A 55,888-nucleotide genomic window follows, 5' to 3' on the forward strand; every position below is an offset into this window, starting at 1 on the left:
TGTCTTTGGAGATCATTTGGAAGAGCAGGATAAGGAAAAATATATGCAGCCGGAGGATATCGCCGAGTATATGACGGCTCAATTGAAGCTTCATCCAAGAATCTTCATTAAACAGTCCCTTCAATGGGCTACCAATCCATTCTAATTTTCAATGGTGTAAAACCCGTCCTGTATTGGAGACACTTCCACGCGGGACGGGATTTATTATGTCATTTCGCTGCGAATAATCCTCAGCTGAGACAGCTCTTTCAACCACTATGCAGATGGAAGATATCAGTGCCTGTTTAAGTCATTGGTAACCTGCCTCTTCCTTATTTATCACTCCAACGGAAAAACCTCGCGGCTAATACTGTAGAAACGACGGAAATGCCGATCAATACAAACACTTCAAATCCATATTCAAAAATGGGTGCTTCGTTCCACGTCCCCCTCAAAAGTTCAATGACGTAATAAAGCGGAAGTATTTTCGCCGTGTATTGAAGAACTTCCGGCATCATTTCCAGTGGAAAGGTCGCTCCTGACAAGAAGATCATCAAATTCAAAAATAAAGAACTGATCGCCGCCGCAGACTGTGTATTTTTAGCCAATGATGTAATAAAAAGAGCAAAAGGGAAAAAGGCAGCGATACTTAGAAAAAGAGCAGCTAGTGTGCTTCCCATATAAAGTGGAAGTTCCAGGTCATACATCAACATTCCAAATACAAGAAGGAGCAGAGCAGAACAAAGAAAAATCACCGTCCCTTGAACTGTGTGAGCAGCCAGGATCTTCCACGTCTGTAAAGGGGTGGATTGATATCTGCGCAGGACTCCGGTTTCCCTGTAGCCGGCCAAAACGGTTCCCAAGGTGAAAAAGGAAGTGGTCACGATATTTACTCCGATCCAGGAGGGTACAAATAACGCAGCAAATGAAAAGTTTCCTTCAGCATTGTCTCCAAACATGGATCCAAACAGCCAGATCATGACGACTGGAAATAAAAAGGTCCAGAATACGCTCAGACGGTCGCGGAAAAACATTTTCGTTTCCAGCTGTGCAAGCTTCCATACGACATTCATCTGGCTTCCTCCTTCTCCAAATACTGGACAAAAAGATCCTCCAACGTCCCTTTAGCAAATTGGAAATGATTTAAGGATAGATTCTCTTGATGACCATAGGCGAAGAGATGATAACTGGTGAGCTGCAGATCGTCACTGTACACTTTAAACGTATCTTCTTCTTTTTCAACTTTGACCACCCCCGGCATAGATGGAAGCTTTACATAAGGAAAATCATCGCTTTGGAATGTGATCAGCATGGCACCACTCTGCTCAAGCAGAGCGGAGGGCCGGTCCATTGCTTTCAGTTCACCACTGTAAATCATTGCCACCCGGTCACAGAGCTGTTCAGCCTCTTCCATATAATGGGTTGTCAACACGATAGTGCTTCCCTTCTCTCTCAACCGGCGGATCAACGTCCACATTTCCCTTCTGGCGTGGGGGTCCAGTCCCATACTCGGTTCATCAAGAAAGATGATTTCCGGCTGATGCAGAGTCGCCAGTGCCAAGGTCACCCGCTGCTTCCATCCTCCTGACAAATCTTCGAAACGGACATTCATTTTCTCCTCCAGCCCCAGCATTTCCACAAGCTGTTGTTTCATTACTTTTCCTGGGTAAAAAGCAGCAAATAAATCCAGGGCTTCTTTCACTTTCATTTTCTTTTGAATGGATGTCGCCTGAAACTGAACACCAATCCGCTGATTCAATTGTTGAAGTTCCCGATTCGGCGTAAGTCCCAGCACATCAATGGTTCCACTGTCAGGCTTCAAAATTCCTTCAATCATTTCCAGCGTCGTTGTCTTGCCCGCTCCATTGGGTCCAATGATCCCAAAAATTTCTCCCTTTTTGACGGAAAATGAGACGCCTTTGACAGCCTGCACTTTTCCGAAGCTTTTGGTCAATCGGTCCACTTTGATTACAACCTCCATTTGCTCTCCGCCCCTTCTTCGTCCTTTCTGATCTTTCTTACGTATCATACACAGATAAGTTTCAGAAAAGCAGGAAAATTTGAACGCCTGCTATAGTTCCATCATAAGACCGATGGTTGAAAAATTCCTCCAGTTCTGTCCGACACGTCAGATCATCCCGGTCAAATACCTTCGTTCCTTCTTCACCTGCATAAACCTCCATTCAAAAAAGCCGCCTTCCAAGGGAAGACGGCTCACATGTTATTCTTCTTTCATCCATTGTGGCTTACCAAAGCCTTCAAACTTTTCATCCATGATTTCCTCAAACTCTTCCGATTCCACAACTTCCTTAATATCCTTCGTAAACTGGGCATCCAGATCTTCGGTCTTCACAGCTACCCGGTTTCTATAATCATCCGGCATATCTTCGAGGGCGAGAGCACTCAGCAGATCCATCTCGGCAGCAAGCGCATAGTTACCAGGAACCATGGATAGATCCTCGCTGTCCACCAGTCGTGGCAGCTGGCCGGCTTCTACTTCAACGAATTCGATTTCTTTTGGATTTTCTACGATATCGTTCAAAGAGGCACGAAGAGGGTCTACATCTTCCTTCAAAGTGACCAGACCTTCATCTTCAAGAATGATCAGCGCTCGGGCCAGGTTCGTCGGGTCATTGGGAATACCCATCGTACTGCCTGTTTCAACACCATCGATATTCTGATACTCACTGGAATAAATACCCATAGGTGCTGTTGGAACAACAATGACCTCGGACAGATCCAGGTTGTGTTCTTCGGCAAAGGACTCTAAATAGATTTTGTGCTGGAACAGGTTGGCATCCAGATCACCATTGGCTAACGCTTTGTTAGGCTGCACATAATCTGTAAACTCTTTATTGGTTACTTCATAGCCTTTCTCCTCCAGCAGCGGAGCAATCGCTTCGGTGACCATATCACTGTAAGGACCGGATGTTGCACCGAATCGGATGGTTTTCTTCTCTTCTGCATCTGCATTTTCTTCTCCGCCACCACAGGCAGACAAAAAAGTAATGATTGTTAAGGCTGCAAACAAGGTTACGATTTTTTTCATTTTATCTTCCTCCTGAACTTCGTTTCGTCTTGGATTAACTCTTTTTCACTGTTTTTGCCAGGAAATCCCCAGCGTACTGGACTACCTGAACAAGGACGATCAACACAATAACCGTTGTAAACATGACGAAATTATCATAACGGTAATACCCGTACCGGATGGCGAGGTCGCCGATCCCTCCACCGCCAATTGCGCCGGCCATTGCGGAATACCCGATCAAGCTGATGGCTGTTATCGTTAAACCACTGATCAAGCCCGGCTTGATTTCAGGAAAAATGATATCTTTAATAATCAGCCATGGGGAAGCCCCACATGCGATAGCCGCTTCTATGACGCCTTTATCAATATCCCTGGCGGATGATTCTACAATTCTTGCATAAAAAGGAATCGCTGCGGCCGATAAAGCAACGGAGGCGGCAATCGGTCCTGTTGTCGTACCTAAAAGAAAATTAGTAAATGGGAATAAAAACACAAGCAGGATGATAAATGGAATGGAACGGACAAGGTTTACAAAAATGCCCACAGCTCCTTTGATCCATTTGTTTTCCAAAAACAAGTCACGGTCGGTAACAAATAGCAGCAACCCCAGAGGCAGACCGGCGATAACGGCTACGCCAAGTCCGATCCCTACCATGATCAATGTTTCCATAAATGATTTATTCAGCTCGGGCCACAGGTTGATCAGCTGATCGATCATGATTCAGCACCTCCACTTCATCCAGTATCGTTTTCAGATTTTCCACAGCTCTCCCTACTTCCTGCGGGTCACCGGTTAATTCCATAACAAATGTACCGAGGGCTTTTTCCTGTATATAATCCACATTTCCATGCAGGATGTTTCCCTTGATTTTATAGTTCTGAAGCAGATCCGACACAACCGTATCCCCGGCCTGTCCGCCGGTAAACTTCATCTGGACAATGGTGCCGCGGCTGTTTTTCAGCAGTTCTTCCGGAACATGGAAATCGATCACTGTTCGAATAAACCGCTTTGTCAAAGCATTTTGAGGAGAGGCGAAAATTTCGTAGGCCGCCCCCTGTTCTACCACTTTTCCTTCTTCCATGACCGCACAACGGTCGCAGATTTCTTTCACCACTTCCATTTCGTGTGTAATCAATACAATGGTCAGTCCGAGCTCCCGGTTGATTTTCTTTAATAGTTTCAGGATCGACTGTGTCGTGTTCGGATCGAGTGCGGAAGTTGCTTCATCGCACAGCAGCACTTTAGGATCGTTGGCCAGTGCCCGGGCAATACTGACCCGCTGCTTCTGCCCTCCACTCAATTGAGCGGGGTACTGATCGGCTTTATCGCTAAGACCTACAAGTTCCAGCAGACGCCTGGCACGATCATTGCGCTCCTGTTTTGGTTTACCGGCCGCTTTCAAAGCAAAGGCCACGTTCTCCAAAACCGTTTTCCCCATAGCAAGGTGGAACCCCTGGAAAATCATGCCGATGGACTGTCGTGCTTTTCTAAGGTCCTTTTTGGAGAGAGAAAGCAGATCGATCCCATCGATATAAACCTTTCCTGATGTCGGGCGTTCCAATATGTTCATGCATCGGAGGAGTGTACTCTTACCAGCTCCACTGTATCCGACGATTCCATAGATTTCCCCCTCCTGAATATCGAGAGAAACCTTGTCCACCCCGATCACCTGTTTTTTCTTGGATGTGTAAATTTTACTGAGCTCCTGGATGGAAATCATAACCGTCCTCCTTTACCTAATAAAAAAACTCTCTTCCTTATCAAGAAGAGAGTTTCGCATAACTATCAGCCAAACTCTTATCTCCCGGAATATCATTCCGGCGGATTTAGCACCACTCCACATGGAAGGTTGCTGTGACGTCTACGGGCCTTTCCCTCAGTCACTCTTGATAAGAATTAGTTGTTGCTATTCGTTTATGATTTACAACTTTAACGCATCATTCTGCATTTGTAAACAATTTTCCCAACATTTCATCAATGGACAGGGATGTGCCGGGAAGCCTATTACGTTGTTTAAGTGACTGGAAGAGGAAGGAATAAAAGGAATAACAAAGAAAAGGGAGAGTGAAAGAATGAACAAACAAGGAGAAGACCTGCTTAAAGAATATAGAAATGGCATTGAAACCCTGACCGAACACCTGCCGGAGGCCACAAAAGAATACAATCACTTTACCGGCTCGTTCTTTGAAGACGGAGAACTCAGCAAAGGTACCAAGCACTTAATGGCTCTTGCCATCAGTGTGAAAGATGGAGATGAAGCCAGTATGGCCTATCACATGGATCAGTGCGTCGAAGCAGATTGTTCGGACAAGGAAATTTATGAAACGATGGGTGTATCAGCTGCTTACGGCGGGGGCTCTGCCATGAGTCAGGCCGTCACCACAGGTCTGAACATTCTTCAGGAATTCCGAAACCGTTAAGCTGCAAAACCGGGGGGCCTGCTCCCTGTTTTGTTATTGACATATTATTCTGTCATCTGGATAATGATGGCTATATCATTACCAGAGGTGATCAACCATGAAAAACGTAACTGTACAAGGAGCACCTGCGATTTATAAAGCTGAGCCTGGAATTTTAAGGAACATCCCTGAATTGTTGGAAAACCAGGCCTTTGCAAAAGCAGGAATCATTCACGGTGAGCAGTCGTGGAAGGCTGCTCAGCCCTATTTTCCAAAGCTGACGATGCCGGTCCAATCGGAAGCCTATAACGGGGAGTGCTCCCATAAAGAGGTCATGCGTCTCAGTGAAGCCCTGCGGGACTGTGACGTCTTGATCAGCATCGGAGGCGGAAAGGTCCTTGATCTCGGAAAAGCCTGTGCCGATCAATTGAATATTCCAGTCGTGCTCATTCCTACACTAGCCTCAAACTGCGCACCTTGGACGCCGCTCAGTGTGTTTTACGATGATGAAGGGAATTTTGAGGAATACATTATTTATCCACGTAGTACATGGATGCTGCTTGTAGAGCCTGATCTGCTCGTTCGTGCCCCGGAACCTTATCTCAGGGCCGGCATCGGCGATACGCTCGCCAAATGGTATGAAGCGGATGTTCTCACAAGGTCTCTCGCCTCCAAACCGATTTCCGTAGACATTGCGCTGCACGCGGCCGGATTATGCAGGGATGTTCTCATACAAGATGGCAGAGAAGCTGTGGAAGCCGTTCGTCAGCAAGCCGTCATACCTGCCTTCATGAGAGTCGTGGAAACCATTATTATGGCTGGCGGTATGGTCGGTGGATACGGGGATAGTTATGGAAGAATCGCCGGAGCCCATTCAATCCATAACGGCTTAACCAAAGTACCGGAAACCCACGCTTTCCTTCACGGAGAAAAAGTGGCTTATGGTATTCTCGTCCAGCTTGCTCTGGAAGGCCGCTTTGATGAAATTGAAACACTCACCCCTTATTACCAGGAGATGAACCTGCCGGTAACCCTCGATGACTTTAACTTGACCAACAAGGCAGAAGCCATCTCCATAACAGCGGAACATGCTGTAAAACCGGGGGAATCCATCCGATTAATGAGCGTCATGGATGCCGCCCAAGTGGAGGAAGCGATGACTCAGATTGAAAATGGTTAACCGCTGATACGGTTAACCATTTTCAATTTTCTTGTTGCCTGGTATGGAAGAGCATACCCAAGTGAAGCTACTCCATACAACGATTTGTATTTCCTGCCCAAGTCAGCCCAGGCCGGGACCGCGGCAGGCATCCACCGGTCAGCCGGACGCGAACATCCAGATGAGAAGGCATGATCCAGGACAAGATATGTTTTTTCTAAAGGCTGAGGAAACGATCGTTTCCTTTACCCTCCTATTACCTCTCCGACATAAATCCCACTAGCCGCTGCCTGGGACAAGGAATGAGTGACGGACGAGCAGTCTCCGACCAGAAACAGTCCCGGGACGTCCGTTTCAAAATTCCTGTTGGTTGGAATAACTGGTTCGTAGAATTTAGCATCAAGCCCATAAAGCAGCGTGTCAGGATCCACCGGTTCACCTATCGCTGCTTCGAGAGAGGTCAGGAACTCGATGAGAGCCTCTATATAAATATGTGGCACTTCTTCTATCAGCGATCCTTCGTCAGCGGAAAGAGAAGGAATCACGGAGTTTGCATGAAGTGAAGTCGTCCCCTTTCCCTTTTTCAAATCTTCAAGACGCTGGACCACGATTCTTCCCCTCGAACGATTGATTCCTTTAATGACGCGTGATGCTTCTTCCACCGCCTGCTTTAGACTCGGAAAGTAACGGGGGACAAACAAAGTGAAATTCAAATTTTCTCCCGGTACCCCTTGTTCTCGTGAATTCTGACCATCAGGCATGACAAGTTCATGCTGATGTTTTCGAATAATCCTGCCTTTGGGATTCATACAGTATGTGTAGGCCGTAAAACGTGACGTTTTTTTCAAAAGTTTCGTTTCAAATGATTCTTTTAGGAGAGCATCCAGCTGGCCGCCCCGCATTTCCACCCGTACACCCAGGTCCAGCCGCGTCTCCCGCGGTTCGATGCCAAGCGGTTCCGTTATCCGTGCGAACCACTCCCGGCCGCTGTTTCCTGTCGCAAGCATAACTTTTCGACTTAGAAACTCCTCACAATCTGTAACGAGACGGAAACTTTCATCCACCCGTGTAATGGAATTGACATGGGTGTTAAAAGAAAAGGAAAGTTTATTGACTATGTGTTCATATAGGTTTTGAAATACCTCCTTCGACAGGGAAGTACCAAGATGGCGTACCTCCGTCGTTAAAACGGTCAAGTCACCACAAGCAGCCCTTCTTTTCACATGCTCGTTATCCGTTGAATACATGTCCACACGGTCTCCTCCAAAACCGGTTAGAATGCGGTCCACTTCTTTCATAAGGCGGGCGGTTTCCTTTCCGCCGATTTTTCGTGGAAGCTCTCCACCAAAAGCGTTGGTAAAATTGAATTTTCCCTCTGACTTCCCAAGACCGCCAAAGCCTATGTACTGATCGCAGGCTCCAGAGCACGTGCAAGGTTGTCCATGCTCATGTGCGCAGGATCTCTCTTTCAACGGTTTTCCTACGTCTACGACTTTCACTTGAAGTCCGGGGTGTTTCTGGACAAGGGTGTAGGCCATAAATGTTCCCGCTACACCAGCACCGACAATGGTCACATCATACATATTCCTGCCTCCGCTCTTTAATTTTTGCGTAGACACACGTGTCTGTCAGCTGTTTCCCATCCACGGATCGATCATCATTACGCAACATTCCTTCAAGATGGTAGCCAAGTTTTTCGGGAACCTGCCTGCTTTTTTCATTTTCCCTTTCACATCGGATTTCTACACGCGCTCCACCGAGATCATAAAGAGCCAGCCGCGTTATTTCACGCACGGCTTCCTGCATATACCCATGTCCACTCCATTTGGTGTCGATCCAGTACCCGATTTCAAACTTCGGAATATCCCAGTCAATAGTATGAAGTCCAGTCGTCCCAACAAACGCTCCATTCTCCTTGTGAAAAACAAGATACCGGAGTTTTTTTCTTTCCATAAAATCTACATGGGCCTGCCTGATATTGCTTTCTGTATCTTCAATCGAAGGCATCTCCTGCACAAAAGGAAGCCACGGCTTCAATTCCTGTTCCGACCGATGAACAGCTTCATTAACCGCCGGGCCGTCTCCAGCCTCCGGCCTCCGTAGACGAAGGCGTTTCGTATGCAGCACATAGGGAACGTCGATATGTATAGGATCCATGGTTTCCTCTCCCCTTTCTCACTAATAGAATACCAGACTGTTAACCTCTTTGAAAAAGGATTTACATTCATCTTATATAGAATAAAAAGAGGAAGAAGGGCCTTCCCCTTCTTCCTCTTTTTATTCATTTATGAAACCGCCACCTTACCCTTCCCTGCAGCGATACGGTAATAATGGTTTTTGGCTTTCCACCTTTGATACCCGGAATAAAAACCGACCCCCAGACTAAACACGGAGAGAACAGCTGCCATAACCCAGGAAAAATCCGTTGTCATAATAGCCGGAAGCCAAACTTGAGCCGATTGGGAAAATGACGAGCGCAGACTATAGAAAAACGGCCGTTCCAGCCAACGCTCTTCCCAAATCTGCCATAATTGTTCATTCGTCTTACGTGCCATTGTTGTTTCATATAAAAACAGCCCGAAAAAGAGCATGGCAGCTAGATAAATGATTCCAGTCACCGATTCAAAGAAAAGCTGAGAAACCCCCACCAGAGAGGCCATAATCAGAAAGTTGTACCACATGGATTTCCGGCTTTTCATCCGAATGGAAATTTGATCCACGCTTTCTTCATCCAACGCTTTTTCCATAACATGCTCCCTTCCTGCCTTTTTTGTTAGGTTACCAAAAAAATACAGAAAAGGAAAACACCCCTTACATCAAAGGTTCCCTTGTTTTGAATCTGCTGGATACGTACCATCTGCATCGTGTTTTTCCCGCCCCTGTAAAGGTGGATTAAACACACAGATCATCCGCATATCCGTGAAGGCACGGAGCACGTGTTCATCATGCTGATCCAAGGCGTATAAAGTGTTTTTGCGAATGGGCCAGGTCCTTTGATCAGAAACAGTCACGACCTCGCCTTCCCCTTCTATACAGTAGACCGACTCGAGATGATGCTTATACCACATTTTCGTTTCCGTTCCCGCCCTGATTACAGTATCGTGGACAGAATAACCCATATGATCTTCAGCAACAAGTAAACGCCGGCTGATCCAGTTCCCTCCATCCACTTCCCTGTTGGATCCAACAACATCTTCCAGTGCTCTCACTTTCATCTGCCATCCCTCCTTGCCTTACTTTATTCCATAGACACCAACGTAGACCCTTTCATCACATTCTCTTTCTGTAAACAAAACAAGCCTGAGGGACCATGTTTTCGATGGTTCCTCAGGCCTTCCTGCGAGAAGTGGAATGTGCCGCTGTTCAGGCAAGCAGACATGCGTGATCATACAGATAGGCGTATCTCAAATCAATGAAAAGAAAATGCTGATCGGTTAATGGAAAACTGAATGTACGGACCATTTCTTTCGTTTCAATATCCGAGTAAAGGTCCGAAAGAAGACCGGCGTGCGTTTCCCTCATTTTCATCACATTTTCCAGAAAATACGGGCGGAAAGCCCAGTTGGATCCTCTTTTATCCGTTTCCATAAACCAGTCGTCTTCTTTTTTACGGAAGTTGGAGGATACTTGTTGACCGTCCATGTGGCAAATGAACATTCGGAAGCTTTCATTGTGAAACTTCTCCGTCACCCCATCAATAAACGCATCGGATTTCTTTGGTCCTTCCCACCTGGCCAGGAGCTGTCTCACCTTGGCTTCCCAATGTTTCACATACTGCTGACGATCTTCCAACAGGCGTTTTTCCCGCTGTACAAAGCCGCTCATCCGTTCTTTGATATCCACCGACAGCGCCCCTTTACCTATGGGGTCGAAGGATGGGTGGGCAAGGTAATATCCCTGATAGAATCTGCTGCCGTGCTTCCAGGCAAAATACAATTGAAAATCATCCTCGATATTCTCAAATAATAGTGCCGCCCCGATCCGATGGGCGAGCATAGATAACGAGTACATGATATCCTGAAAAGCATCTCCATCCTGTCTGCGGATGATCCCTGTATCAATTTTTAAAATATGGGGTTCCAAAAGTCTGATCCGGTCGATATTCGAGCTCTTTGCTCCAACATGATCCACGGCAATCTGGATACCGTACGTTTTAAAATACAGCAGAAGGTGGTTCAAGGTTTCAAAGTCTTCATCAAAATCATGTTCAGTCACTTCAATGACAATACGACTCAGGTCAAATCCCTGGTCCTTGAATTGAAGGAGCGACTGCAGGAGATCATCCCCATTGTTCACCATCAGCTGCTTAGCATTGCGGTTGATAAACAGCAGACCTTCTGTTCTGTTATCCATCATCATGTGGACCGCTTGAGTGAGGACGACTTGATCGACCTCCACTTTGAATTCCTCCGGCACGTCCGTATCATGGAAAAAGGGACCAAGACTCTCCCACGTCTGATTTTCTTTATAACGGGCCAGCACCTCATATCCGATCACATCGTGATTAATTGCACTGACAATCGGTTGAAAGACAGGCTTTATTCTATGTAAGTTCCCTACAATATCCAGTGGATCCATGAGTCTCCTCCTTTTCACGTCATTCTATTATTATACAATACAAGCCGTAGTCAGCTAAAGCATGTGTTTGACAAGGTGATTTTGCCGCTTCATCCATACAAGCATCTAAGAAAACTCATATACTAAAAGAGATTCTTGAAAGGAGAAAGATTGATATGAAAACCATTGTCATTGACCCGGGGCACGGAGGTACAGATCCAGGTGCCGTTTACCAAGGGTATCAGGAAAAGACCTTTAACCTATCCATCGCCCTCAACGTCCAGCGTTATCTTACGGAGCATTATGAGGTTGAAATTGTCATGACGAGAACGTCGGATGTAACGGTTTCCTTGAGCAGGCGGACGGCGGCTGCTAATTCCGTCAACGCTGATTTCTTCCTATCGATCCACAATAATGCCGCCGGTGGAAGCGGATTTGAAAGTTATATCTATAACGGAACTCTTGCTCCGAATACTCAAGCTTACCAGTCCATCATCCATAACACGATTTATCAAACAGCTTCAAAATACAGCGTGAACAACCGGGGCATGAAGCAAGCCAACTTATTCGTCACCCGCGAAACACAAATGAGTTCCCTTTTACTCGAACTCTTATTTGTCGATCATCCCGACGATCTGTCCCTGCTGAGAAACTCCGCGTTCATCAACGACATATCCAGAGCTATCGCGGAAGGAACAGCCAAAGCTCTACAGCTGCCGAAGCTTTCCAGCACCGCAGCGACTGAGAGCTCCACGTTATACAAAGTGATGGCTGGAGCTTTCCAAAGCAGAGAAAACGCAGAACAACGAACCGAATTTTTATTTCAAAACGGTTTCGCTGCTTTTATCGTGCCTGCCTCCATCTCAGGCGGGGTCTATTACCGGGTTCAAACAGGAGCTTTCTCTAAGGAAATAAATGCCAAATCACAGATAGACCAATTAAAGCGGATAGGGATCGCAGACGCGTATATCCTCGCCGGAACAGACAAATCCGAATCCCCTGTGCCGGAAGATGATCTGTACCGGGTCATTGCCGGATCGTTCCGAGAAAGGAAAAATGCCGAGGAACGGATGAACCGGCTTACCGCTGCCGGATTATCCTCGTTTATCACCACTTTAGATATCGGCGGCCTCACCTATTACCGGGTTCAAGCCGGCGCTTTTCAAGAAATGGATCATGCCAAAGCTCTTGTGCATCAATTGAAGTCGTTCGGTATCATCGACGCCTTCATCTGGTCGGGTTCTGATTTCCCAGCCGCACCAGATTCACCTGCCCCCGAAACACAGGAAGACAAGTGGACCATTCTTGGGCAGAGTGTGATTGACGGTTGTCAGCTTGACCAATTTGTCCGTTCGGTCTATCCCGGTGCTCCAGAGCTTGGTCAGTACTATATGGTATACGGAAACCTTTACGGCATACGAGGGGATATTGCGTTTGCCCAGGCCGTGCATGAAACGAACTATTTCCGTTTCACCGGCGATGTACAGAGAGATCAGAATAATTTTGCAGGTATTGGTGCTGTAGGTGGTGGAGTGGCCGGGGCATCCTTTCCGACACCCGAAGAAGGTGTCCACGCTCAGATTCAACACTTATATGCCTATGCTTCCAGCGATTATATTCCTGAGGGGGTGAAGATTGTAGATCCACGATTCGAACTTGTTGCACGGGGAAGCGCCCGCACATGGACCGCGTTGAATGGAAAATGGGCTGTACCTGGTGATCAGTATGGCCAGCTTATTTTATCAATCTATAAACGAATGGCCGAATACACACGGAAGTCTATAGAAACCCAGCAGCAGACCCTGCAAACACTCATTCAAGATTTAAACCAATAAATAGAACCGGCTGCCTTACAGGAACCGGTTTTTCGATTGAATACAGAAACATTACTTCTCTTTAGGTTCTTTTGGCTTCATCATTGTAAAGGATATGAGTTCCCCCCAGCTCCGTCCTTTTTTATCCAATACGGATGTTGCAGCAGAGACAAACAGCCACCATCCATTGGTCAACAGAACCGGGCCGAATCCAAGAACAGCTCTTATCATGGATTGAAACACATGGGGGCTTCCTCCATGCGTCGAAACGACAGACATATTTGTCAGCAGCATGCCTAACGTTCTCCCCTGTAAGAATAATGGCAGAACTATCAACATGGTCAGATGGATCGTGATAAAGGCCTGCCAGAATACAGGGTTGGGATCAAATCCCCTCCCGGTGTCCTCTAGATACGTGTATAGAGCAGCCCCTGTTCCGGATAGGAGCAGCTCCCCACCAAATCCCAGAAATTTCAAAAACAAGTACTTCGGGCGCATAATCTTCCCTCCTTGTACGTATCCTATGGATTCTTTCCGGAAAAGGTCAGCCCATTATTCCGTCTTTTGTCACGCTTGTAAGCCATCATGAAGTGACAGTTTCGTTAACGTTCGACATCATGAGATGATTTTCAAGCGGATTTTTTATATACTATTCCTGCAGTCTATTATGAGATGGGGTTTTACTTTGGAAATAAAAAAAGATTTTAATTATGTACCATGGGTGGTTGGATTGTCCATTGCTATCAATCTAATTGTCGTGGCCTTGTTGTTCCTCCCGGAGATTGGAAGCGAGACCAGCTTTGACATTACACTGCTCCCATTACTTAATGCCGTATTCAATTCCTTCACATTCGTGTTTCTGCTGGCGGCTTTATTCATGATTATCCGAAAGAATATTACGTGGCATAAACGATTCATTTTTGCTGCCTTTACAACAACAGCCTTGTTTTTAGTTTCATATCTCACGTACCATTCCATGTCTGAATCAACGTCCTTCGGCGGCGAGGGTCTGGTGGCAGGTATTTATTACTTTATTCTGATCACCCACATTGTGCTGGCCGCACTTATTGTACCCCTTGCCCTGTTAACACTGTTCAGAGGTCTGGCAATGAAAGTGGATAAACATAGGAAAATCGCCCGCTGGACGATGCCGATCTGGCTTTATGTCAGTTTGACAGGCGTCGTTGTCTATTTAATGATTTCTCCTTATTACTAAAACGAGTCACGTGTCTTTGGATACGTGGCTTTTTTCTTTTTTATATTACAAAAACAATAAGTAAACGGGAAAAGTTGGCTATTTCCCGAGATATTTGTTATTGTAGAATAACAGCCGGTAGGGATTGAATCCGGTTAAGTCTATGAAAATATAATGAGCACATGTCCAACCAGCTTACGGCCATAAGGAGACTAACTAATGGACATTCTTAACTTTATCAAGGAAGAAGGATTTACGTCTGCAAGATTCCAATCGTTCGCAGGGAAAGATACGCTCATTCAATTGAACCGGATTACGGATATGAAGGAACTATTCGGCCTGCTTGATATGAACCCGACAACTGTGCGGTACTATCCTTATGAAAAACTTCCTTATCTGGACTGCTCTCAGAATGAAGACAACTTAAAACTAAGATTATTTAAGCCATAAAAATAACCGGGATACATAACACATGTATCCCGGTTTTCTTTATTCCTGTATATTCAGGGAAAAAGATAATTCACGAAAAGTGGTCAGGTTTAAACGAGGGGTGTCTCCTTCAGGTCATCCACTGAGCAGACGCTTGTAAAACACTGTTTGATTCAGCCATCAATAACATCGACACCAATACTCCCGATCACATGGACGTTCCCCTCATGGACAAGGATGACCACAAAACCAGCACTTGCTGCTCAGTAAAGCAAACAGGATTCCAATAACCTCTCTTTTTCCAACATCTACGTCCGACAGAGGCGCTACAGCCTCTCTTCCGCTTTACCATTGCCCTTGAAAAGCATGGATAATTTTCCAACGCTGAACCGCCGTAATTCCTTTCCACTGTTGTTCAGCTGCAGCAAAAGCTTTTGTTCCGTCTCCCCAGTCCCAGCTGATATCCCAGATGCCTTCTTCCTTCAGCGTTTTCAAATAATAACGGATGTTTTCCAAAACTAAAGGTTTGTATTTAGCATACAACGGATGCTGTGGGGACGATATTATGTCAGTCGGAAGCGCACCGTACCCACTTCCCCATTCCGAAGGATCCTGACTGAAACAGTTCTCGCCTAACGTAAGAAGGTGGGACTGCACCTGATCAAGCCCGTAAGGCATTTGATTATGGACGAGTCCTTTATGCTTGTCCAGGGAGATTAGTAGATTTTGAAAACACTGCCATTCGTGGAAATCCATCTCACTGACACTCATCAAATGTTCAACAGCTTTAACAGCACCAGCCACACCCGTTTCCCAGGCTTCCGTATCCCGTTGGGAGCAGTCGATGAGAAAACCGGCCAATTCCGCCGCCGGGTTAAACATCCAGTTGGACTGCACCCCTTCCCTCCACGACCACCAGGGCGCATGAGGAAAATGGTTGACTTCAGGAATAACCGAAGGCCACATCCCTGATTGACGATCGTATGAGCGAAGGAGGTAGGAAACCATCTGTTGAAGCAGCGGCTCTTTGGAAGATACATTCAATTCAGCAAGCACTTGGGAAGCTGCCCATGTGGCCATTGGAGACGAAGCTGGAAGTTGAAAATCCGGCTCAATTCCGTGACCAAAACCTCCATCTTCATTTTGGAACGCACTCAAGTATACGAGGACTTTTTCTTTAGGACCTCTTTCAAAAAGTGCTTCCCATCTGGCTGCTTCCAATGGACGTGCATACCGCTTCATCCACTTGCTTGTGCGATTCATGTGAGTGTTCATATCTGTCTTCCCCTTCCCATTGATGGTATCCCTTGTCTTCTGATTGTCCGACTCTTTTATTCCACTCAAGATATGACAGATTCTATTATCTTCAGCGTATCATGATTGGAAGATTTTGAAAATGAACTCTATCATTCGTATTCATAAAAAGGAGAATAAACATTTACAAATATTCCAACATCCGCTACGATAGAGGCAATACAAAAAACTGTATACATATGAGGCACTAGGGGAGCTGCTGCGAGCGGCTGAGAGGATGATCCGACCCTTGGCACCCGAACTAGATAATACTAGCGTGGGGAAGTGCAGCCGTTCTATCAATCAGGCCTTTACAGGTTTTATTCATCGATCAACGGACTGCATTCCCATGGGATGCAGTTTTTTTGTGTTTGGCTCTGTTATTGCTTGGTGTTGTTATTTAACATGTGAGCTCCTATCACCCCTTTCTGTCATGGGATTTGTAGGAGGCGGCCTTGGGAATGACTCCCTTTCCACGGAGTACCGTGAGCCTCCTCAAACTTCGTTCCCCGCGGAAAGCGGAGGGTTTTCCCTGCCATCCCATGCTCTGAGTAAACAACGGGCCTGATCCCTAATTCCAGACGGAGACGATTTAGTACTCGTTTGAAATAACAACAACAGACTTTAACAGAGCTTTGTGTTTAAAAAAAGGAGGAATGATGGATGAATCAAGTTTGTGGTACATCGAAAATTGCTGGATGTTCGTTTTCCATACATCCGATGAGTGATGAGTTTGCGGGTATAATTCTGGAAAGCTTAAAGGAAGTGGATACATCTAAAGTATGGCTCGATACCGATGATGTCTCGACGACGGTACGGGGGCGGATGGAACATATTTTTGATGTGACAAAGGCTATCCTTCTTCATGTATCCAAAGAAGGTGTTCATGCGGCTTTTCATGCGACTTATTCAATCGGGTGCCCGGGAGACTCGGCTGGAGACACGTATATGGCTGAATCCCTGCAACGGAGGAATGAAGACACTTCCCGCTCGATTACCCAGCCATTAGCAGCTAAGTTTTCGCTCTATCCAATGGGAGGGGACAGTTATATGGATACAATATACAAGCAGATTGAAGCGATGAAATCGAAGGGCATCCAAGTGACGCCCGCCCACTATTCTACAAGACTTGACGGAGATACCCATACGGTTTTCAAAGGGTTGGAAAACGTTTTCCGGGAGACAGAAGCTTCAGGGTCGTCTCACACCGTCATGACTGTATCGGTGTCGGTCAACAGCCCTTCCTCCAGGGGGAGCATCTTATGAAAAACTGGAAACTCAAAGAAATCGTTGTTCTATCTGTCTTGTCCGTCGTTTTCGCTGTCGTCTATCTCGCTTTCCTGCCTGTTGGAAAACTTCTCTCAGGTCTCTTTGGTCCAATCGGATATGATTTTATCTTTGGTATCTGGTTCATCGTATCCATCATTGCCGCCTATATTTTACGCCGCCCGGGCGCAGCTTTTCTCTCTGAAACCATCGCAGCGACAATTGAAGTTCTGCTCGGGAATGCTTCCGGTCCCCTATTGATTCTAACGGGAATGATTCAGGGACTCGGAGCGGAAAGTGCGTTTGCTCTGACGCGTTACCGGTCTTATCATCTTTCTGTACTCATGCTCGCCGGCGTGATGGCTGCCGTTTTCAGTTTCGCATGGGGGTATTTCCAATCTGGATACGCTGCGTTAAGTGGTGGATACGTCGCTGCCATGCTGATTGTCCGTATGGTCAGCGGCGCTGTGATTTCCGGAGTATTGGGTAAAGCCGTAGCTGACGGACTTGCCCGTACCGGCGTCCTTTCCAGTTTTGCTCTCGGGCGGGAATTAAGAAAGAAGAAGGCTTCCTGATGAAGACGGCTGTACAATTGGAAAACCTGACGCTTACGTATGAAGAAAATGAAAAAACCGTATTGACGGATATCACCCTCTCCATCGAAAACGAACAGGACACCCTCATCCTTGGCCCGAGCGGTTCAGGAAAAAGCTCGCTTGTCCAATGTATAAACGGGCTTTACCCGGAGGATTTGGATGGCGAGATGAATGGGCGTGCTGCCATTTACGGACGTTCAACAAGCGACTTCAAACCGGGAGAGCTGGCTAAAACTGTTGGAAGTGTTTTTCAAGACCCCGAAACTCAATTTTGTATGCTGACCGTCGAGGATGAAATCGCCTTTGGTTTAGAAAACCTTCATGTACCTGCTGAGGAGATGGAACACAAAATAGATGATGTCCTTGCACAGGTGAATCTACTGGATAAAAAAACATCGTTCATCCATCACTTGTCCGGCGGACAGAAGCAGAAACTGGCCCTTGCCTGTGTGCTGGTGATGGAGCCGGACATCCTTCTCCTGGATGAACCGACAGCTAATCTGGATCCGCAGTCTGCTCGTGATTTCATTACTATTCTGACTTCCATAAAAAAAACTAGAAGTCTCACCTTGATTGTGATCGAACACAGATTGGAAGGATGGCTGGAACTTCTCAAGCATGTCATTGTACTCCACTCCGATGGCGGGATTCTTACACAGGGGCCGTTAAAAGAAGTCATCAATAACCATGGCCGCGCCATCCACAATCAGGGGATCCGGCTTCCCTATGCTGTGCAGTACAGCATAGACGAAGACTGCCCTCCTCCCTATCCATTTACCCTGGAGGAGTTATCGCAGCGGAACATTGAAGTTCCATCAAATGTTCGTGACCCGAACAGACGTGGAAAGGCGCTCTTGGAATTATCCGATGTCCAGTGGAAACATATTTTAAAGGATCTCACTCTCTCCCTTTATGAAGGAGAATGGATTGCTGTGGTAGGGGCGAATGGAAGTGGCAAATCCAGTCTTTCCAAAATAATGGCCGGCATCACAAAGGCGGACAGAGGCACAGTGACTTGGAAAGGGACATCCATGAAAAAATGGAGAGCGGACAACTTACGGACACAGGTGGGGTACGTTTTTCAAAATCCGGAACACCAATTTGTAACCGATGAAGTGTTCGAGGAGATTGCTTTCAGTTTAAGGCAGCGGGGAACACCCGAATTGGAAATACGCCGGCAGGTTGAACATCTGCTCTCCCTGTGCCGATTGAATGGATTAGACAGGCATCATCCTTATCAGTTAAGTCAGGGGCAGAAACGCCGTTTAAGCGTGGCCACGATGATCGTGGAAAATCAATCGCTTCTTTTGCTGGATGAACCGACTTTCGGTCAGGATGCGGTCTCGACCCAACAACTGATGGCTCTGCTTGAGCAGCGCTTTCAACAAGGGACCACCTTATTGATGATCACACATGATATGGAGCTTGTTCACCAATATGCGACAAGGGTGATTGTGATGGAACAAGGAAGGATCGCTTACGATGGTCTCCCAGAACATCTTTGGAACGATAACCGACTTCCGGGTTGGCCTGTTGAACCTCCCCTTCCTGTTCAACTGAATCGATTATTAATAGAAAGGAGCCGCTTTCATGTCCCTTCATACTCTTAATCCTGCCATGAAAGCCTGCACGATAATCGGACTCGTCTTTGTACTCGCCTTCTTATTCGATCCTGTAACCCCTTTCGTCTTCACAGGATTTACAATCGCTTTGACACTGATTTTCGGCAGGTTTCGGAAACGAGTATATGTCCTATACCTCTCCGCGTTCACCGTATTCGCCTTCGGCATGCTGTGGACGACCATTGCCTTTGCCGATGCACCAGCAAGTCCCGACGAGACTATCCGCCTTGCTGGGTTTCTGTTCCCAAAAGAAGACTTATTGATGGCTCTGGCGCTTTCCTTTCGTGTAATGGCCTTTGCCGCCTTATCTCTTTTGTTTGTATTTACGACAAATATGGTTCATTTCATATTAAGCCTCATTCAACAACTGAAACTGCCCTCCAAGCTTGCATATGGTCTGATGGCAGGATACCGTTTCCTTCCAATGATGAAAGAAGAATTCGATCAGATTCGGGCGGCCCACCGCATACGAGGAGTCACAGAATCCAAATCGCTCAAAGGAAAGTTTAAACAGTTGCAGCGCTATTCCATCCCTCTTTTGGCAGGCGCTGTCAGAAAAGCAGAACGAACAGCTGCTGCCATGGAGTCCAAAGGATTTACGGGGGAACGGTCACGTACGTTTTACAGACCGATGAAAATCAGCGCAAAGGACTGGGGGTTTCCTCTACTCATGTTTACGGTGCTGGGGGCATTGATCGTTCTGTCTATTCACTTAGACTATTTCCAATGGTACAACGGCCAGTTTTAAATCCATGTCCAGCTGGATACCTTCCCGGATATTATTAGAGAAGGATAGAGAGGGCGCCCACCCTCTCTATCCTTCTCTCCACTTTAAATAAAGCGCTTACCTATAACGACGAATTATTCTTCTTCGATGATGGACCGGATGTATGAGGCATCGTTTTGTGACAACTCCGAAAACCGGATACTATTCCACGTCTGTCCACTACGAATTCCAAGCACAGCCCTGTCTTCTTCAAACCAAACCCTTGCTTCCAGAATGCCGATGGACCGTTCCGGACTGATCAACTTCAAGGTTACATCAGGATTTTCCATGTCCACAGATGCCCCTTCCACCGGTTTTTGATGCAGCAGAATAGTGAGCACCGTATCCAGTTCAGCCTGATGCTCTCCATTATGAAGTGTGGCAGCCATTTCTTTATTCTCCCCTGCTTTCACGGCAGTCAACGTATAGGAAGGTGTGTCACCAACATATACAGCAGCCGCATACCCTCCACCAAAAATAAGTCCAATACCGGCGATCCATAATAAAAGTTTCCCTATGTTCATTGGTTACACATCCCTACTTTAACGTTTACTGAATTCGGTACGCAGGATGGAATACATATAGGCATGATGATTTTCTCCATTTTGAAACAGGTAGCCCCGCAGCAGGCCCTCTCTAAGAAACCCCGTTTTCTCAAGCACTCTGGAGGAAGGAGTATTCGCCGGAAAGGTAACCGCTCCCACCCTGTATAGTCCTAAGTCATCGAACGCATAAGCTAGAACACGTGAAACGGCTTCCGTAATCAATCCCCTCTTCCAATAGCCGGGGTGCAGTTCATACCCTATTTCAGCTTTTCTCCCCCAGAGGCTTATATGACTCAGCCCCACCGTACCGATAAACTTTTCTTCTTCGCTGAGCAGAATGCCCCATCGGACAGCCTTTTCAGACTTAAATTGTTCTTTAAAGGTTTGAATCATTCCGTCAGCCTGATCCCGGTGGGTAAGTGAAGGCATCCCAATATACTTTGTCACTTCGTCTCTGGACAAGATGTGAAAATAGTCATCAATATATCCATCAGTCATTTCCACAAGACGCAGCCGTTCTGTAGTCAATTCCTTAAACTCCATATCGTTCCCCCATCCGCCATCCTGAGCCTGTTCATCTGACTTTCAATCCCTTATAATCGAAAGGATACCATGCTGCCTGCCTTGTCATAATCGTTTATACGTACATAATAGCGGGGATCACTGGTTGACCCTTGCGAACCCCGGGCATTTCCCTTACGACAGCCTTATGATGGGTGACTCCTGTTCTTTTATTTGAAAACAGATAGGAAAATAAATGATTCATTTGCATTCAAGCATCTTCCTGACTTCTACTTTATCATAATTTTCCAACAACTATAACCCTGCCATATGGAATCAAAGAAGAATAGAATAAAAGATTGACGACTCCATGAGGTTGGAATATTATACAAGTGTAGACAGCTGAAAGAACGATAACCAGCTCTTCATTATCTCGTGTGAAAAAACGAAAAAATAGCTATTCACCACTCACATCCATCCCCGGATGGAGTCATTTATTTTGATCATGAAGGAGAAATCAGCCTATGCTTGCCAAACTTTTCAGCTGGATCAAAACCGGATTTCCTCAAGTGGATCTAGTCTTATCAGGGAACCAATTCAAACCCGGCGATTCAGTCCAGGGCTCTTTTCAAGTTAAAGGGGGACTCACCCATCAAACCATTCAACGTCTGGAATGTGACTTATTTAAAAAAGAAGCAGGAAGAAAACCAGCTTTCATACAGCCCATTACAACCATCTTAATGAATAGAGAACTTGATTCCAACGAAGAAACTGAGTACCCATTCCATTTCGTTCTGCCTGAAGACATGGAACAGACCTCTCCCGATATCGCCTATGTTCTGCAAACGAAACTTGTTCTCGGAAATAATCGTAAAACATCCGATACGGATGAAATTCGTATCACTCTCCTTCCTCATTAGGAGAAAGATCAAAAAAGCGTCACCCACCATGGATGACGCTTTTCAGCTGCGGGCGATTTAAAATTGAAAATCCCCCTCTTTCATCAGCAGGACTTCACTTCCATCCTCGTTTATGCCTGTTACTTCCATATCTCCAGTACCAAAGGTCACATTAACGGACAATAGCGACGTATTCAGCCCAGCTGTCTTCAACTCTTTCTCAGATTGGTTCATGCCGTTCTGAATATTGGAAGGAGAAGCATGTCCAATTCCGATATGACAGGATGTATTCTCATCAAACAGTGTGTTGTAAAAAAGAGTATCCTCTTGAGCAAGTGGGGATGTATGAGAGACGAGAGCGATTTCACCAAGGTATTGGGATCCCCCGTCTGTGTCAATGAGATGCTGCAGCACTTCCTGCCCTTCTGCCGCATAATAGTCCGTAATCCGCCCGTTTTTAAAAATCAGATAAAACCCATCGATAACACGTCCCCCATAAACTAGCGGTTTACTACCTGCCAGTCGCCCATTCACTTTATTTCTATGGGGAGCAGTAAATACTTCTTCGGTAGGAATGTTCGGAAAGAATGGGATATCTTCTTTATCCGAGACTCCCCCGCCGATATAGAGATGGTTTTCAGGTAGACCAACGTGTAAATCCGTTCCCCGGTTATTCTTAAAATGCAGGGATTCAAATTGGCTCTCATTCAGGAAATTCTTCCGGGACTCGAAGGCTGCATGGTGAGTTTCCCAATCCTTTACAGGGAAATCCCCGTCTGCCCGGGCTCCTTTTAAAATCGACGTCCACAAGGATTGTACAGCTTCTTTTTTACGTAGGTTTGGGAATACCTTCAATGCCCAGTCAACACTCGGTACAGCGAGAAGACACCAGCGTATCTCGTGGGATCTAATCTTCGTGTGATAATCCCTCAATTTGGCACGAGAAGCTTTTTGAAAACAGGCCACCCTCTCAGCAGAAACCTCCTTAAACATGTCCGTATTCTCAGTAATAATATGGATATAAGCGGCGTCTGCCTCTTCCCATTCCCGAAAACGGGCGGCCTGCCAATCCGGATAGTACCCGATGATGCGATCTGGTGCATGTAAGAAAAATTCTTTGGCAGACTGTACATCAGTCCAATCGATATGTACATTTGATGCACCCGCCTTATAGGCTGCGGTTTGAATGAGACGTGCAAACGGTGCATTTTGGATATCACTATGAATAATCAACATCTGCTGTTTTTGCAGATTCACACCAACTTTTACAGCGAGTTCTGCGTACTTGTATAACGCTTCCTCACTTATACACTCATAGATTCCTGTAGTCATTTGATAACTCCCCAGAAGTAGTATGATAGATTCTCCTGCCGGGCTCTCTTCTGCTTTGATCTCCCAGCTTTTTATACATGTCTATTTCAATCTTTCTATCCTTAGCAAATTCCTTATAGATGAGTTTTTCCTTTTCACCATTTTGATTGAAAGTTTCAATCCGGATCATATCACCTGCGTGAGTCCCTTTAATCATTTCTGAATGAATGGGGGACTTTTTCACATCTTGCAGTCTTTGATTTAGAAGATCCAAAAAACCTTCCTTTCATTGCATGAGATCAACAGGGAAAGCTGAACCATCAATTCTTAGAGTGGTTGAAACGGTTTCGTAAAATGAGAGATGAGGCGGCGAAAACAGCAAAAGAACCTGCTGATCCAGCAGCCAATAAGAGTTCAAAGTCCCCTGTTGGAGATTTAAATAATAAAGGAACAGATAGAATTAAAACCGCACCGCTAATACTTAAACCTAATATAGAGAAGGCCAATAACTGATTCACAAAAACACTCCTCCGTTATGACTGCTTATATTTTTTATAGATCCCGTTATGGCAGAAGGCGGGCTTTGGATATTTAAGATTTGCGCGAAAATGATATTTCCTTCAACCAGAGGGCGAGTTAACAAAGGTACTATTGATTGCATTCCTATTTAACATTGAATCCTTGTTCAATCCATGACCCTTTCACGTACTTCATTTCACCTTAAATGCAACAGCAAAGGACAGAATAGCAAAAAGCATAAAAAAGAAACAAAGAATGCCATAAGCTGCCCCTTCGAATCCCCTGATGGTAACAAATCCAATATAAAAAAGGATAAGAGCTGCAATACTCAATAAAGCTCCGGGTAACATCCTGATAAACAGAGAAAAACCCTTTCTGCTGAACCACCAAGTAAGACCCAATACAAGGATCCCTGGAAAGAATGATACGAGTAAAGGTCCGTAAATCATCATAAAATTCCCTCCATTTTATTATGTCTATGTGGTTCATATGATACCATAAAATGGATGTTAACAGGTTGCATACGGAACCTAAGTGCATAGATTATCTAATAAGACCTTCCCCTCGTTTATTAAAAATGCAAAGCAGTATTGACATCACGGAATACGGTGTAGGAAAGTAAAACCATTTCCATTCCTATTCCTTTCATTTTCTGAAATACCTTCATGGATTCGAACATCACTTTGAGAGCTTTGATTCCGAAAGATACAAAGGGAAGATCTTTTGTTAAACAAAAGATCTTCCCTTTTTCAAATGATTATTGGGTGAGGGCACGGGGGTGTTCAGTGGTGATGACTGCGCGCCAAAGATCTACTAGAGCAGGGGCTCGGATGACACCCACCGATAAGCGATACGTTAACGCAACCACGACATGCGGGGCAGCGATTGTTTCTCAACAGACAAAAAGCCGCTGCCTAAGCAGCGGCTCTTTTACTACAATAGGATTTCCTTATCCAACGTTCTGATCAGATACAGGAAGATCCTCTTGTTTTCCTTTTTTCATAAGTTTATCAGCAATCGCAGTAATGGCTCCATCGCCTGTAACGTTCGTTGCTGTACCAAAGCTGTCTTGAGCCAGGTAGAGAGCAATGATTAAGGAAACCATGGTGGAATCGAATCCTAACATCGATTCGAGGAGGCCGATAGCTGCCATAACTGCTCCTCCCGGCACACCCGGGGCTGCAATCATTGTAATTCCTACCATAAGAATGAATGGAAATACATCAGCAAATGTTGTTGCTTGTCCCAGCATATACATAACCGCCATGGCACAGCTGGTAATTGTGATTGTACTTCCTGCTAAGTGGACATTCGCAAGTAACGGTACAGCAAAATCTGCGACACGTTCGCGCACTCCCATTTTCTTCACTTGTTTTAATGTCACTGGAATCGTAGCTGCCGAGGACTGCGTTCCTAGTGCTGTAAAGTAGGCAGGCGTCATTTTCTTCAATAGACTGAATGGATTTCTGCCATGCATACTGCCCGCAATACCATAGATTACGACAAGATAAAGCAGGTGCAGAGCTATGATCATCAGGAACACTTTTGCGAATACACTTAAAATCGTACCGACTTGTCCTGCATACGTCATATTCGCAAAGATTCCAAATATATGAAACGGTAAGAGAGGAATAATGATGTTCTCTATCACCTTTTGGATAATGGAACGAAATTCATTCATGACATGTAATAAGGAATCGCCTTGAACAGCCGTCATTCCAACTCCTAATAGGAAAGATAATATAAGTGCGGCCATGACGCCCATAATTGGAGTCATTTCAACTGAAAAAGGTGCTTCCACCAGGGATTCCTCGGGATTAGCAAAAGCCGCTCCACTTTGTCCCTGCAAAAAAGATGGATACAGGTTCCTGGCGAATAAGAAAGCCGCTGTACCTGCCAGAACTGTGGAGACATAGGCTAATCCAGTCGTCAGACCCAGCATCTTTCCTGCCCCCCGGCCCATTGATGCAATCCCAGGCGCAATAAAACCGAGAATGATTAACGGGATGACAAAGCTTAGGAAATTACCGAATAAACCTGTGAATGTTGCAGCGATTTCAATCAGGATTTCCGGTGCAAACTGTCCTATAATGATCCCCAGCGCTATTGCCAGGACAATCCTTACTAATAATGGTATTCTTTTCATCTCCCTCTTCCTTTCTCCATTTGTAAAAATTTAACGAGTTAATGTGCTATAGAATAAATCATGGTTTATACACTACCTTTTTTTCTATGGTTTGTGAAGTATAAAAAACAACAAAAACAATGGATAGGTAAAGAATAAAGCTACGGGCTCATGTTACCGACCTTCGTCGTCCGGTTACAGCTGTTCAGGTCATCCATTGACCATCGAGCACCGCACCACAGCTCTAATAATGCACTCTATAAAAACAAAAGCGTCATCCTCAAGGGATGACGCCTTTTTATGCGGCAGCTCTTTCTTCCTGATTCTTTTTGATTTTGGAAATGGCATGGATATTGATTAAAATTCCTGCAGAGAACATCATCATCAATAACGAGGTTCCACCAAAACTGACAAACGGAAGCGGAACTCCGGTCAAAGGAATCAAACCTGTTAATCCTCCCAGGTTGATAACAGCCTGAATGCCGATCAAACCGGAAACACCGATAGACAGCAGCCTTCCGAAGGTATCATGACTGTTCATACTGACATAAAAACCACGCAGGACCATAAGAGCGATCAGTCCGATTACAACAGCCACTCCAATAATCCCCAGTTCTTCCGCTACAACGGCCATAATAAAGTCGGTATGCGCTTCCGGCAGATAGCCAAGCTTTTGCACCCCTGCTCCGAGGCCTGTACCGATAATCCCGCCGTTATGGATAGCGAGATAGGAATTAATCAGCTGGTAGCCTGCGTCATCCGCATATTCAAAGGGCTGGTAGGCACCATCAAACCGGGAGAGCTGTTCTTCACTCAAACCGAATTGGTACATCGTAACGGCAGCCACTAAAACGAGACCGAGCATAAAGAACAAATGGGACTTCTTCAAGCCGCTGGACATAATGATCAATCCGGAAACAGCCAGAGCGATTACTGCTGTGCCCAAGTCCGGCTGCTTTAAGATCATAGCCACGACAAGCATTGTAATGATCATAGGAGGAAGCAGTCCTCGTGTGAAATCCTGTATGTAGCTGCTTTTTTTCGTATAAATAGCAGCCAGGTAGATAATCAGGGACATTTTTGCGAGTTCCGCCGGCTGAAAGCGTCCGATCAGCGGGAGGCTGATCCAGGACTGAGCGTTGTTGGTCGTTTGTCCAATGACAAAAACCATCCCTAGTAGAATGACGGTCACCAGTAAAATGAGTTTAAATAAACGGCGGTAGTTTTTATACGGAAAGATGATCCCGAAAAATAAAGCGCCGATTCCCAGACCCCAGGAAAGCAGCTGTTTTTCAAAGAAATATCCGGGGGTTACGTCATACACCATGACACCACTGACCATGCTCGCGCTGTATACCATGACAGTACCAAAGGCGGAAAGCGCCAGTACGGCGAAAAGGATTGAAAAATCGATGTTCTTTAAGATTCTGACTATCATTGGTAACCCTCTTTCATTTTGGTGCTGATAGATAAATTATAAGGGTTCTCCCCATGTAAAAAAAGCATTCCTTTTAAATTAAATCAAAAGTCTTTATAATATCGATGAGAATGGTAGGAGGTTTGTGGAATGATCTATCTTTATGTCGGCTTCGGTGGGTTTATTGGGGCATCCCTGAGGTACTTGATTGGTCTTTTATACGTAAATACGAGTGGATTTCCTTATTCCACCCTTTTTGTGAATCTGTCCGGCAGCTTTCTGCTGGCTTGGATGACCGCAGGACTGATCAACAAATATCAGCTGACGGCTGAGTGGAAAGCTTTTCTGGGCACCGGACTCATTGGATCTTATACGACGTTTTCCGCTTTGACAGCAGATGCGTTTTCGCTGTATCAGCATGGCAGTGAATGGGAGAGCCTTCTCTATATAAGTCTGAGCATCGGGGGCGGATTTTTATGCTCTTTCCTTGGATTCCACCTCGCAGGGAGGAAGACTGGATGACGATACTGTTAGTACTCCTGGCAGGGGCAGGTGGATTCATTGGAGCTGTCCTGCGCTATACCATAAGTAAATGGATCAACAAACGGACGTCCTCTTCCTTTCCTTGGGCCACTTTTGCTGTCAATATGACTGGTTCCTTTATGCTCGGTACAACAGCAGGCCTGCATCTTTCAGAAACATGGATAACTTTGGCCGGAACAGGGATCATGGGAGGTTTGACCACGTTCTCCACGTTTAAACTGGAAGCCCTCCACCTCCACAGGGGAAGGGAATGGAAAACACTTGCAGCTTATACCATTGTCAGCTATACCTTGGGCCTGTTCCTGTATATCATTGGGTATTCCTTCCCTTCCCTGCTGTTACACCTTTAACTGATGGGGCCCGCTTCTTTCCAGTACGACTCTATCTCATCCTGAAGGGGCCCTTTATAATCAGAAATTCCCACCAGCCGGACAACTTCCTTAACGAGGTGCTCTGTCTCCTGCAGCGCCTGTGCAGGAGATGCCTCAAAGATATAAGTCAACCTCTCAGACATCCGTTCGGGTTTAACGTCCATCTGCTCCAGGGTGTCTTTCATCCATTTAAAGGAAGGGTGTTTGACGTACATCTGGTTTAATCCGTGAAGAATACCGAAAAGATTGTGATGAACCCCGCACATGACAGAATAAAACATCAGCCAGTCCTCTCTTTCACACAGCGCCTTACGACTGCGCCAAGGACTGCCAAAATCCAGATGGATTTTGATCATCTTTTCCGCTAAGGCTTCCGGATAAACATTCATCTCCTCCTTCAGTATCTCTCCTACATGATGGCCGTGTAATACGACCCCGTCCTGAACAGCTGCAAGAAGGCACTGCTTTTCATAACTCACATCCAGCTTTTCCTTTACATCATGGATCACCTCTGAAATCGTCGCCGTTAAAAAGCTGCTGATTTCAAACTTCACCCCGCTTTCATCGTGATACGTTTCAGACCACTCCCCCTCTTCATAAGGGTAAAACGTATGAAGGATTCCGTTCCCTCTTTTCACCGGACCCATGCGGTCGGAATCACTCGGAGGCTCTTTCCACAACACATGCAGTTCAATATCAGAATGATGATCATCCAGGTTCCTGGACACAGAACCGGCTAAAATGACAGCTTGCACGTTGTCATTCTCCTGATAGAAGGACGCCATGTATACAGCTTTTTCATTTAAATTCAAACAAATCCCTCCTCCTGTTTCTGATTTCATTTTCCTTGCCCTGCAAGCAGACCTTCATACTCCTGCAGGGGATAAGGTCTGCAAAGAAAAACCCGCACGATGATCCCATGTTTCACCGTACGGGTGTTATTTTCAAATTCGATTTTACCAAGCTTTAGGTTTATAAAGCTTTATACCATATATTCATATCTTCGAGTCCACTGCCGATCATACTGTTTTGAATCATACATCCCCCGAACGTGAAGCCCTGCTGTCTTGCCACGATATTCATCCCCATGGAAGCTGCACGCGTATAGGAGAACATCGTCTGGACGCCGAGATGTTTCATTTTTTCTTCCAGGTGTGGGTACTGACAGGATAAAAGACCTTTTCCTCTATGAGAAGGAAGAGTTGCGCAGTCTGTAAATTCCGCTGCATTAAATTCAGGAAATAGATCAGCGGAACAGGAGCTCACCAGCTGATGCCCGTCATGAATAAGGGAAAAATAAACATCTTCTTTCATCAGCTGTTTAATATAGGAAGGGTCATGAATAGGGGTTGGGTATTTCGGAAAAACCTCCCGGTACAGCTCGGCCATTTCCTCTGCATCCTGCTCTTCTGCCCACCGGATATCATACCCTTCAGGCAGGGGCCTACCCCCGGTCTGCTCCTGAATGTTTAATTCCTTGAGGCGAGGAATCACATTGCCCGTGCCGGCTCTCCCTCTGTCAGGATTCAAATACCTGGCATAAATCAGCGCATCCTCCCCTTGGAAAAAACCTTGGATTTCACCTTCATATATAAAGGAATGCTCCTCTGCAATCGATGTTTCTTTTTGATCCGCCCGCACATAGAAAATGATTTTATCGCAGTCGTTATCCAGAGCCGTCTGAGAAAGGTCATCCAGTTCTTCCTCAGTGATCCAGTCTGGAAGCTTGTACACCTTGATCCGCTTATTGACAGGTTCCAAATGAACATCATCGTTTTCCAAAAGCGTTTGAACAGAAAGATCCACCTTAGACATCATCACTTTTTCTCCCCTTTATGAGTTTCAAGTCAGCTTCATTCACTTGTACTCTTTTATTTTACAGGGGCCTGGATAAAGAAGGAATATGTCTCGAGGGACTAATTATGACGACATTTGTAGAATTTCCGAGAGTGCATCGTCAATGGCAGGATATTCAAAGGAAAATCCCGCTTTGACCAGACGATCCGGAATGACCCAGCGGCTTTTCAACACCAATTCAGTTTCTGTGCGGATAAATGCAGAACCCAGCTCAAGCATCCACTTTGAAGCGGAAAGTCCAGAACTCCGCCCCATTTGCTCCCGCATGATTTCCATGAAATGTGCGTTACTGACCGGCCCGGGGGCTGAACAGTTAAAAGCACCGGTTAAATCAGACCGATCTTTCAGGAATAACACAATCCTGAACAAATCTTCCACGTGAATCCAGCTGAACATCTGCTTCCCACTCCCTTGGACACCACCGAGACCAAACTTGACTAAATTTTTATAAGGGCCCATCACACCTCCCTCTTTACCGAGGACGATCGCTGTCCGAAGCGCGACCCTGCGGACTCCAGGCAGGCTGTGGGCATAGAAGTGATCCTCCCAGGTCGATGCGACATTGACGGAAAACCCACTCCCTGTTTCCCCTGACTCCTCCGTCATCGGCCGGTCTTCCGCATGCCGGTAAATCGTAGCTGTACTCGAGTTCATCCACACTTCCGGCGGGTGGGAACACGCTTTAAGAGCTTTACTTAGAACATGCGTCGTCATGACGCGTGAGATCATAATTTCGTTTTGATTACGCGGATGATACCGGCAGTTCACAGATTTGCCTGCCAGGTTCACCAACAGATCGGCTCCCTCCAGAGCCTGAACAATCCCGTCAAAGTCTTCCCAGTGAATATACCCGGGCTGCCTGGAAATCGTACAGGTTTCAACCCCCATCTCTTCAAATCGCTGCTTAAAATACCTGCCGATAAATCCAGTTCCTCCAGCCAATACCACTTTTTTCATATGTAAACCACCTTCCTGAAAAATAATGAGAGCGCAATGCTCCTTCCTGCGGCATGTAAGCCATAGGTTTATTTTACCATGAAGGTTACGTTCTTTTCTTGAATTGGCGGGCATGAGATTTGGCAAAATCAATGATCCGCGCATACGTATCCTCGTCAAAATCTTTTTTGGTTGTATTAAAAAGGGCAGCACTATCCTCATCGATGATCTTTATCCTCGCCCCTCCACGGACGTAAAGCGTGACGTAAAGAAAGGGCTCTTTCATGCCCAGTGCCTTTTTCAGTTCAGGTGCAAAATCAGCAGTGATTAAGAGTCTGTCCTCGACCTGCTTCAAGGACAGCTGGCTGAGGAACTGCAGGTTTTCGATTTCTTTCCATACCATGTTTACGCACTCCCTGTTTTTTCTTTCCCTTACCAATATCGTCTTCTTTTAAACATCACAACCACTCCTTCTATTGAGCGGCCGCTGATAACATGTGGTGCCACCAGTATAACGCCGGGATGTTCATCTTGTTTGAAATTTATGTAAAAATTAAGAAAAGGCCTGTGTTAACCAGTTAGAGGTATCCATTTGTCGTGGGAAGGGTCACATTCCGCTTATCGGTGGATGAATGCCACGGGGACGCCCTACGCAGGATCCCAGATTAAGAAGAACGGCATGGGCTGCGCTATGGCCGCTTGCGTGGAAAACAAAAAGGGAAAGAACAGGCACTGATAACGGCTGCCTGAAGGAATATGAAAAAAATTGTCCTCCATCCAGTAAGGGTGAGCGGGGGGAAGGAGAATCTTGTTTGATTTTAAAGAACTCCCAGGGAGCGGTGCCCCTTCCACTCCTGCGGAAGAACGAGTGGGCCGAGATCGCCGAGCGGTTTTTTTTGCGAGGAAGCTCGGGCGCTCGTCCGCGGAAAGGGAAGGGGCTTTCGCTCCTGGCGGTAAGAAAGAAAAAAGCTTATAAAGAAACAGGGGTTTCTTTATAAGCTGAGAGGGGGCGTCCCCCTCTCTTTTCCTACACTTTATGATTCTTTTCTGTAATAACCACTCCCCGCTTCGCCATTTCCGTGATATAAAAATCACCGGGAACAACTCTTTCGGGAGGATTTACCCCACGCTTTGTGATCCGGCCGCTTCCGATCATCTGGGCAGCAACGGATATCGTATTAGCGGTCGCTCTTGCCATCGCCGTTACATTGGCTTCCCTGTCTTTATACGTGATCATTTCATAGCAGCAGGATTGGTCTGCCCCATCCTTCCGTCCTCCTACAAGGACTCTTAAAAGTACAGCGTCATCCTTTTCTTTTAGTTCTAAAAGAGGATCGATGCTTTTCAGGAGAACTTTTCTCGTATTGATTTTCCTCCCGTCTACTTCCACTACGTTCCCTGCCCCTGTGAGGTTCAGGTCGACGAGCAGCTTCATCTTCGCTGCATGACCAGGGTAACGGATCGTTTTATATTCCAGCGTTTCAATATCCGGGTAGGATTGAAGCAGCGTCGATGTCCCTCCGGAAGTGTGAAAAGCCTCCAGAGGGCCGAAACGGTCAAAGTAGATCGGCTCTATTTCTGTCAGAGATTCCACTTCTTCCAGTTTCCCTTTTCTTATTATCGTAGAAGGATCGGAATAGTGGTCCAGCAGTCCTTCCATAGAAAAGACATGATTATACTCAAGCGGAGGCTCAGGGCGGACAGGAATCCCCCCGACGTACAGCTTTATCCCACTCAAGCTGTCCAGTTTTGATGCGCCATACCCTGAAAGGATATTGATCATCCCGGGGGCTACACCGAGGTCAGGGATGATGGTAACCCCTGCCTTTCGGGCGGATTCATCCAGTTCAAGCACACGGTCGGTAATGTGACCGATATGACCTCCTAGATCGACGGAGTGGACACCTGCCTTCACTGCTGTACGCGCAACAATTTCGTTAAACGAATAAAACAAGGCATTGATCACGACATCGTAGTCCTGCAAAAAGCTCTCCAGCTGCTGTTCATTGCCTGCATCAACCTGATAGGCTGAAAGCTTTGGAGAATGCAGCGTATTAACGACAGCCTCGGCTCTTCTCTGATCAATATCAGCCAGACCGACATGTGTTACACCAGGACTGTGAACAAGGTCTCTGGCCGCTTCCTTTCCCATGAGACCGGACCCTAAAACAGCCACCTTCATTGGATCACTCCTTCTGCCCGTTATGAACCTTCCTCAACATCAATCTGCGCCCGCTGCAGGCGGCCGCTGAAATCGACATAAACGGCCTTCCATTCTGTGAATACATCAAGAGCCGCTACTCCGGAATCTCTATGACCGTTGCCCGTGCCTTTTGTTCCGCCAAACGGAAGGTGGATCTCAGCACCTGTCGTTCCCGCGTTCACATAAACGATTCCTGTGTCGAGATCCCGTTGGGCGGCAAACACTCGGTTTACATCTTTAGTGAAAATTGAACTGGACAGGCCGAATTCCACTTGATTATTGATATGAACCGCTTCTTCAAAGCTTTTAACAGGAATAAGGGATACCACCGGCCCGAAAATTTCTTCACGGGCAATCCGCATGTCCGGGGTAACATCTGTGAAAATGGTCGGGGCGAAGTAACAGCCGTTTTTCAATGCGCCCTGGTCCATCACAGATCCTCCTGCAAGAAGCTTTGCCCCTTCTCGTTTCCCAATGTCTACGTACTGCTGAATTTTTTCGAGGCCGCCCCGATTGATAATAGGCCCCACCTTTATCGACTCATCAAGGCCGCTGCCTATTGTCAGCTTTGCCGTTTCCTTGAGCAGCCGCTCCTCCAGCTCTTTTTTGACGTTCTCGTGCACCATGACACGGCTGCAGGCGGTGCAGCGCTGTCCGCTTGTGCCGAACGCACTCCACAAAATCCCTTCGACCGCAAGGGATAAGTCAGCGTCATCCATGACGATCACACCATTTTTACCGCCCATTTCCAATGACACTTTCTTCAGGCGGCTTCCGCACTTTCCAGCAATGTGCCTGCCAACTTCGTTCGATCCGGTAAAGGATATAACACGGATGTCATCCTCTTCGATCATCGCTTCCCCTACGGTGGAACCGGATCCGAACACAACGTTCAGGACACCTTCAGGAAGGCCGGCTTCCTGAAGAATCCCTGCCAGTTCAAAGGCCATGAACGGGGTTTCGGTTGCAGGTTTCCAAACGACGGCATTTCCAGCCACGATGGCAGGAAAGGACTTCCACGTTGCTATGGCAATGGGAAAGTTCCAAGGGGTAATAATTCCGACGACACCTACTGGGGCACGGACGCTCATAGCAAACTTATCCTTCAGCTCGGAAGGAGTCGTCTGTCCAAACAGGCGCCGTCCTTCTCCAGCCATATAGAATGCCATGTCGATCCCTTCCTGCACCTCCCCACGCGCCTCTTCAATGACTTTACCGTTTTCCATCGTCAGCAGACGAGCCAGATACTCTTTTTTCTCCTTCATGATCAAGCCTGCTTTATAAAGGACCTCCGCCCGCTGCGGTGCAGGAACAAGCGCCCATTTCTTCTGGGCAGAAACGGCCGCCCTGGTCGCCGCCTTGACGTCCTCTCCGTTGGACAATGGAACGTCGGCTAGTATTTCTGAATCAGCCGGATTATACACCTTGGTCATTTTTTCTGTAGAAGGTGCCTTCCATTCACCATTGATAAAGTTCTTTAATTTTTTCACCTGGGTGATTTCCACGTGCTCACTCCTCTTGGTTACTGATTTGACCGGAGACTTGAAATGGTCCGGTTCAGGGAAATCTGCTCTGGATCACATTCAATTTCAATGACTACAGGGACGTTCGACTGTAGAGCTTTTTCCAAGGCTCCGTCGAATTCCTCCGCTGTTTGTACATAGAAACCTTCCGCTCCCATATGACGGGCTATTTTACTGAACCGGACCTCCCCAAGGTCTGTTCCGGCGACCTGATGCGGGTAATGCATTTCCTGATGCATGCGGATGGTTCCGTACATACGATTGTTAAAGACAAGACTGATTACAGGAATGTTGTATCTGACGGCGGTCTCCACTTCCTGCATGGTCATCATAAACCCTCCATCTCCGGAGAGAGAAACGACGATTTTTTCAGGAGATGCCAGCTTCACTCCAAGGGCTGCGGGAAGTCCGTAGCCCATAGCCCCGGAAGTCGGCCCCACATAGGAATGGGGATGACGAAATACAAAAAACGAATGAAGCCATCCCGCAAAATTACCAGCATCGTTGGTAATCACACTGTTTTCTTTAAGTCTGTTCTGCAAACAATCAATAACCCGGCCATTCAACATCTGCCTTCCAGCATTGGTCAGCGTGCGTTCATATTTCAACCGCCTTTGTTCCGCCCAAGAAACCCATCCGGCGGGAACATCCATGGATTCCAGCTTTTTCAATGTTTGTCGTGCGTCAGCGGCCACCCCCAGGAACGGCGGATGCACACGTCCAATCGTCTGTTCATCGATATCTATATGAATGACCTTATGGTCGGGAGTGAGAAGCTTATAGTCCTGTGTTGTAATTTCTGATAAACGGGTGCCGATCGCAACAATCGTATCCGCTTGACGGACCGTTTCCAGAATGTCCGCATCGGTCCCTAACCCGAGGTGACCGGCATATAAACGGTGGTCGTTTGGAAAGCTGTCATGTCTGCGGAAGGCCGTAACGACAGGAAGGCTGAAACGTTGCGCGAAAGAGACCAGCTCTTGTTCTGCGCCCGCACGCTTAATCCCGCCCCCGGCAATCACAACCGGACGGACAGCGGACTTCAAGGCAGTCTTTACGGCTTCTACTTCCTCTTCAGAAGGTGCAGGTGCAGGTATGGTAACTGCCGGCCCGAATGTCATAAGGGCTTCTTTTTTCAAAACATCCTCAGGCAGCGAAACCACCACCGGCCCGGGCCGCCCTGTCTGTGCAATCCGGAAGGCACGCTGAATGATTTCTGCTGTCCGGGGCGGCTCTCTGATTTCAGCCACCCACTTCGCGATAGGTTTGAAAAAGGCTTCCAAATCCACTTCCTGAAACCCTTCACGCCCCTTGAAGCTGGAATGCACCTGTCCAAGAAGAACGACAAGAGGCGTGGAGTCCTGCGCAGCCGTATGGACACCAATGGCAAGGTTGGCCGCTCCAACTCCTCTAGTGGCCATGACGACACCTGGGCAGGATCCCGCTTTCCCATAGGCTTCCGCCATAAACGATGCACCACCTTCATGCCTGGCGGAAATCAACTGCATGGAACGTTCCCTTGATATGGCATCCAGCACCGGTAGAAAACTCTCACCCGGGACACAAAAGATGTGTCGGACACCTTCCATTTTTATACACTCCACAATGGCCCTGGCACTGGACATAACCGCTTGCTTCACACCATCACCCTCCCTTCATCGCCTTTTTCATCCTCAGCACAGCCTCATGCAGACGCTCGACGGGGTGGGTCAGACTGATGCGGATGTACCCTTCTCCCTGCTGCCCAAAGGCTGTCCCGGGTGTCAGAATGATTCCGGCTTCATCGAGCATTTTTTCAGCAAAGCTCTGGGATGTAAATCCTTCCGGGACGTGCGCCCAGACAAAAAACGTCCCTCTGGGTTTTACGGCGCGGACATTCATTTCCTCCAGCTCTGGAAGAATAATATTGAAGCGCATTTCGTACGTCCTGTTATTGGCTACGACAGAATCAAAACTGCTGTTTAAAGCAGCTGCTCCTGCTTTTTGAATGGCAGGAAACTGCCCTGTGTCCCTGTTGCTTTTGACAAGACCGAGGCCTTGAATAAGTTCTTCGTTTCCGGCGGCATATCCCAATCTCCACCCTGCCATATTGAAGCTTTTAGACAGAGAGCCGAATTCAATGCCAACATCCTTTCCTCCCTCAGCCTGAAGAAGACTTGGAGATTGATAGTCCCCGAAGGTCACAAGATCATAAGCGGCATCCTGCAGAAGGATCAGTTGATTTTTTTTCGCGAATCGGACAGCTTGTTCATACGTTTCCATGCCAACCGTTCCACCGGTCGGATTGTTGGGATAGTTCAGGATCATCAATTTTGCCCGGGTACAGTCCCGCTCCGAAATTTGATCAAATGCAGGTGCAAAATTTTCCTCTGGGTTGAGAGGATAAGGAATCGTCACCCCATAGGCCAAATGCACTGCTGATTGATACACCGGATAGCCGGGGTCCGGCGCCAGGACGCCGTCGCCAGGATTGAGCATCGACTGGATCAAATGGGCAATCCCTTCCTTTGAACCGATCAGGGCCAGAACCTCCCTGTCCACATCAAGGGATACATGAAAACGGCGGTGATAAAAATCCGTCACGGCCTGCTTGAATTCCATACATCCATGATAAGGGGGATACTTATGGTTTTCCGGCTTTCTGACTTCCTGAATAAGCTTGTCTATAATAAACGGCGGTGTAGAAAGATCCGGAGCTCCGATCCCCAGATCAATCACATCAATCCCCTGCGCCGTAAGAGCCATCTTCTTTTTATGAAAAAGAGAAAACAGATATGCAGGCAGACTCTGCACCTGTTTGGAAAGTGGAATCATTTACCCTACCTCCAGCCTGTCCTATATTCACATTCACCGTACTGTCTTATCCTATTAGCCGGATAAGGCAGGTATGATGATAGATTTTACCCATTCATAGGCTGCCCAGCTTCTGCATAGGATGAGATACAACCCGTAAAGGACAACGTTGAACCGTAATCCCCGCGTTTCCCAAGCCAGTCGGATTCATACCACGTATGGGTTCTTCTGGCTTTTTCTATGGAAGGAAGTGGTCGTATATGGAGACAGCCTTGAAAGGACGTCGGATCCTTGATTTGACCCGTGTGCTGGCAGGCCCCTACTGTTCCATGATCCTCGGTGACCTTGGCGCAGAAATCATAAAAATAGAGGCCCCGGGCGGCAGTGATGAAACACGCTGCTGGGGTCCTCCCTTCAAAAATGGAGTCAGCTCCTATTTTTTGTGTACCAATCGGAACAAAAAAAGCTTAACGGTGAACCTCAAAAAGCCGGAAGGCATACAGATCATCGAAAAACTCGTCCAAACCTGCGATGTGGTCATTCATAACTTCAAGACAGGGACGATGGAAAAGCTCGGAATCGGATATGACCGTTTAAAAGAGATCCATCCAGGGATCGTCTTCTGTTCTATTACCGGATTCGGTGAAACCGGACCGTACCGGGACAGACCGGGATACGATTTTATCATTCAGGCCATGAGCGGCTTAATGAGCATTACCGGAGATGAAACATCCGGCCCGCAGAAACTGGGAGTAGCGATTACCGATATTCTGACCGGTCTTTATGCGTGTATCGGCATCCAGTCCGCTTTATTGGAACGCGAGGTTTCCGGAACAGGGCAGAAAATCGACCTGTCCCTTTTCGATTCAGCTGTAAGCGCCCTTGTGAATATCGGCAGCAATTATTTAATGACCGGTCATCTACCTGAGAGACTCGGCAGCCGTCATGCCAATATCGTCCCTTACCAATCGTTCTATACGAAGGACGGAGAAATTGTTATTGCTGTAGGAAATGACCGGCAGTTCATGCAATTGGCAGAAATGCTCGGTAAACCCGGGCTGGGATCGGATGAGAAGTTCAACTCCAATACAGGAAGAGTAAAAAACAGGAAGGAACTTTCAGCCATCCTGCAGAAGTTGTTTTTAAAGGAAAATACTTCCTTCTGGGAACAAGCCTGTCTGACTAGGAATATCCCTTTCGGCCCCATTCAAACGTTGGAGGACGTCTGGAACGATCCGCAATTGAAGGTCAGGGAAATGTTTATCCGCATGCATCACCCACAAGCGGGAACGACATCCATCATCGGAAGTCCGTTGAAACTTTCAAAAACTCCCGTAACCTACCGCACGGCTCCACCTGAACCAGGTGCCGACAGTGCAGGCCTTCTATCGGAACTCGGATATGCCCCAAACGAAATACAACGACTGAAAAACGGTGAGATCATATAAGGAGTGATGGTATGGATTTTTCGTTTACACAGGAACAGGACATGCTTCGTAAAACGGTCCGCAGCTTCGTCGATCAGGAAATTATGCCGAACATTAGACAATGGGATGCTTCCGGTCATTTTGACCACGGTGTCCTTCGACAGCTGGCAGACCTCGGGCTGATGGGGGTGTGCATACCTGAAGATTATGGAGGAAGCGGGATGGATTATAACGCCCTGGCAATTGTCTGTGAGGAACTGGAGCGTGGCGATACCGCTTTCCGCACCGCGGTCTCCGTGCATACAGGCCTGAACTGTATGACACTTCTGCAGTGGGCCTCCGAGGAACAGAAAAAGCGTTATCTCATCCCTCAGGCCAAAGGACAAAAAGTGGGTGCGTTTGGACTCACAGAGCCCGGTGCAGGATCTGATGTTGCCGCCATTCAGACGACAGCTGTCAAAGATGGGACCGAATACGTGTTGAACGGGCAGAAAACCTGGATCTCCCTCTGTGATGCTGCCGATCATTTTCTCGTCTTTGCCTACACAGATAAAAGTAAAAAGCACCACGGTATATCCGCCTTTATCGTCGAACGGACATTCCCTGGTTTTTCATCAAAAGCTCAAAAAGGAAAGCTCGGTATACGTGCGGGGAATACGGGAGAATTGTTTTTTGATGGTGTGCGCGTGCCGGAAGATAACCTGGTCGGGCAGGAAGGCGATGGGTTTAAAATAGCGATGTCCGCCCTTGATAATGGACGCTTTACCGTCGCAGCCGGAGCCTGCGGACAGATTATGGCCTGCCTGGAAGCAAGTGTGGATTACTGCCATGAGCGGAAAACGTTCGGAAGGGAAATCGGCAGGCATCAGCTCGTCCAACAGATGATCGCCCGAATGGAAGCCGGCCTGCAGATGAGCCGCCTGCTCGTCTATAAAGCAGGTGAGTTAAAAAACGAAGGAAAAAGAAACACAAGAGAAACATCTCTGGCCAAATGGCAGGCGTGCGATTTTGCCAACAAAGCCGCTGATGATGCTGTACAGATTCACGGTGCTTACGGATATTCTGATGAATACCCTGTTGAACGGTATCTGCGGAATTCCAAAGCTCCCGTCATATATGAAGGCACACGAGAGATCCATACCATCATGCAGGCCGAGTATGTTCTCGGATATCGGAAAGATAAACCATTAGACCGGACGATGCCGGCGTGGAAATCTTAAATCAATCAAAAAACAACAGCCTGCAGGTGCCCCCTGCAGGCTGTTATTCCTCACTCCTTCCACTCAAAGCTGCTCTCACTTTTCATTTCGATGCGAGGATGATTACGAAGCTTCCCAGCCAGTTGAAAAAGAGCTTCATCTTTTTGTTTCGCCTCAATCATACAGTCGATCTGGTCTGCTGTACCGGCGGTTTTCTCAATGAACGCCAGAAACATATCCGGATCAACATAATCAGCATGACTGTTGAAAGAATCCGGACTTTTCGGGCTGGAGATATGCATTTTCACAGGAAGCGGGGAATGGGTCCAAGTCCCTAGGACACGGTCCCAATTCTCTTCCCATTCTTTATGCTCATGGTTCGCCATATGATGATGAAGATCAAAAACGAGGGGGATTTGAAGTTTTTCACATACATAGAGACAATCGTCCAGCGTGTAGGAAGTATCATCATTTTCAATCATCACCATTTTCTGGATCCCCTTTGGAACGAGAGCCCAGTTCTCTATAAAACGCTCCAGAGACGATTCTTTGTCCTGGTACCGCCCTCCGAGGTGAAAGACGCATCGATGGGTCGGATCGATCCCCATATGATGCAGAAGGAGATAATGATACTTCAACACAGTGATAGACGATTGGAAAATCTCTTGATTACGGGCGTTCAGCACTACAAAATGATCAGGATGGAAATCCAGCCGCATCCCATTCTCCCGGGCGAAGTCTCCAAGCATCTTCAAGTCCTGCTTAATCGGCCCAAGGTAATCCCACCCTCGTAAAGCCTCATGCGTTGCGAGGGGAACAAGACGGGAACTCAAGCGAAAAAACTGGATATCGTGTGCTTTGTTATGTTTCAAAAGTCTGAGGCAGTTCTGTAGATTGGCAGAAGCGGTTCGCTCCAGTTTCCTTTTTGCAGCCTCCTGATCTTTCATCTGGGCAAATCGTTTATAAGTTACGGTCTGAGAAGGAGAAGCATTGTGCAGATGAACACTCATAGCCACATAGCCGAGTCGGAATAATGTCATAACCATCACCAAGATTCTTTTTCTATATCATCTGTCATGAAATTCCCGCTTATGCATGGTCCATTCGTTTTAACAGCACCCAGCTCATACTGAGAAAAAGAGGATAAAAAACAAGGGCAAGGGCAATCGGCATTACCCAGGTGAACATACTTACACTCACGGGCACGGCTGTTAAAAGGAACCACTTCACCGTCAGCGTAACGAGGACGACACTGGGAAGAAGCACAGCTAAATATCCTGTTGTTACATCCGTTCTCTTCGTGAAATAGCATCCAAGACCTGTACATACAAGAGCACTTCCTACGAGGAACAATCCAAACAAGGTCATTATCATGGAAATACTCAATGGAAACGCCTCCTTATTATAACTCCTTCTAGATGAATGGTGGCATCCCCTGCCATTTTCCTCATTTTTCCACTGGATGTTTTCCAAATGTTTCATTATCCCTCAATCCGGATATACACGTAATGTACACACGAAGAATTACAAAAAAAGGAAAGGGAGTTTTCAGTAATGGCGGATCGTTTTAAAACGGGAGAAAAAGCGCCGGAGAATGGCACTTACAAATTCGCAGGACTTGTTGATGGCGGTAAGGAAGACAGCGTAACAGAAGACGAAAAGCATGTTGAACTGAACAGCGGCGACTCTTTCCCACCTATCAGTTCCCAAAACCAGGCAGCCTATTGGGAAAAAGCGTAACGATACACAACTGAGAATCTACAAGAGGAGGAATTTAAAGTGAAAGACCCAAAAGAGCAGGCAGCACAGATGAATGAAGAGAAAAAAGATGAAATCATGAGCAACTTCCAAACGTTTAAGGACTACCTCGGTGATAAAGTCCGTAAAGGCGAAAAACTGGGCCTTGGTGAAGAAGGTCTTACAAAGGGCGCCAAACGCGTAGCGGATTATTTAGCTGAATATGAAGAACCAAGAAACAGGGAAGAGAAGGTTCTCAATGAACTGTGGAATGCGGCAGACAAAAATGAGCGGGAGCACATTGCACACGCTCTTGTAAAAATGGCCGACCAAACCAATTAAAAACAGACCCCCCGCGGCTGATCCAGCCGACGGGGGTTTTTTAACGTGGGAGAAGAGGGTGGAACAACGCCCCTGCTGCTTTACGGATCGCTGCCTCCTCTTCTTTTTTATAGCTGATGATAAAACAGGTGGAAGGGCCGGCGGATTTCTTTACATCCAATGAACAATGTTCAGGAAAAGCTGCTGCTAAATCATTCGCCTTCAACATTTCCTGCAGCTCGTAAAGAATTCCTTTGGAGCCGACAGGCAGCATTTCAAAAACGGACGGATGATCGGCGAGCTCTTTAAATAACGACAACGGCGCCATCCGGTCCTCCTTCTCCATCACTTCCTGCCCGACCAGCGGCTCACCGATGACAGCAAAAGCTGCCCATTCCGGTGTACACCCTGCCTTTACATTTGACGGGCTTACTTTCCCTATGACAGTGAGGCTGAGCGCAGACTGCTGCAGGGGGAAATTGGATTCGGTGCTCCCAGTCACGGAAACAGAAAGACCGAGACCTTCAGCCAATTCGTTGATCCGATCCACGCACGGCTGCCACACATCTTCTCCTGAAAAGTTGTGCAGCAGGATGGATAATGGCTCAGCCCCTACTGCGTAATTTTCCATAAAGGCCACCCTGAACATAGATTCCGCCACAAGTGGATAAGGAGCTTGAATGTAATCGGCATCCTTTTCGCCGATATTCGCCGCGTTATCAGAACTGATTACTAGATCGAACTGTTTATCAAAAGGAATAAACGTACTATCCCGCACTGACTTTCTCCTCCTTCGCCCCCATAAGTACCGGTTTTATTTTCTGTAATACAAAGCAGAACAAGATGACATTGATGCAAGCGCCTGCTGTGAGAGCCGGGACAAGGGTCCAGTAAAACACAGAGCTCATCATCCATAAAAATGGGAGTGGTAAAACAAGGCTGTTGAAGGTGATGAAAAACAAATATCCCGTCCATCTGCTCTTATTGTAAATAAAGGGAAACAGCAAAAGAAGCAGGGCCATTTCCACCGAAATAAACAGATGAAAAGGACCGAGTGGAAAACCGCCGGTGAATGCGGAAAGAAGATGGCCGAGACCACCGGTCACCGCTCCACTGACCGGTCCAAGAACAATAGAGGCAAGAAGCGCCGACACAGCATCAAGCGCGATACTTCCAATGCCGACGGGGATTTTCAACAAGCCGCCTACAGCGGCCATGGAAGTGAACATCGCGGTCCACACGAATTTCTTCACGTATCTTTAGACTTTCGCGGACGGCCTTTGAACACTGCAGCACTGCGGATATACTCTACATCCTTCTCCCCACTGACGAAATTGATGTACCGGCTGACCGCAAAAAAGTAGTCGGATAACCGGTTCAAGTATCGCAGGCACACGTCATGAATGTCCTCGACTTTCGCAAGGGAAACGACGTTTCTTTCCGCTCTCCTCGTAACTGTCCGTGCGATATGCAGCGTGCCGGCAGCCGGTGCCCCTCCAGGCAGGATAAACCGTTTGAGCTCTGGCGTTTCTGCAATATACTCATCCATCCGGTCTTCGAGCCAGTTCACACTTTTCTCTTCCAATTTATAGGGATGATCCGCTTTTTTATTGGCCAGATCACCTCCACAGTCAAACAATTCATGCTGGATCCGTTCCAGTTCCTGATCTACCTGTTGAAGTGAATCGATCGACAAATCCAATTCTGTTCTTGCTTTTCCGACAAAGCTGTTGGCTTCATCAACCGTACCATAGGCTTCTACACGGATATCATCCTTGTCCACCCGTCCTCCGATAACACTCGTCTGGCCTTTATCACCAGATTTTGTATAAAGTCTCATTTGATAACCTCCTGTTTATTTCAATTGTTCTGCAATGCCGAACCACACCACATAAGCATGGGCTGCCTCTTCCATGATCCTTTGATATAAGAAACCTGTCCGGTCGCGCCACTCTCTGTCCGACTTTTCCAATGGAACAATCCCTCTGGTAATATCCGTACCTATCAGAAGCAGACGGCGCTGAGGGGCCTCGTTCTCCCATGACAACAAAGGTTCCAGCCAGGACCAACCTTCTTCCGTTTCCCTGGCCATGAATTCAATGTTTTCAAGGACGAGCTGATCTGTGTCCGGGATGTGCACCTCCTGGGATTTCAAATCCATCCACGTGTGCTCCTCATGATGGTTCAGCCACATATCCCGGGCCCATTTTCCTTTTCCGTTATAGGATCCACCTGTAACAAATTCCATGATATCCCCTCTTCCCCTTTTTGCTGAAGCTTAATTTTGAGACCTTCTCCAGGGTGGACTGGATAGGTCCAAAGAGGTGTTCCTGTCACCCAGCTGACCATTTCCCTTAATGGACCTCCGTGGGTAACGACCACAGCGGATTGGACCTGCTGTTTCTCGACCACTCTTAGCAGATACAGCAAAAACCGATTTACTCTCTGTTGGAAATGCGGATATGATTCCCCTCTCGGTGGTGTAAACCGGTCCGGCCGGGACACCCACGCCCTATAGAGGTCATTATCCCTTAAATCCTCATACGTGCAGGTTTCCCAGTCACCGAAATGGATTTCCCTGAGAGAAGAACTTCTTCCGTATCGACAGCCGGGGAACAACAGCTCCGTCGTTTCCACGCAGCGAAGCAGATCACTGCTGAAAACCAATCCCATATCAGGGAGCTGATCCTTGAACATTTGTACACTTGTTTTCCCCTCTTCAAGAAGCGGAACATCACTCCAGCCGATATATTGTCTCTGCTTGTTTCCATCGGTTAATCCATGACGGATAAAATAGAGATCCACCATACGATCCATAACAGTGTTTCCCCTCCTTCCACCGTTGCACCTAATACATCGCCCGTCATTCCCCCGAACGAACGGATAGATCCATTCCGGAAAAGCCAATACATCAAAAAAGCTGCTGAAAACGAGAGGACGGCCGGAATCCAGAACAGATGATATCCAGCAATGAATATGGCCACCCAGATAAGATTCTGCAAAAGACTGATGATCCATAGTTTTTTTTCATAAGCTGACTGAAAAAGCACACACAGCCCCTCCTGCTTGGCAGGAGGTGTCCAGGCAAAATGATAAAGAAGGATACTTCTGCTGATCCATGGAAGGACAAGGAGGCCGAAAGCAAATGCAGCAAAGGATACATGCAGGGTTTCCATTAAAAACAGGAAGCGGACGGAAAGGAGAAGGAGAACGGAAAGGACGCCGAAAGCCCCCGTGCGTGGATCACTCATGATCTCCAACCGTTTATCGATGGATTGGTAGGAGAAGAAAGCATCTCCTGTATCCATCCACCCATCCAGATGAATGCCTCCAGTGAACACACCGCTGATAATCAAAGCTGCGAGCGCGATCCCTTCATTAGACATAGGCGTATACACATCCAGCAGAAAGGAAACCCCCAATGCGCATCCTCCGGCGGCAAGCCCGACCCAGGGCAGACTCACCATGGCTCCCCTCAACTGCCTTCCCTCCATCGGCAGCTCACGACGGACAGGTAAAATGGAGAAGAATTGAAAGGCCAGAAGAAATCCTTGAATCCATGCCTTCATGGTACAAACTCCTCCCCATTTAATAAGCGCAGGAGCGCATCGGTATCCACTTCTGCAGCTAATTCATCCGCTGCTTTGTCATAAGGGTCTTCTTCCTGATCTGCTTCAGGAAGGACGGGAAGATTCTTTTCTTTGCGGAGCCTGTTCAACCAGTCTGTTCGAAAGCCATCATTATGGAACACATGATGCAGATGGGTGCCTATCACTCTGCCATCATTCCAGACTGCACCTTCATCACGGCTGTTAAATGTGAACAAAGCTGGAACTTCGTCTTCAGCGGTGACTTCTCCGAGGTGAATTTCATACCCTTCAATAGACTGGGGTCCGAAACCACTGGAAGCGTGCACTTCTCCCCGGACCTGCCTCGTCTGCTTGTCGGTATGAAACACCGACCTCATTGGTAGGATGGACAGTCCTTCATGGGAACCGTGTTGGTCTGTCAGCTGGCGGGTAAGCATTTGATAGCCTCCGCATATCCCTGCCGCTGTCCCTCCCCGGTGTATATAAGAGGTCAAAGCTTCGGCCAGTCCTTTGTTTTGCACCGCTTTCAGGTCTTCGATCGTACTTCTTGTTCCCGGAAGAAGGACAGCATCTGGACATCCGAATTCTTCCTTACTGTACACATAGCGGATACTGACATCCTTTTCCCTATAGAACGGATCGACATCTGTGAAATTGGAAACGTAGGGAAAAACGATGACGGCAAGATCCAGAGACTTGGTACCTGTGGACGCCTTAGGGGGACGTAATGATAAGGAATCCTCCGCTTCAATATGATGTTCGACATGCGGAAGAACCCCGAGGATAGGGAGCCCCGTATAGGTTTCGAGCCACTTCCGCCCATCTTCGAACAAGGCAGGATCCCCACGGAATTTATTGATGATGATCCCTTTGACCCTATCCCTGTGATGCGGGGGAAGCAGTTCCAGCGTACCGACGATGGATGCAAAAACCCCGCCCCTGTCGATATCCGCTGTCAGCAGGACCGGAACGTCAGCAAGATCGGCGACAGCCATATTCACAAGCTCCCGGTCATTTAAATTCACTTCAACAGGACTTCCGGCTCCTTCAATAACGATATAGTCAAAAGAGGTATTCAGTTTGTCAAGGCTCTGCTTGATAGCTTGAAGCCCTTCTTCATAAAAGGCAGCCCGGTAATCACTCCCTGAGAATGTCTTCATAGACTTTCCAAGACAGATGACTTCCGCATGCTGATCGTTTCTCGGCTTTAAAAGGATTGGGTTCATTTCCGGAAGGGCCGGTGTCCTGCACGCCTCTGCCTGGACTCCCTGGGCCCTGCCGATCTCCGTTCCCCAATTGGTTACATAGGAATTATTCGACATGTTCTGCGACTTAAACGGCGCCACTCGATATTCCTGATTGGAGAGCCACCGGCAGATTGCGGTTACAATGAAACTCTTTCCTACATTGGAAGCTGTTCCTTGTATCATTAGTCCCTTCATAGCTGTTGCCCCTTTTTAAGCCGGGCGTGGCCGAACTGCATATGATAGACAAGCTCGGCCATATCAACCAGTTTTACATGGAGGGTTCCCAGCAGTTGTAAATATTCTTCAATCACAGGCGGATGATTGGAAGCATCCGAAAATAGATCATTGGAAACAACGATCAGATGACCTGCCCGTTCATTTAAATGAATGATTTCACCCAGGATCGTGGCCACAAGGTCATCCACACAGGTATCCCCGTCCATCTTCACCCATTCATTCGTCACCCAGGTCGTTAAACAGTCCAGGATGACAACGCTGCCATCGGGAAAAGAAGCTTCTGATGGTTGGACTGGATGCTCATGAAGAACCCATGTAGATAACGAATTTTCCCTGGACTTTTGATGATGATCAATCCGGTGCTGCATTTCTTCATCTGTGTTAACCCCTGCAGCAATATAATGAAGGGTTTCCTCTCCTGTACCCTCAGCTTTCCTCTCCGCCATGCTGCTTTTGCCACTCCTGACACCGCCTATCACTACTGTAAGCATACACTTCTCCATTTTTCCAGAGCTTTGAGAAGCAGGTCATTATCCGCCCGCTGTTTCACGGCCACACGGACAAAGGCTCCGTTCAACCCCTTGAAGTTATTCGTATGCCGGACAGTCACGCCTTCCTGCAGGAGAAAACAGATCATGTCATCGGCCTGACTGTGGAAAGGGTCTCTCATGAGAAAGAAGTTCGTTTCCGTGGATAAAGGAGTGTAGCCCAGCCTCTTCAATTGTAAAAAGAGGAAAGCTTTCTCCCTGGAAAGATCAGCAGCTGTCTGCCGGGCGAATCCTTGCTGACTCAAACAATACATGCCCGCTTCCTCAGCAAGTGCGTTGACGCTCCACTCCGGCTGCAGGCGCTTCAGTGCTTCAACCACCTTTGCCTCTCCCATTACATAACCGAGGCGGAGTCCGGGTATGCTGTACATTTTTGTGAGGGAGCGAAGAAGAAGAACATTCGGAAATTCAAACAACTCGGGTGAGAAGAAAGGCTCTCCTGAAACAAAATCATAAAAAGCCTCATCAATCACGACCTGAACGTCGTTGAATTTACAGAGTTTTAACAACCCATACAATACATCAGGCTGATAGGTTCTACCTGTCGGATTGTTGGGATGACAAAGTATGAATAGATCCAGGCTCGGGAGGTGTGGAAGAATATCTGGAATAAAGAGATGAAAGTTCCTCTCTTCCGATACATAAAAGTTGACGATGTCACAACCATACGCTTCACACGCTTTTTCGTATTCGGAAAAGGTTGGTTGAATAATCCCCACCCGCCTGCCCTGCCAAAATCGGGCAATCATATGAATAAGTTCAGAAGCTCCGTTGCCGACGAGTACCTTTTCTTTCGGCAGATCCTGCATCAAAGCAATTCGTTCTGTAAGCCGCTTTTGCTCAGGATCGGGGTATTCATGGATCAAATCCAGATGGTGTGCCATATGAGCCTTCAACCCGGCCGGAGACCCGTATGGATTTGTATTCACGCTGAAATCCGTAATCGTTTCTTTCGGTATTTTCCCCTGCATTTGATAAAGTTTATAAGGATTTGCACCATGAGACGGCCAGTTCAAACCCAATCCCCCCTAACCAGAGCAGGACAATCCATGCTGCCACCGTCCGTGTTAACAGTACATTGACCTGCTTGATATGTATGTCTGTCAATTCATGATGAGGAAAACCAATATACGGGCGGAATGACTTTTCCCCGAAATACGTATTTTCTCCACCTAAACGTACGCCAAGCGATAAAGCGGCGGCGGCTTCCCCCCATCCACTGTTCGGACTTGGATGATGCGAGGCCTGAGAAGACAGGTGATGGAACCTCCACCGCTTTTCACGAGCTGTTCCATTGGAAACGATGAGTGTCACGCAAGCCGTCAGCCGGCTTGGGATATAGTTAAATAAATCATCCATTTTCGCTGATACATACCCGAAGGCTTTGTATCGCTCTGTTTTGTAGCCGACCATTGAATCACACGTATTCACCGCCCGATACAACACAGCGAGTGGTGCCCCACCGATCAAAGCGTAAAATAGGGGTGCCGTAACACCGTCACTTACATTTTCCGCCACCGTTTCGACCGTACCACGGACAAGCTCCCTCTCTTCAAGATGGCCCGTATCCCGGCCGACAATCCACCCAAGCTCCCGACGTGCAGTCTCCCAATCCCCTTCCCTCAAAGGAAGATAGACGTTAAGAGCGGCTTCTTTCAGCCCTTTTCCTGCAATCGTCGTCCATATGAGAAGCCCTTCTACAATGACGGACGCGGAATGGCTCCATAAAGCGGCAGCGGCTGCCATCCCCCATGCAGTCAGAAAAGCGGAACCTGTAACGACAATCCAAAGAAGCGCTCCTCTCCAAACCTGATACCGGCCCTTGTTCCAGGACTTCTCCAAAACCGCAATAACCTTTCCCATCCCTGTAACAGGATGAGGCATCTTTGTGGGATCTCCAAAAAAGAAATCCAGAAGGCATCCTAATGTGAGGGCAAGCAGATGGGAAATCAAAACCCATCTTCTTTTCGATTGAGGTATCGGGCAGCCGCTTCCTTCGTCGCTTTGTATACAGCTGGACCGACTGCCCTGCCTAATGAAGAAATCGTTCCTCCATATTCCAGCATCGCTCCCTGCTGTGTGCCTGCGATTAAAACACTATCTGTAGAGGTGCCTGTTGCCGCCGTACCCGTTACAGGATCGTTAACAGCCATATCCATCAGAGCCCTCACCTTAGCCTCTGTTGCGGTCATCAGGCTTTGAGCATAGGCCTGTTCAGATAAATGTCCGTCTATGAACACCCAGGTATTGATCGTCCCCGGCACAGTTTCTTGTAGATGACTGCTGCCGTGGACGACATCCACAGCGTTCCCAGTTCCTGCTGTGACGACGACGAGCAGCGTAAAATCTTCATTTTCAACGAACTCGGTCGAAAGATCCTCGATGTCCGCCGCTGTCATCATGCCCACGGTCCTGTGGATCTGACAGCCCCATCGCTCCGCTTGTGTCCTCAAATAGCCCGCTGGATCATCACACCGAAAAGAATGGTCTACCTGGACATTGATAAATTCTTCAAACCAGCCGAAGCCGGGATGAAGAACAGCCGACGAATAACACTTCAAAGGTTGACGACTTTTGTAATAGACCCGCTCCTTTGAAACGTCCAACTGATCTGGTGACAGGATAGATTTCGGTTTATCTTCGTTAAAAGAGGGGACGACATTTGTAAACGGCTTCGAAAAGGAGGGGTGAGCATGGACATGGATATCCGATCGGTAGACGGCTGACAGGTGCTGTTCATTCAGCACCACTTCCGGTTCTTGCAGCGCCTTCACCCTTCCTTGATCCAACAGCAGGAGACGGTCGCAGTACAGGCTTGCCAAATTCAAGTCATGAAAGATCGCGACGACCGTCAGTCCGTTTTTCAAGGACCACTGTTTTAATGCGTCAAGCATCTGCTTCTGATAACTGAAATCCAGGTGGTTCGTCGGTTCATCCAATAGAAGAATGCGAGGTTTTTGAGCCAGCGCCTGGGCCAGGAAAACCCGCTGACGCTCCCCTCCACTAAGAGATAACAGCGACTGGTGCCTGAACTGTGTCACCCCGGTTTGTTCCATCACTTCTTCTACAATTTGATAATCCTCTCTTGTCCACTGTTTGAAAAGCCCTTTTTGATAAGGGTAGCGGCCTATCAACACAGTCTGCTCCACTGTTGTGGAAAAGGACACATCATGATGCTGGGGAAGGACTGCCATTTCCCTCGCTGTTTCTTTCGCTGTCATACGGCTGATCGGACGGCCCTGAATGGCAACGTCCCCCCTGACTCCCGGCAGCGTCCCGTTTATCGCTTTAAGTAACGTCGTCTTTCCACTGCCGTTCGGACCGAGGATACCAAACATTTCACCCTTAAGTATAGAAAAGGACAGATCATGAAGAATGTCATGGTCGTAACCGGCATAGAGATGTTGCACGTCAATCATGAACTTCTACCTCCTTTTCTTCTTCGGATTAGTATGGCAGCAAACATCGGTGCCCCGATCAGAGCGGTGACCACACCTATAGGAAGCTCGGATGGGGTAACGATTGTTCTGGCCAGTAAATCAGCGAGAATTAGAAATGCACTTCCATTCAAGACACACAGTGGTATTAGATGCCGGTGATCACTACCAAACAACTTCCTGCATATGTGAGGGATAACCAGTCCGACAAATCCGATGGTCCCGGATACGGCAACAGCCGCACCAGTCAAGATAGAGGCCGCAGACAGGACCACGTATTTTTGACGCTCCACATGAACCCCGAGCTGCCTGGCCCGCTCCTCACCAAAGGTCATCGCATTCAGTTCCTGTCCTGTAAACATGAGCAATAGGACTCCACCAACAAAGAAAGGAAGCATCAAATGGACATAATCCCAGCCACGGTTACCGACACTACCAAGCAGCCAGTTGATGATCTGCCGCAGCTCCTCTCCTGTCAAAGAAATCATAAGGGAGATGAATGATCCGAGGAATGAGCTGAAGATAATCCCAGTTAAGATGATCGTCGTCATGGACATCGATCGGTCTACAAGCCTGGCAAAACCTACGACGATAAAAATCGTGCAGATCGCCGCCGTAATACTTACGACTGGAAGCGTAAAAGAACCGGCAAAAGGAAGACTTATGCCCAGGAACAAAACCGCAACCGCTCCCACCGACGCCCCTGAAGACACGCCGAGTGTATAGGGATCCGCGAGCGGGTTTTTAAGCAGACCTTGAAAAGCGGCCCCTGATACAGCCAGTGCGCCGCCTACCAATCCTGCAAGAACGACCCTCGGCAGCCGGATCTGCAGAATAATTGCCTTCAGAGTAGGATCTGTCCCTTCAGACACAGGCAAAAATGGAAGCAGCTGCCCGCCGATGATGCGGGCAATAGCTTCGAAGGAAATCGGGACACTGCCAAGGGAAGCCCCGAGAAAAATGCTGAACACTAAAAACAAGACACTGCCAATATAATGTGTCGTCTTATTCGCTAAAAATGTCTGGATAAACGGCTTCTGCAAGTTCCTGAACCCCTTCAACTAAACGTGGACCCGGACGTGTGACAAGATCGGAATGAACATCATAGACTTGTTCTTCCTCTACAGCAGGTACGGTGTCCCAGCCATCCCGGCTTAACACACTGCCTTGAGGATCTTCTGTGTAATAGCCATACGTCGTAATGATGACGTCCGGCTGCAGTTCAACAATTGCTTCATTGTTCATTTTGAACCAGCCTTCCTGATCCCCGACAACGTTTTCCGCCTGAATAGCAGCCAGCATTTCATTCAAAAATGTGCCTTGTCCACCTGTGTAGATTTCAGGTTCCGGTGACACTTCCACAAATACATCTTTTTTGTCTTCCTCAGCAATCGCAGCCGCCTTTTCTTCAACCGCTTTCAAGTCTTCCTGCATACCAGAGACGATCTCTGAAGCTTTTTCGCTTGTTCCGGTAATATCTCCAATCGTGGCAATCGTTTCATAGACCGTATCGAACGAAGAAGCATCCTTAACGACATAAACGGAAATCCCTGCATCACGAATCTGCTGAAGGGCTTCTTGGGAAGTATGCGCTCCGGAAGCATGAGCAAGGACTACATCCGGCTCAAGTGAAAGGATTTTCTCTACATTCAAATCCTGTCCTCCGATCTTTTCTTTTTCGGCAGCTTCTTCCGGGTAATTGGCGAAATCACTAACCCCGACCACTTCCTCGTTCAAGCCAAGTGCAAACAGGATTTCCCCATTGCTTGGAATTGTACTGATAATATTATCCGGTTCTTCTTCGATGGTCACTTCATTATCCATAGCATCCGTTAAGGTCAATGGATAAGAACCCTCTTCTCCGGACGTTTCATTTTCTTCTGTCGTTTGGTCGGACTGGTCCTCGGAAGACTCTGCACTCTCATTCCCACCTGAAGCACATCCTGCCAGTAGACCGATGACAAATAACACAGCCAGCAGCTTTCTCCATAAATGTTCCATCTTTATTCCTCCCCTTATTCCTTGGAACACAAAAAAACACATCCCCGGAAAAGATGTGCACCATTAGAAAACACCGCAGACGGGTCCCTTCTAATCTTTCGACACACCCTCCTATCCGCGTAGGTTTTTTGGTGTTTAAAGCAGGCAGGTCTCCTGACTCCAGGTCAACAAGCCCCGCTCCTTCCCATACGTTTTTGCGTACAGTGGATCATCTGCGGGTCTCTCTCTGTTACAGTGGCGGGACCGTGCTGGAATTTCACCAGCTTCCCTATTAAGCAATTGAGTCGTTCAATTGCGCCTGCTTTTCCAATATGTAGTTCATTTCTATTGTAAACGAAATTTGACTAAATTGCTCCCATTTTCTTTTTTTTGCCGGACTTTATTTAATCCAACCTGCCTGTCAAAGCTGTCCATCCTCTTGTCATGATCCGTCCATTTCACTAACGTGGACCAAAGAAGCTTGAATGATATACCTTTCAGGCGCGTCTCCAACAAAATTAAACGGGTAACAAGTAGTCAGTGTCAATGTCGGCTCCTTCTTATCCACAATGACAGAGCGGTCGTCTGCGTCGGTAACCCAGGTCTTCTCTACTTTGTATTCATAACGCTTTTGTTCATACTCATAAAAAAGGGAATCTCCTTGTTTGATATCGCCCAGGTTCGTAAAAACCGTCTCCCGGTGCCCGCTTAACACGGTATGCCCTTTTTCATCAGGAGTGGTGGTCCACTCACTCACATACATGCCGACGCCCCGTTTCAGTGAATCCTCATCCGCGCCCCAGTAAGTGGTGTACCCTTTGTTAAGCATCGGGATGATCAGCCTTCCCATCTCTTCTCCTTTTTCATATGTAGATACTTGCTCACTGTACACCTTCTCTTTCCCTGCCGTTTTACGATCAGGGCCATCCAAGACCGCCATTTCATTTAATTCCGTGGAAGCTTCCTCCCATGTACTGATTTCTTCTTGGGAGACCTTCTCTACTGCACCGGCAGCATTCCACCATTGAAGTCCATAAAACAGAGAGATGGAAAGCCCGATGGTTATGATCCCAATAAGAAATTTATTCACGAAAAAACCTCCCTTTTCATTAATAAAGAAAGGGAGAAGCCGCTGTGCGGCTTCTCTATCTCCTTCTTATGCTGTCTCTTTTCTTCTGTACAAAAGGGCGACTCCGGCAGCAGCGGCAGCAAGTGCACCTGCTAATGCGTATACCGGTTCATTGGAAGACGTGTCTGGAAGCTCACCGCCTGCAGCCTCTTCGAGTGTCTGGGCATCCAGGACTTCCTGAGGAATTTCAATAGAGCCTACTCCATTGAAATTGGAAAGAGTGACATCAGAAGTCTGACTGATAGTTACAGATTCACCGCTGTCCTCAAACATCATTTTCATGTCCATCATCATACCTGTCATATAATGGTTTTCTTTATCAATGGTTACTTGATAAGAGAAATCTTCAATTTCAACTTTCTCCATCAACTGCTCCATCATCTTCTGCATTTCAGCAGACTGCTCCGAATCCTGCTGACTGCCGGAAGATTGAAGCATTTGCGTGGACATTTTCAATAGTTTTTCGCCGTCACCTTCATAGGTCAGTACATAAGCGTCATCTTCCGCACTGACGGCCATGTCTGAGGCAAGCGGCATCGCTTGGGACATCTGCCCTTCTGCCATCATGGATTTTTGAAGATTTCCAAGATCTCCGGACATTTTCACCCAGCCTTCCTCAGGCATCTGAACGTAATACCCATCCTCCGTCAAATATGATTCCGTTTCCTGACCGGCAATGGTCGTCATCATATGCATTGTAAGAGGATCAAGCATGACATCCGCCTTTGATTCAGATGTCACTTCGGAGTTTTCTCCGCCTTCCATCCCTGGTACTGTCTGTTCAGAAGACGTATGGATCGTATAGCTGTCCAGATCCATCATCGCTTCGTTCGATTTTTTCAAGATGTCTTCCGCACTCATATCAGCCGCAGCGGCTTGAAGAGGTAACGCAAACAGAACAGCACCAGCCATCATCGTACTCAAAAACTTTTTCTTCATCCAAACACTCCCGTTTCATATTGGCTTCTACGGTGAGTTTCCTATGTATGTATGATCCAAAAGCTGAAACAACCCACTATTTTCCACCTACAGGTTAATAACCCACACCTCTCACTTTTAAACATAAAATCCTCATTTTCTGCATTTTTATTCCAGATGTTGTCGAAGGATTGAGTCTATAGTCGTTAGGAACGCCGGTTACTTTCCCGAAAGGTACAGAGATCCATCCTGATGGATTTGGCAGGCTGAAATTTCCTTAAAAGAAACAAACCCGGCCGTTTTCACCTGCTCCTGAAGCCATTGTTCGCTGAAACCGCTCTGCTGGAGTTGTTTTTTCACAACTTCTCCATCTATGATCACCAGGTAGGGAGAAGCGGTGGTTTGAGTTAAAAGGTTCATATGGGCAGGAGTGACCGGAGAAGCCTCCGCTTTCCTTAATACACTGACAGT

The 55,888-nt window shown here is 47.2% G+C and carries 64 protein-coding genes and 3 riboswitches (2 of these 67 cut by a window edge); of the genes, 17 read left to right on the forward strand and 47 right to left on the reverse strand.

Annotated features, from left to right (window positions below; translation table 11 throughout):
• Positions 1-145 carry the final stretch of a 3-ketoacyl-ACP reductase gene (locus tag ACXAGL_RS18690; protein WP_474992411.1) on the forward strand. Its footprint begins 578 nt before the window's first position, so only the last 145 of its 723 coding nucleotides appear in the window; its start codon lies off the left edge, out of view; its stop codon occupies positions 143-145.
• 166 nt (positions 146-311) lie between these two features.
• Here the strand turns inward: ACXAGL_RS18690 and ACXAGL_RS18695 are convergent, their stop codons facing one another.
• The 6 genes from ACXAGL_RS18695 to ACXAGL_RS18720 form a co-directional block, all read right to left on the reverse strand.
• A complete protein-coding gene (locus tag ACXAGL_RS18695; protein WP_474992110.1) occupies positions 312-1,052 on the reverse strand; it encodes an ABC transporter permease in 741 nt (246 codons plus the stop codon).
• Positions 1,049-1,960: an ABC transporter ATP-binding protein gene (locus ACXAGL_RS18700; RefSeq protein ID WP_474992111.1), complete on the reverse strand. Its 912-nt coding sequence runs from the start codon at positions 1,958-1,960 to the stop codon at positions 1,049-1,051. The genes ACXAGL_RS18695 and ACXAGL_RS18700 overlap by 4 nt, the downstream gene beginning before the upstream one ends.
• Before the next feature lie 61 nt (positions 1,961-2,021).
• A complete protein-coding gene (locus tag ACXAGL_RS18705; protein WP_474992113.1) occupies positions 2,022-2,162 on the reverse strand; it encodes a hypothetical protein in 141 nt (46 codons plus the stop codon).
• 38 nt (positions 2,163-2,200) lie between these two features.
• Positions 2,201-3,028, reverse strand: coding sequence for a MetQ/NlpA family ABC transporter substrate-binding protein (locus tag ACXAGL_RS18710; RefSeq protein ID WP_474971350.1), 828 nt, complete (start codon positions 3,026-3,028; stop codon positions 2,201-2,203).
• 34 nt (positions 3,029-3,062) lie between these two features.
• Positions 3,063-3,728: a methionine ABC transporter permease gene (locus ACXAGL_RS18715; protein WP_027954511.1), complete on the reverse strand. Its 666-nt coding sequence runs from the start codon at positions 3,726-3,728 to the stop codon at positions 3,063-3,065.
• Positions 3,685-4,728 (reverse strand): methionine ABC transporter ATP-binding protein, encoded by a 1,044-nt coding sequence (locus ACXAGL_RS18720; RefSeq protein WP_474971349.1) that lies wholly within the window; start codon positions 4,726-4,728, stop codon positions 3,685-3,687. Before ACXAGL_RS18720 ends, ACXAGL_RS18715 begins: the two co-directional genes overlap by 44 nt.
• 74 nt (positions 4,729-4,802) lie before the next feature.
• A riboswitch (SAM riboswitch) is annotated at positions 4,803-4,904 on the reverse strand.
• 176 nt (positions 4,905-5,080) lie between these two features.
• On the opposite strand from ACXAGL_RS18720, the gene ACXAGL_RS18725 reads away from it, so the two are divergent.
• Positions 5,081-5,428, forward strand: a complete 348-nt coding sequence (locus ACXAGL_RS18725; protein WP_474971348.1) for a carboxymuconolactone decarboxylase family protein — start codon at positions 5,081-5,083, stop codon at positions 5,426-5,428.
• Positions 5,429-5,525: 97 nt separating this feature from the next.
• Positions 5,526-6,587 (forward strand): iron-containing alcohol dehydrogenase family protein, encoded by a 1,062-nt coding sequence (locus ACXAGL_RS18730; protein WP_474992115.1) that lies wholly within the window; start codon positions 5,526-5,528, stop codon positions 6,585-6,587.
• Positions 6,588-6,811: 224 nt separating this feature from the next.
• Here the strand turns inward: ACXAGL_RS18730 and ACXAGL_RS18735 are convergent, their stop codons facing one another.
• From ACXAGL_RS18735 to ACXAGL_RS18755, 5 genes are all read right to left on the reverse strand, one after another.
• Entirely contained in the window at positions 6,812-8,149 is a 1,338-nt protein-coding gene (locus ACXAGL_RS18735) for an NAD(P)/FAD-dependent oxidoreductase (RefSeq protein ID WP_474992117.1), read from the reverse strand.
• Positions 8,142-8,723, reverse strand: coding sequence for a GNAT family N-acetyltransferase (locus tag ACXAGL_RS18740; RefSeq protein WP_474992119.1), 582 nt, complete (start codon positions 8,721-8,723; stop codon positions 8,142-8,144). The genes ACXAGL_RS18735 and ACXAGL_RS18740 overlap by 8 nt, the downstream gene beginning before the upstream one ends.
• Before the next feature lie 128 nt (positions 8,724-8,851).
• Complete coding sequence (locus ACXAGL_RS18745; RefSeq protein WP_474992121.1) at positions 8,852-9,313, reverse strand: hypothetical protein; 462 nt, start codon at positions 9,311-9,313, stop codon at positions 8,852-8,854.
• A 69-nt stretch (positions 9,314-9,382) separates the two neighbouring features.
• Positions 9,383-9,781, reverse strand: coding sequence for an ectoine synthase (locus ACXAGL_RS18750; RefSeq protein WP_474992123.1), 399 nt, complete (start codon positions 9,779-9,781; stop codon positions 9,383-9,385).
• Between the two features lie 148 nt (positions 9,782-9,929).
• Positions 9,930-11,144, reverse strand: coding sequence for an EAL domain-containing protein (locus tag ACXAGL_RS18755; RefSeq protein ID WP_474968773.1), 1,215 nt, complete (start codon positions 11,142-11,144; stop codon positions 9,930-9,932).
• A gap of 155 nt (positions 11,145-11,299) precedes the next feature.
• Here ACXAGL_RS18755 and ACXAGL_RS18760 point away from each other — a divergent pair, with 155 nt between their 5' ends.
• Positions 11,300-12,958 (forward strand): N-acetylmuramoyl-L-alanine amidase, encoded by a 1,659-nt coding sequence (locus tag ACXAGL_RS18760; protein WP_474992125.1) that lies wholly within the window; start codon positions 11,300-11,302, stop codon positions 12,956-12,958.
• Positions 12,959-13,009: 51 nt separating this feature from the next.
• Here ACXAGL_RS18760 and ACXAGL_RS18765 read toward each other — a convergent pair whose 3' ends face one another.
• Positions 13,010-13,435, reverse strand: a complete 426-nt coding sequence (locus tag ACXAGL_RS18765; protein ID WP_474968775.1) for an RDD family protein — start codon at positions 13,433-13,435, stop codon at positions 13,010-13,012.
• A gap of 169 nt (positions 13,436-13,604) precedes the next feature.
• Here ACXAGL_RS18765 and ACXAGL_RS18770 point away from each other — a divergent pair, with 169 nt between their 5' ends.
• Positions 13,605-14,153, forward strand: coding sequence for a DUF420 domain-containing protein (locus ACXAGL_RS18770; protein WP_474968776.1), 549 nt, complete (start codon positions 13,605-13,607; stop codon positions 14,151-14,153).
• 198 nt (positions 14,154-14,351) lie between these two features.
• A complete protein-coding gene (locus ACXAGL_RS18775) occupies positions 14,352-14,582 on the forward strand; it encodes a hypothetical protein (RefSeq protein WP_027954522.1) in 231 nt (76 codons plus the stop codon).
• A gap of 324 nt (positions 14,583-14,906) precedes the next feature.
• Here ACXAGL_RS18775 and ACXAGL_RS18780 read toward each other — a convergent pair whose 3' ends face one another.
• Complete coding sequence (locus tag ACXAGL_RS18780) at positions 14,907-15,836, reverse strand: hypothetical protein (RefSeq protein WP_474992127.1); 930 nt, start codon at positions 15,834-15,836, stop codon at positions 14,907-14,909.
• A gap of 218 nt (positions 15,837-16,054) precedes the next feature.
• Positions 16,055-16,155, forward strand: a riboswitch (TPP riboswitch).
• A 362-nt stretch (positions 16,156-16,517) separates the two neighbouring features.
• On the opposite strand from ACXAGL_RS18780, the gene ACXAGL_RS18785 reads away from it, so the two are divergent.
• Genes ACXAGL_RS18785 through ACXAGL_RS18800 form a run of 4 tightly spaced genes read left to right on the forward strand, consistent with a single transcriptional unit; the run spans position 16,518 to position 20,086 of the window.
• Positions 16,518-17,120 carry a YkoF family thiamine/hydroxymethylpyrimidine-binding protein gene (locus ACXAGL_RS18785; protein ID WP_474992129.1) on the forward strand — a complete coding sequence of 201 codons (603 nt, stop codon included), beginning with the start codon at positions 16,518-16,520 and terminating at the stop codon, positions 17,118-17,120.
• Positions 17,117-17,695, forward strand: coding sequence for an ECF transporter S component (locus ACXAGL_RS18790; RefSeq protein ID WP_474992131.1), 579 nt, complete (start codon positions 17,117-17,119; stop codon positions 17,693-17,695). The genes ACXAGL_RS18785 and ACXAGL_RS18790 overlap by 4 nt, the downstream gene beginning before the upstream one ends.
• Complete coding sequence (locus ACXAGL_RS18795) at positions 17,695-19,326, forward strand: ABC transporter ATP-binding protein (protein ID WP_474992132.1); 1,632 nt, start codon at positions 17,695-17,697, stop codon at positions 19,324-19,326. The genes ACXAGL_RS18790 and ACXAGL_RS18795 overlap by 1 nt, the downstream gene beginning before the upstream one ends.
• Positions 19,307-20,086, forward strand: coding sequence for an energy-coupling factor transporter transmembrane component T family protein (locus ACXAGL_RS18800; RefSeq protein ID WP_474992134.1), 780 nt, complete (start codon positions 19,307-19,309; stop codon positions 20,084-20,086). Before ACXAGL_RS18795 ends, ACXAGL_RS18800 begins: the two co-directional genes overlap by 20 nt.
• Positions 20,087-20,199: 113 nt before the next feature.
• Here the strand turns inward: ACXAGL_RS18800 and ACXAGL_RS18805 are convergent, their stop codons facing one another.
• Positions 20,200-20,628 (reverse strand): hypothetical protein, encoded by a 429-nt coding sequence (locus ACXAGL_RS18805; RefSeq protein WP_474992136.1) that lies wholly within the window; start codon positions 20,626-20,628, stop codon positions 20,200-20,202.
• A gap of 18 nt (positions 20,629-20,646) precedes the next feature.
• Entirely contained in the window at positions 20,647-21,192 is a 546-nt protein-coding gene (locus ACXAGL_RS18810; protein ID WP_474971339.1) for a GNAT family N-acetyltransferase, read from the reverse strand.
• 482 nt (positions 21,193-21,674) lie between these two features.
• Between ACXAGL_RS18810 and ACXAGL_RS18815 the strand changes: the two genes are divergently transcribed.
• Positions 21,675-22,070, forward strand: coding sequence for a sporulation protein (locus ACXAGL_RS18815; RefSeq protein ID WP_474992138.1), 396 nt, complete (start codon positions 21,675-21,677; stop codon positions 22,068-22,070).
• Between the two features lie 57 nt (positions 22,071-22,127).
• Here ACXAGL_RS18815 and ACXAGL_RS18820 read toward each other — a convergent pair whose 3' ends face one another.
• The 6 genes from ACXAGL_RS18820 to ACXAGL_RS18845 all read right to left on the reverse strand — a co-directional run bounded on the left by ACXAGL_RS18820 (position 22,128) and on the right by ACXAGL_RS18845 (position 27,442).
• Positions 22,128-23,381: an aminopeptidase gene (locus ACXAGL_RS18820; protein ID WP_474992139.1), complete on the reverse strand. Its 1,254-nt coding sequence runs from the start codon at positions 23,379-23,381 to the stop codon at positions 22,128-22,130.
• The gene (locus ACXAGL_RS18825) at positions 23,362-23,634 is read right to left on the reverse strand and encodes a hypothetical protein (protein WP_474992141.1); all 273 of its coding nucleotides are present in this window, start codon (positions 23,632-23,634) and stop codon (positions 23,362-23,364) included. The genes ACXAGL_RS18820 and ACXAGL_RS18825 overlap by 20 nt, the downstream gene beginning before the upstream one ends.
• 46 nt (positions 23,635-23,680) lie before the next feature.
• Positions 23,681-23,878: a hypothetical protein gene (locus ACXAGL_RS18830; protein ID WP_474968787.1), complete on the reverse strand. Its 198-nt coding sequence runs from the start codon at positions 23,876-23,878 to the stop codon at positions 23,681-23,683.
• Between the two features lie 192 nt (positions 23,879-24,070).
• A complete protein-coding gene (locus ACXAGL_RS18835) occupies positions 24,071-24,331 on the reverse strand; it encodes a YesK family protein (RefSeq protein ID WP_474992143.1) in 261 nt (86 codons plus the stop codon).
• Between the two features lie 497 nt (positions 24,332-24,828).
• Positions 24,829-26,025 carry a dicarboxylate/amino acid:cation symporter gene (locus ACXAGL_RS18840; RefSeq protein WP_474968789.1) on the reverse strand — a complete coding sequence of 399 codons (1,197 nt, stop codon included), beginning with the start codon at positions 26,023-26,025 and terminating at the stop codon, positions 24,829-24,831.
• Between the two features lie 277 nt (positions 26,026-26,302).
• Entirely contained in the window at positions 26,303-27,442 is a 1,140-nt protein-coding gene (locus ACXAGL_RS18845) for an FtsW/RodA/SpoVE family cell cycle protein (RefSeq protein ID WP_474992145.1), read from the reverse strand.
• A 129-nt stretch (positions 27,443-27,571) separates the two neighbouring features.
• Between ACXAGL_RS18845 and ACXAGL_RS18850 the strand changes: the two genes are divergently transcribed.
• On the forward strand, positions 27,572-27,943 hold the full coding sequence (locus tag ACXAGL_RS18850; protein WP_474992147.1) for a fluoride efflux transporter FluC: 372 nt from the start codon (positions 27,572-27,574) through the stop codon (positions 27,941-27,943).
• Positions 27,940-28,314: a fluoride efflux transporter FluC gene (locus ACXAGL_RS18855; RefSeq protein WP_474968792.1), complete on the forward strand. Its 375-nt coding sequence runs from the start codon at positions 27,940-27,942 to the stop codon at positions 28,312-28,314. Before ACXAGL_RS18850 ends, ACXAGL_RS18855 begins: the two co-directional genes overlap by 4 nt.
• Here ACXAGL_RS18855 and ACXAGL_RS18860 read toward each other — a convergent pair.
• The 8 genes from ACXAGL_RS18860 to ACXAGL_RS18895 form a co-directional block, all read right to left on the reverse strand.
• Positions 28,311-29,147 carry a DUF4037 domain-containing protein gene (locus ACXAGL_RS18860; RefSeq protein ID WP_474992148.1) on the reverse strand — a complete coding sequence of 279 codons (837 nt, stop codon included), beginning with the start codon at positions 29,145-29,147 and terminating at the stop codon, positions 28,311-28,313. The two genes, ACXAGL_RS18855 and ACXAGL_RS18860, sit on opposite strands and share 4 nt — an antisense overlap.
• Positions 29,148-29,307: 160 nt before the next feature.
• Complete coding sequence (gene ablB, locus ACXAGL_RS18865) at positions 29,308-30,153, reverse strand: putative beta-lysine N-acetyltransferase (RefSeq protein ID WP_474968793.1); 846 nt, start codon at positions 30,151-30,153, stop codon at positions 29,308-29,310.
• Positions 30,154-30,255: 102 nt separating this feature from the next.
• Positions 30,256-31,149 (reverse strand): TIGR01777 family oxidoreductase, encoded by an 894-nt coding sequence (locus ACXAGL_RS18870; RefSeq protein WP_474992150.1) that lies wholly within the window; start codon positions 31,147-31,149, stop codon positions 30,256-30,258.
• Positions 31,150-31,234: 85 nt separating this feature from the next.
• Positions 31,235-31,531 (reverse strand): hypothetical protein, encoded by a 297-nt coding sequence (locus ACXAGL_RS18875; protein WP_474968795.1) that lies wholly within the window; start codon positions 31,529-31,531, stop codon positions 31,235-31,237.
• Positions 31,532-32,155: 624 nt separating this feature from the next.
• Positions 32,156-33,310, reverse strand: coding sequence for a saccharopine dehydrogenase family protein (locus ACXAGL_RS18880; RefSeq protein ID WP_474992152.1), 1,155 nt, complete (start codon positions 33,308-33,310; stop codon positions 32,156-32,158).
• Between the two features lie 20 nt (positions 33,311-33,330).
• Positions 33,331-34,836 carry an aldehyde dehydrogenase family protein gene (locus ACXAGL_RS18885; RefSeq protein ID WP_474992154.1) on the reverse strand — a complete coding sequence of 502 codons (1,506 nt, stop codon included), beginning with the start codon at positions 34,834-34,836 and terminating at the stop codon, positions 33,331-33,333.
• Positions 34,837-34,853: 17 nt separating this feature from the next.
• Positions 34,854-36,479: a thiamine pyrophosphate-dependent enzyme gene (locus ACXAGL_RS18890; RefSeq protein ID WP_474992413.1), complete on the reverse strand. Its 1,626-nt coding sequence runs from the start codon at positions 36,477-36,479 to the stop codon at positions 34,854-34,856.
• Positions 36,480-36,498: 19 nt separating this feature from the next.
• Complete coding sequence (locus ACXAGL_RS18895; RefSeq protein WP_474968798.1) at positions 36,499-37,668, reverse strand: aminotransferase class I/II-fold pyridoxal phosphate-dependent enzyme; 1,170 nt, start codon at positions 37,666-37,668, stop codon at positions 36,499-36,501.
• 239 nt (positions 37,669-37,907) lie between these two features.
• Between ACXAGL_RS18895 and ACXAGL_RS18900 the strand changes: the two genes are divergently transcribed.
• Positions 37,908-39,095, forward strand: coding sequence for a CaiB/BaiF CoA transferase family protein (locus ACXAGL_RS18900; RefSeq protein WP_474992156.1), 1,188 nt, complete (start codon positions 37,908-37,910; stop codon positions 39,093-39,095).
• A gap of 11 nt (positions 39,096-39,106) precedes the next feature.
• Positions 39,107-40,294, forward strand: a complete 1,188-nt coding sequence (locus ACXAGL_RS18905) for an acyl-CoA dehydrogenase family protein (RefSeq protein WP_474968800.1) — start codon at positions 39,107-39,109, stop codon at positions 40,292-40,294.
• A 50-nt stretch (positions 40,295-40,344) separates the two neighbouring features.
• Here the strand turns inward: ACXAGL_RS18905 and uvsE are convergent, their stop codons facing one another.
• Both uvsE and ACXAGL_RS18915 read right to left on the reverse strand, forming a co-directional pair.
• The gene (gene uvsE / locus ACXAGL_RS18910; protein ID WP_474992415.1) at positions 40,345-41,313 is read right to left on the reverse strand and encodes a UV DNA damage repair endonuclease UvsE; all 969 of its coding nucleotides are present in this window, start codon (positions 41,311-41,313) and stop codon (positions 40,345-40,347) included.
• A gap of 49 nt (positions 41,314-41,362) precedes the next feature.
• Positions 41,363-41,659, reverse strand: coding sequence for a hypothetical protein (locus ACXAGL_RS18915; RefSeq protein ID WP_474971334.1), 297 nt, complete (start codon positions 41,657-41,659; stop codon positions 41,363-41,365).
• A gap of 168 nt (positions 41,660-41,827) precedes the next feature.
• Between ACXAGL_RS18915 and ACXAGL_RS18920 the strand changes: the two genes are divergently transcribed.
• Entirely contained in the window at positions 41,828-42,013 is a 186-nt protein-coding gene (locus tag ACXAGL_RS18920; protein ID WP_474968803.1) for a YjzC family protein, read from the forward strand.
• Positions 42,014-42,082: 69 nt separating this feature from the next.
• Positions 42,083-42,352, forward strand: a complete 270-nt coding sequence (locus ACXAGL_RS18925) for a DUF3243 family protein (RefSeq protein ID WP_474972304.1) — start codon at positions 42,083-42,085, stop codon at positions 42,350-42,352.
• Positions 42,353-42,392: 40 nt separating this feature from the next.
• Here the strand turns inward: ACXAGL_RS18925 and ACXAGL_RS18930 are convergent, their stop codons facing one another.
• The 16 genes from ACXAGL_RS18930 to ACXAGL_RS19005 all read right to left on the reverse strand — a co-directional run.
• Complete coding sequence (locus ACXAGL_RS18930) at positions 42,393-43,109, reverse strand: ATPase (RefSeq protein ID WP_474971333.1); 717 nt, start codon at positions 43,107-43,109, stop codon at positions 42,393-42,395.
• Complete coding sequence (locus ACXAGL_RS18935; protein ID WP_474992157.1) at positions 43,099-43,584, reverse strand: ECF transporter S component; 486 nt, start codon at positions 43,582-43,584, stop codon at positions 43,099-43,101. The genes ACXAGL_RS18930 and ACXAGL_RS18935 overlap by 11 nt, the downstream gene beginning before the upstream one ends.
• Complete coding sequence (locus ACXAGL_RS18940) at positions 43,581-44,171, reverse strand: cob(I)yrinic acid a,c-diamide adenosyltransferase (protein ID WP_474992159.1); 591 nt, start codon at positions 44,169-44,171, stop codon at positions 43,581-43,583. Before ACXAGL_RS18940 ends, ACXAGL_RS18935 begins: the two co-directional genes overlap by 4 nt.
• A 15-nt stretch (positions 44,172-44,186) precedes the next feature.
• Positions 44,187-44,579: a bifunctional adenosylcobinamide kinase/adenosylcobinamide-phosphate guanylyltransferase gene (locus tag ACXAGL_RS18945; protein ID WP_474968807.1), complete on the reverse strand. Its 393-nt coding sequence runs from the start codon at positions 44,577-44,579 to the stop codon at positions 44,187-44,189.
• Entirely contained in the window at positions 44,516-45,148 is a 633-nt protein-coding gene (locus tag ACXAGL_RS18950) for a histidine phosphatase family protein (protein ID WP_474992161.1), read from the reverse strand. Before ACXAGL_RS18950 ends, ACXAGL_RS18945 begins: the two co-directional genes overlap by 64 nt.
• Positions 45,106-45,900 (reverse strand): adenosylcobinamide-GDP ribazoletransferase, encoded by a 795-nt coding sequence (locus tag ACXAGL_RS18955; protein WP_474992162.1) that lies wholly within the window; start codon positions 45,898-45,900, stop codon positions 45,106-45,108. The genes ACXAGL_RS18950 and ACXAGL_RS18955 overlap by 43 nt, the downstream gene beginning before the upstream one ends.
• Positions 45,897-47,363 (reverse strand): cobyric acid synthase, encoded by a 1,467-nt coding sequence (locus ACXAGL_RS18960; protein WP_474992164.1) that lies wholly within the window; start codon positions 47,361-47,363, stop codon positions 45,897-45,899. Before ACXAGL_RS18960 ends, ACXAGL_RS18955 begins: the two co-directional genes overlap by 4 nt.
• Positions 47,360-47,896, reverse strand: a complete 537-nt coding sequence (locus ACXAGL_RS18965) for a bifunctional adenosylcobinamide kinase/adenosylcobinamide-phosphate guanylyltransferase (protein WP_474992166.1) — start codon at positions 47,894-47,896, stop codon at positions 47,360-47,362. The genes ACXAGL_RS18960 and ACXAGL_RS18965 overlap by 4 nt, the downstream gene beginning before the upstream one ends.
• Entirely contained in the window at positions 47,884-48,969 is a 1,086-nt protein-coding gene (gene cobD, locus ACXAGL_RS18970; protein ID WP_474992167.1) for a threonine-phosphate decarboxylase CobD, read from the reverse strand. Before cobD ends, ACXAGL_RS18965 begins: the two co-directional genes overlap by 13 nt.
• Positions 48,935-49,903, reverse strand: a complete 969-nt coding sequence (gene cbiB / locus ACXAGL_RS18975; RefSeq protein ID WP_474970406.1) for an adenosylcobinamide-phosphate synthase CbiB — start codon at positions 49,901-49,903, stop codon at positions 48,935-48,937. Before cbiB ends, cobD begins: the two co-directional genes overlap by 35 nt.
• On the reverse strand, positions 49,903-51,372 hold the full coding sequence (locus ACXAGL_RS18980) for an adenosylcobinamide amidohydrolase (RefSeq protein WP_474992168.1): 1,470 nt from the start codon (positions 51,370-51,372) through the stop codon (positions 49,903-49,905). The genes cbiB and ACXAGL_RS18980 overlap by 1 nt, the downstream gene beginning before the upstream one ends.
• A complete protein-coding gene (locus ACXAGL_RS18985) occupies positions 51,369-52,433 on the reverse strand; it encodes a FecCD family ABC transporter permease (RefSeq protein WP_474992170.1) in 1,065 nt (354 codons plus the stop codon). The genes ACXAGL_RS18980 and ACXAGL_RS18985 overlap by 4 nt, the downstream gene beginning before the upstream one ends.
• Positions 52,396-53,391 carry an ABC transporter substrate-binding protein gene (locus ACXAGL_RS18990; protein WP_474992172.1) on the reverse strand — a complete coding sequence of 332 codons (996 nt, stop codon included), beginning with the start codon at positions 53,389-53,391 and terminating at the stop codon, positions 52,396-52,398. Before ACXAGL_RS18990 ends, ACXAGL_RS18985 begins: the two co-directional genes overlap by 38 nt.
• Before the next feature lie 126 nt (positions 53,392-53,517).
• Positions 53,518-53,708, reverse strand: a riboswitch (cobalamin riboswitch).
• Positions 53,709-53,812: 104 nt separating this feature from the next.
• Positions 53,813-54,460, reverse strand: coding sequence for a class D sortase (locus ACXAGL_RS18995; protein WP_474992174.1), 648 nt, complete (start codon positions 54,458-54,460; stop codon positions 53,813-53,815).
• Positions 54,461-54,526: 66 nt separating this feature from the next.
• Positions 54,527-55,438, reverse strand: coding sequence for a DUF6612 family protein (locus ACXAGL_RS19000; RefSeq protein ID WP_474992176.1), 912 nt, complete (start codon positions 55,436-55,438; stop codon positions 54,527-54,529).
• Positions 55,439-55,636: 198 nt separating this feature from the next.
• On the reverse strand, positions 55,637-55,888 hold the final stretch of the coding sequence (locus ACXAGL_RS19005; protein ID WP_474992178.1) for a DUF421 domain-containing protein. 423 nt of this gene lie beyond the right edge of the window; 252 of the gene's 675 nt are visible here — the last part of the coding sequence; the start codon falls outside the window, past its right edge — the gene reads right to left on this strand; its stop codon occupies positions 55,637-55,639.

The organism is Halobacillus sp. ABA4_118 (assembly GCF_056160205.1).

Bases quoted from the DNA above. Each gene is read 5' to 3' on its own strand.
- ACXAGL_RS18945 (WP_474968807.1), bottom strand. From the start codon at position 44,579: ATGGAATTTGTTACAGGTGGATCCTATAACGGAAAAGGAAAATGGGCC.
- ACXAGL_RS18795 (WP_474992132.1), top strand. From the start codon at position 17,695: ATGAAGACGGCTGTACAATTGGAAAACCTGACGCTTACGTATGAAGAA.
- ACXAGL_RS18965 (WP_474992166.1), bottom strand. From the start codon at position 47,896: ATGCTTACAGTAGTGATAGGCGGTGTCAGGAGTGGCAAAAGCAGCATG.
- ACXAGL_RS18745 (WP_474992121.1), bottom strand. From the start codon at position 9,313: ATGGAAAAAGCGTTGGATGAAGAAAGCGTGGATCAAATTTCCATTCGG.
- ACXAGL_RS18805 (WP_474992136.1), bottom strand. From the start codon at position 20,628: ATGAACATAGGGAAACTTTTATTATGGATCGCCGGTATTGGACTTATT.
- ACXAGL_RS18960 (WP_474992164.1), bottom strand. From the start codon at position 47,363: ATGAAGGGACTAATGATACAAGGAACAGCTTCCAATGTAGGAAAGAGT.
- ACXAGL_RS18780 (WP_474992127.1), bottom strand. From the start codon at position 15,836: ATGAACACTCACATGAATCGCACAAGCAAGTGGATGAAGCGGTATGCA.
- ACXAGL_RS18740 (WP_474992119.1), bottom strand. From the start codon at position 8,723: ATGGATCCTATACATATCGACGTTCCCTATGTGCTGCATACGAAACGC.
- ACXAGL_RS18810 (WP_474971339.1), bottom strand. From the start codon at position 21,192: ATGGAGTTTAAGGAATTGACTACAGAACGGCTGCGTCTTGTGGAAATG.
- ACXAGL_RS18855 (WP_474968792.1), top strand. From the start codon at position 27,940: ATGACGATACTGTTAGTACTCCTGGCAGGGGCAGGTGGATTCATTGGA.
- ACXAGL_RS18735 (WP_474992117.1), bottom strand. From the start codon at position 8,149: ATGTATGATGTGACCATTGTCGGTGCTGGTGTAGCGGGAACATTTATG.
- ACXAGL_RS18990 (WP_474992172.1), bottom strand. From the start codon at position 53,391: ATGGAACATTTATGGAGAAAGCTGCTGGCTGTGTTATTTGTCATCGGT.
- ACXAGL_RS18790 (WP_474992131.1), top strand. From the start codon at position 17,117: ATGAAAAACTGGAAACTCAAAGAAATCGTTGTTCTATCTGTCTTGTCC.
- ACXAGL_RS18765 (WP_474968775.1), bottom strand. From the start codon at position 13,435: ATGCGCCCGAAGTACTTGTTTTTGAAATTTCTGGGATTTGGTGGGGAG.
- ACXAGL_RS18920 (WP_474968803.1), top strand. From the start codon at position 41,828: ATGGCGGATCGTTTTAAAACGGGAGAAAAAGCGCCGGAGAATGGCACT.
- ablB (WP_474968793.1), bottom strand. From the start codon at position 30,153: ATGATGTCTAAGGTGGATCTTTCTGTTCAAACGCTTTTGGAAAACGAT.
- ACXAGL_RS18785 (WP_474992129.1), top strand. From the start codon at position 16,518: ATGAATCAAGTTTGTGGTACATCGAAAATTGCTGGATGTTCGTTTTCC.
- ACXAGL_RS18775 (WP_027954522.1), top strand. From the start codon at position 14,352: ATGGACATTCTTAACTTTATCAAGGAAGAAGGATTTACGTCTGCAAGA.
- ACXAGL_RS18835 (WP_474992143.1), bottom strand. From the start codon at position 24,331: ATGATGATTTACGGACCTTTACTCGTATCATTCTTTCCAGGGATCCTT.
- ACXAGL_RS18955 (WP_474992162.1), bottom strand. From the start codon at position 45,900: ATGAAGGCATGGATTCAAGGATTTCTTCTGGCCTTTCAATTCTTCTCC.
- uvsE (WP_474992415.1), bottom strand. From the start codon at position 41,313: ATGACATTATTCCGACTCGGCTATGTGGCTATGAGTGTTCATCTGCAC.
- ACXAGL_RS18750 (WP_474992123.1), bottom strand. From the start codon at position 9,781: ATGAAAGTGAGAGCACTGGAAGATGTTGTTGGATCCAACAGGGAAGTG.
- ACXAGL_RS18770 (WP_474968776.1), top strand. From the start codon at position 13,605: ATGAGATGGGGTTTTACTTTGGAAATAAAAAAAGATTTTAATTATGTA.
- ACXAGL_RS18845 (WP_474992145.1), bottom strand. From the start codon at position 27,442: ATGATAGTCAGAATCTTAAAGAACATCGATTTTTCAATCCTTTTCGCC.
- ACXAGL_RS18705 (WP_474992113.1), bottom strand. From the start codon at position 2,162: ATGGAGGTTTATGCAGGTGAAGAAGGAACGAAGGTATTTGACCGGGAT.
- ACXAGL_RS18695 (WP_474992110.1), bottom strand. From the start codon at position 1,052: ATGAATGTCGTATGGAAGCTTGCACAGCTGGAAACGAAAATGTTTTTC.
- ACXAGL_RS18890 (WP_474992413.1), bottom strand. From the start codon at position 36,479: ATGTCCAGTGCCAGGGCCATTGTGGAGTGTATAAAAATGGAAGGTGTC.
- ACXAGL_RS18980 (WP_474992168.1), bottom strand. From the start codon at position 51,372: ATGATTGACGTGCAACATCTCTATGCCGGTTACGACCATGACATTCTT.
- ACXAGL_RS18850 (WP_474992147.1), top strand. From the start codon at position 27,572: ATGATCTATCTTTATGTCGGCTTCGGTGGGTTTATTGGGGCATCCCTG.
- ACXAGL_RS19000 (WP_474992176.1), bottom strand. From the start codon at position 55,438: ATGAAGAAAAAGTTTTTGAGTACGATGATGGCTGGTGCTGTTCTGTTT.
- ACXAGL_RS18950 (WP_474992161.1), bottom strand. From the start codon at position 45,148: ATGGATCGTATGGTGGATCTCTATTTTATCCGTCATGGATTAACCGAT.
- ACXAGL_RS18730 (WP_474992115.1), top strand. From the start codon at position 5,526: ATGAAAAACGTAACTGTACAAGGAGCACCTGCGATTTATAAAGCTGAG.
- ACXAGL_RS18710 (WP_474971350.1), bottom strand. From the start codon at position 3,028: ATGAAAAAAATCGTAACCTTGTTTGCAGCCTTAACAATCATTACTTTT.
- ACXAGL_RS18870 (WP_474992150.1), bottom strand. From the start codon at position 31,149: ATGAAAAAAGTGGTATTGGCTGGAGGAACTGGATTTATCGGCAGGTAT.
- ACXAGL_RS18700 (WP_474992111.1), bottom strand. From the start codon at position 1,960: ATGGAGGTTGTAATCAAAGTGGACCGATTGACCAAAAGCTTCGGAAAA.
- ACXAGL_RS18725 (WP_474971348.1), top strand. From the start codon at position 5,081: ATGAACAAACAAGGAGAAGACCTGCTTAAAGAATATAGAAATGGCATT.
- ACXAGL_RS18820 (WP_474992139.1), bottom strand. From the start codon at position 23,381: ATGACTACAGGAATCTATGAGTGTATAAGTGAGGAAGCGTTATACAAG.
- ACXAGL_RS18940 (WP_474992159.1), bottom strand. From the start codon at position 44,171: ATGAGACTTTATACAAAATCTGGTGATAAAGGCCAGACGAGTGTTATC.
- ACXAGL_RS18895 (WP_474968798.1), bottom strand. From the start codon at position 37,668: ATGATTCCACTTTCCAAACAGGTGCAGAGTCTGCCTGCATATCTGTTT.
- ACXAGL_RS18815 (WP_474992138.1), top strand. From the start codon at position 21,675: ATGCTTGCCAAACTTTTCAGCTGGATCAAAACCGGATTTCCTCAAGTG.
- ACXAGL_RS18880 (WP_474992152.1), bottom strand. From the start codon at position 33,310: ATGAAGGTGGCTGTTTTAGGGTCCGGTCTCATGGGAAAGGAAGCGGCC.
- ACXAGL_RS18800 (WP_474992134.1), top strand. From the start codon at position 19,307: ATGTCCCTTCATACTCTTAATCCTGCCATGAAAGCCTGCACGATAATC.
- ACXAGL_RS18840 (WP_474968789.1), bottom strand. From the start codon at position 26,025: ATGAAAAGAATACCATTATTAGTAAGGATTGTCCTGGCAATAGCGCTG.
- ACXAGL_RS18905 (WP_474968800.1), top strand. From the start codon at position 39,107: ATGGATTTTTCGTTTACACAGGAACAGGACATGCTTCGTAAAACGGTC.
- ACXAGL_RS18720 (WP_474971349.1), bottom strand. From the start codon at position 4,728: ATGATTTCCATCCAGGAGCTCAGTAAAATTTACACATCCAAGAAAAAA.
- ACXAGL_RS18925 (WP_474972304.1), top strand. From the start codon at position 42,083: ATGAATGAAGAGAAAAAAGATGAAATCATGAGCAACTTCCAAACGTTT.
- ACXAGL_RS18755 (WP_474968773.1), bottom strand. From the start codon at position 11,144: ATGGATCCACTGGATATTGTAGGGAACTTACATAGAATAAAGCCTGTC.
- ACXAGL_RS18875 (WP_474968795.1), bottom strand. From the start codon at position 31,531: ATGGTATGGAAAGAAATCGAAAACCTGCAGTTCCTCAGCCAGCTGTCC.
- ACXAGL_RS18900 (WP_474992156.1), top strand. From the start codon at position 37,908: ATGGAGACAGCCTTGAAAGGACGTCGGATCCTTGATTTGACCCGTGTG.
- ACXAGL_RS18760 (WP_474992125.1), top strand. From the start codon at position 11,300: ATGAAAACCATTGTCATTGACCCGGGGCACGGAGGTACAGATCCAGGT.